At 67.4% G+C, this 54,909-nt stretch carries 59 protein-coding genes and 1 tRNA gene (1 of these 60 only partly in view); 39 read left to right on the forward strand and 21 right to left on the reverse strand.

Translation table 11 applies throughout. From position 1 onward, the window contains the following. Window positions 1–24: 24 nt before the first annotated feature. A complete protein-coding gene (locus tag D0C15_RS24915; protein ID WP_116050025.1) occupies window positions 25–339 on the reverse strand; it encodes a hypothetical protein in 315 nt (104 codons plus the stop codon). A gap of 521 nt (window positions 340–860) precedes the next feature. Here D0C15_RS24915 and D0C15_RS24920 point away from each other — a divergent pair. Continuing rightward, complete coding sequence (locus tag D0C15_RS24920; RefSeq protein WP_162830250.1) at window positions 861–1,430, forward strand: DUF4241 domain-containing protein; 570 nt, start codon at window positions 861–863, stop codon at window positions 1,428–1,430. A 140-nt stretch (window positions 1,431–1,570) separates the two neighbouring features. Here the strand turns inward: D0C15_RS24920 and D0C15_RS24925 are convergent. Next, window positions 1,571–1,644 (reverse strand) — tRNA-Gly (locus tag D0C15_RS24925). A gap of 127 nt (window positions 1,645–1,771) precedes the next feature. Between D0C15_RS24925 and D0C15_RS24930 the strand changes: the two genes are divergently transcribed. The 3 genes from D0C15_RS24930 (at window position 1,772) to D0C15_RS24940 (ending at window position 4,560) form a co-directional block, all read left to right on the forward strand. Continuing rightward, on the forward strand, window positions 1,772–3,019 hold the full coding sequence (locus D0C15_RS24930) for an oxygenase MpaB family protein (protein WP_116050031.1): 1,248 nt from the start codon (window positions 1,772–1,774) through the stop codon (window positions 3,017–3,019). A 22-nt stretch (window positions 3,020–3,041) separates the two neighbouring features. Continuing rightward, entirely contained in the window at window positions 3,042–3,632 is a 591-nt protein-coding gene (gene dcd, locus D0C15_RS24935) for a dCTP deaminase (RefSeq protein WP_116050034.1), read from the forward strand. A gap of 139 nt (window positions 3,633–3,771) precedes the next feature. Next, a complete protein-coding gene (locus tag D0C15_RS24940; protein ID WP_116050037.1) occupies window positions 3,772–4,560 on the forward strand; it encodes a CAP domain-containing protein in 789 nt (262 codons plus the stop codon). A gap of 25 nt (window positions 4,561–4,585) precedes the next feature. Here the strand turns inward: D0C15_RS24940 and D0C15_RS24945 are convergent, their stop codons facing one another. Genes D0C15_RS24945 through D0C15_RS24960 form a run of 4 tightly spaced genes read right to left on the reverse strand, consistent with a single transcriptional unit; the run spans window position 4,586 to window position 8,424 of the window. Further along, complete coding sequence (locus D0C15_RS24945; protein WP_116050040.1) at window positions 4,586–5,359, reverse strand: crotonase/enoyl-CoA hydratase family protein; 774 nt, start codon at window positions 5,357–5,359, stop codon at window positions 4,586–4,588. Next, the gene (locus D0C15_RS24950; protein WP_116050042.1) at window positions 5,356–6,207 is read right to left on the reverse strand and encodes a crotonase/enoyl-CoA hydratase family protein; all 852 of its coding nucleotides are present in this window, start codon (window positions 6,205–6,207) and stop codon (window positions 5,356–5,358) included. Before D0C15_RS24950 ends, D0C15_RS24945 begins: the two co-directional genes overlap by 4 nt. After that, a complete protein-coding gene (locus tag D0C15_RS24955; protein WP_116050045.1) occupies window positions 6,204–7,835 on the reverse strand; it encodes an acyl-CoA dehydrogenase family protein in 1,632 nt (543 codons plus the stop codon). The genes D0C15_RS24950 and D0C15_RS24955 overlap by 4 nt, the downstream gene beginning before the upstream one ends. Next, window positions 7,828–8,424, reverse strand: coding sequence for a TetR/AcrR family transcriptional regulator (locus tag D0C15_RS24960; protein ID WP_116050048.1), 597 nt, complete (start codon window positions 8,422–8,424; stop codon window positions 7,828–7,830). The genes D0C15_RS24955 and D0C15_RS24960 overlap by 8 nt, the downstream gene beginning before the upstream one ends. 73 nt (window positions 8,425–8,497) lie before the next feature. Between D0C15_RS24960 and D0C15_RS24965 the strand changes: the two genes are divergently transcribed. Further along, a complete protein-coding gene (locus tag D0C15_RS24965; RefSeq protein WP_116050050.1) occupies window positions 8,498–8,875 on the forward strand; it encodes a nitroreductase family deazaflavin-dependent oxidoreductase in 378 nt (125 codons plus the stop codon). Between the two features lie 3 nt (window positions 8,876–8,878). Here D0C15_RS24965 and D0C15_RS24970 read toward each other — a convergent pair whose 3' ends face one another. Further along, the gene (locus D0C15_RS24970) at window positions 8,879–9,307 is read right to left on the reverse strand and encodes a DUF742 domain-containing protein (RefSeq protein WP_116050052.1); all 429 of its coding nucleotides are present in this window, start codon (window positions 9,305–9,307) and stop codon (window positions 8,879–8,881) included. Window positions 9,308–9,428: 121 nt separating this feature from the next. Beyond that, on the reverse strand, window positions 9,429–10,199 hold the full coding sequence (locus tag D0C15_RS24975; protein ID WP_245976208.1) for an IclR family transcriptional regulator: 771 nt from the start codon (window positions 10,197–10,199) through the stop codon (window positions 9,429–9,431). Window positions 10,200–10,269: 70 nt separating this feature from the next. Between D0C15_RS24975 and D0C15_RS24980 the strand changes: the two genes are divergently transcribed. Genes D0C15_RS24980 through D0C15_RS25015 form a run of 8 tightly spaced genes read left to right on the forward strand, consistent with a single transcriptional unit; the run spans window position 10,270 to window position 18,936 of the window. Beyond that, window positions 10,270–11,232, forward strand: coding sequence for a 5-dehydro-4-deoxyglucarate dehydratase (locus D0C15_RS24980; RefSeq protein WP_245976209.1), 963 nt, complete (start codon window positions 10,270–10,272; stop codon window positions 11,230–11,232). A 23-nt stretch (window positions 11,233–11,255) separates the two neighbouring features. Beyond that, complete coding sequence (locus D0C15_RS24985; RefSeq protein WP_162830251.1) at window positions 11,256–12,764, forward strand: aldehyde dehydrogenase (NADP(+)); 1,509 nt, start codon at window positions 11,256–11,258, stop codon at window positions 12,762–12,764. Further along, window positions 12,761–14,326: an ABC transporter substrate-binding protein gene (locus D0C15_RS24990; RefSeq protein WP_116050059.1), complete on the forward strand. Its 1,566-nt coding sequence runs from the start codon at window positions 12,761–12,763 to the stop codon at window positions 14,324–14,326. The genes D0C15_RS24985 and D0C15_RS24990 overlap by 4 nt, the downstream gene beginning before the upstream one ends. A gap of 7 nt (window positions 14,327–14,333) precedes the next feature. Then, window positions 14,334–15,260 (forward strand): ABC transporter permease, encoded by a 927-nt coding sequence (locus D0C15_RS24995; protein ID WP_116050063.1) that lies wholly within the window; start codon window positions 14,334–14,336, stop codon window positions 15,258–15,260. Further along, the gene (locus tag D0C15_RS25000) at window positions 15,257–16,192 is read left to right on the forward strand and encodes an ABC transporter permease (protein ID WP_116050065.1); all 936 of its coding nucleotides are present in this window, start codon (window positions 15,257–15,259) and stop codon (window positions 16,190–16,192) included. The genes D0C15_RS24995 and D0C15_RS25000 overlap by 4 nt, the downstream gene beginning before the upstream one ends. Beyond that, window positions 16,189–17,217 carry an ABC transporter ATP-binding protein gene (locus tag D0C15_RS25005; RefSeq protein ID WP_116050067.1) on the forward strand — a complete coding sequence of 343 codons (1,029 nt, stop codon included), beginning with the start codon at window positions 16,189–16,191 and terminating at the stop codon, window positions 17,215–17,217. Before D0C15_RS25000 ends, D0C15_RS25005 begins: the two co-directional genes overlap by 4 nt. Beyond that, on the forward strand, window positions 17,210–18,226 hold the full coding sequence (locus D0C15_RS25010) for an ABC transporter ATP-binding protein (protein ID WP_116050070.1): 1,017 nt from the start codon (window positions 17,210–17,212) through the stop codon (window positions 18,224–18,226). Before D0C15_RS25005 ends, D0C15_RS25010 begins: the two co-directional genes overlap by 8 nt. Then, a complete protein-coding gene (locus D0C15_RS25015; protein ID WP_116050073.1) occupies window positions 18,223–18,936 on the forward strand; it encodes a sulfite exporter TauE/SafE family protein in 714 nt (237 codons plus the stop codon). The genes D0C15_RS25010 and D0C15_RS25015 overlap by 4 nt, the downstream gene beginning before the upstream one ends. A gap of 76 nt (window positions 18,937–19,012) precedes the next feature. Here D0C15_RS25015 and D0C15_RS25020 read toward each other — a convergent pair whose 3' ends face one another. Further along, entirely contained in the window at window positions 19,013–19,279 is a 267-nt protein-coding gene (locus D0C15_RS25020) for a hypothetical protein (RefSeq protein ID WP_116050075.1), read from the reverse strand. Window positions 19,280–19,407: 128 nt separating this feature from the next. On the opposite strand from D0C15_RS25020, the gene D0C15_RS25025 reads away from it, so the two are divergent. Beyond that, complete coding sequence (locus D0C15_RS25025) at window positions 19,408–20,268, forward strand: helix-turn-helix domain-containing protein (protein WP_116050179.1); 861 nt, start codon at window positions 19,408–19,410, stop codon at window positions 20,266–20,268. Window positions 20,269–20,283: 15 nt separating this feature from the next. Then, complete coding sequence (locus D0C15_RS25030; RefSeq protein ID WP_116050077.1) at window positions 20,284–20,478, forward strand: DUF397 domain-containing protein; 195 nt, start codon at window positions 20,284–20,286, stop codon at window positions 20,476–20,478. Here D0C15_RS25030 and D0C15_RS25035 read toward each other — a convergent pair. Then, complete coding sequence (locus tag D0C15_RS25035) at window positions 20,464–21,057, reverse strand: Uma2 family endonuclease (RefSeq protein WP_245976210.1); 594 nt, start codon at window positions 21,055–21,057, stop codon at window positions 20,464–20,466. The genes D0C15_RS25030 and D0C15_RS25035 overlap by 15 nt on opposite strands. Window positions 21,058–21,178: 121 nt before the next feature. Then, complete coding sequence (locus D0C15_RS25040) at window positions 21,179–21,904, reverse strand: Clp protease N-terminal domain-containing protein (RefSeq protein WP_116050083.1); 726 nt, start codon at window positions 21,902–21,904, stop codon at window positions 21,179–21,181. 132 nt (window positions 21,905–22,036) lie between these two features. On the opposite strand from D0C15_RS25040, the gene D0C15_RS25045 reads away from it, so the two are divergent. After that, entirely contained in the window at window positions 22,037–22,738 is a 702-nt protein-coding gene (locus D0C15_RS25045; protein WP_245976211.1) for an HNH endonuclease family protein, read from the forward strand. A 177-nt stretch (window positions 22,739–22,915) separates the two neighbouring features. Here D0C15_RS25045 and D0C15_RS25050 read toward each other — a convergent pair whose 3' ends face one another. Beyond that, window positions 22,916–25,219 (reverse strand): (Fe-S)-binding protein, encoded by a 2,304-nt coding sequence (locus D0C15_RS25050; RefSeq protein WP_116050086.1) that lies wholly within the window; start codon window positions 25,217–25,219, stop codon window positions 22,916–22,918. Between the two features lie 157 nt (window positions 25,220–25,376). On the opposite strand from D0C15_RS25050, the gene D0C15_RS25055 reads away from it, so the two are divergent. Continuing rightward, complete coding sequence (locus D0C15_RS25055; protein WP_425455422.1) at window positions 25,377–25,949, forward strand: TetR/AcrR family transcriptional regulator; 573 nt, start codon at window positions 25,377–25,379, stop codon at window positions 25,947–25,949. A 36-nt stretch (window positions 25,950–25,985) separates the two neighbouring features. Beyond that, on the forward strand, window positions 25,986–26,312 hold the full coding sequence (locus tag D0C15_RS25060; protein WP_116050088.1) for a PIN domain-containing protein: 327 nt from the start codon (window positions 25,986–25,988) through the stop codon (window positions 26,310–26,312). Window positions 26,313–26,348: 36 nt separating this feature from the next. Here D0C15_RS25060 and D0C15_RS25065 read toward each other — a convergent pair whose 3' ends face one another. Further along, a complete protein-coding gene (locus tag D0C15_RS25065; RefSeq protein ID WP_116050187.1) occupies window positions 26,349–27,500 on the reverse strand; it encodes an NAD-dependent epimerase/dehydratase family protein in 1,152 nt (383 codons plus the stop codon). Between the two features lie 157 nt (window positions 27,501–27,657). On the opposite strand from D0C15_RS25065, the gene D0C15_RS25070 reads away from it, so the two are divergent. Then, entirely contained in the window at window positions 27,658–28,437 is a 780-nt protein-coding gene (locus D0C15_RS25070; protein WP_116050091.1) for a class I SAM-dependent methyltransferase, read from the forward strand. Next, window positions 28,437–28,913, forward strand: coding sequence for a GtrA family protein (locus tag D0C15_RS25075; RefSeq protein WP_116050094.1), 477 nt, complete (start codon window positions 28,437–28,439; stop codon window positions 28,911–28,913). Before D0C15_RS25070 ends, D0C15_RS25075 begins: the two co-directional genes overlap by 1 nt. On the opposite strand, the gene D0C15_RS25080 is transcribed toward D0C15_RS25075, so the two are convergent. Next, on the reverse strand, window positions 28,858–31,065 hold the full coding sequence (locus D0C15_RS25080; RefSeq protein ID WP_116050097.1) for a glycosyltransferase family 2 protein: 2,208 nt from the start codon (window positions 31,063–31,065) through the stop codon (window positions 28,858–28,860). The genes D0C15_RS25075 and D0C15_RS25080 overlap by 56 nt on opposite strands. Continuing rightward, on the reverse strand, window positions 31,062–32,009 hold the full coding sequence (locus D0C15_RS25085; RefSeq protein ID WP_116050099.1) for an NAD-dependent epimerase/dehydratase family protein: 948 nt from the start codon (window positions 32,007–32,009) through the stop codon (window positions 31,062–31,064). Before D0C15_RS25085 ends, D0C15_RS25080 begins: the two co-directional genes overlap by 4 nt. A gap of 23 nt (window positions 32,010–32,032) precedes the next feature. Between D0C15_RS25085 and D0C15_RS25090 the strand changes: the two genes are divergently transcribed. Beyond that, window positions 32,033–32,467, forward strand: coding sequence for a GNAT family N-acetyltransferase (locus D0C15_RS25090; protein WP_116050102.1), 435 nt, complete (start codon window positions 32,033–32,035; stop codon window positions 32,465–32,467). Between the two features lie 31 nt (window positions 32,468–32,498). Here the strand turns inward: D0C15_RS25090 and D0C15_RS25095 are convergent, their stop codons facing one another. After that, window positions 32,499–33,044, reverse strand: a complete 546-nt coding sequence (locus D0C15_RS25095; RefSeq protein ID WP_116050105.1) for a YbhB/YbcL family Raf kinase inhibitor-like protein — start codon at window positions 33,042–33,044, stop codon at window positions 32,499–32,501. A gap of 192 nt (window positions 33,045–33,236) precedes the next feature. Between D0C15_RS25095 and D0C15_RS25100 the strand changes: the two genes are divergently transcribed. The 5 genes from D0C15_RS25100 (at window position 33,237) to D0C15_RS25120 (ending at window position 38,481) form a co-directional block, all read left to right on the forward strand. Then, entirely contained in the window at window positions 33,237–34,004 is a 768-nt protein-coding gene (locus D0C15_RS25100; protein WP_116050108.1) for a DUF4097 family beta strand repeat-containing protein, read from the forward strand. Window positions 34,005–34,172: 168 nt separating this feature from the next. Continuing rightward, on the forward strand, window positions 34,173–36,059 hold the full coding sequence (gene dnaK, locus D0C15_RS25105; RefSeq protein ID WP_116050111.1) for a molecular chaperone DnaK: 1,887 nt from the start codon (window positions 34,173–34,175) through the stop codon (window positions 36,057–36,059). Then, a complete protein-coding gene (grpE, locus tag D0C15_RS25110; RefSeq protein WP_116050113.1) occupies window positions 36,056–36,817 on the forward strand; it encodes a nucleotide exchange factor GrpE in 762 nt (253 codons plus the stop codon). Before dnaK ends, grpE begins: the two co-directional genes overlap by 4 nt. Window positions 36,818–36,838: 21 nt before the next feature. Beyond that, entirely contained in the window at window positions 36,839–38,032 is a 1,194-nt protein-coding gene (dnaJ, locus tag D0C15_RS25115) for a molecular chaperone DnaJ (protein ID WP_116050117.1), read from the forward strand. 5 nt (window positions 38,033–38,037) lie between these two features. Further along, complete coding sequence (locus D0C15_RS25120) at window positions 38,038–38,481, forward strand: heat shock protein transcriptional repressor HspR (RefSeq protein WP_116050190.1); 444 nt, start codon at window positions 38,038–38,040, stop codon at window positions 38,479–38,481. Between the two features lie 26 nt (window positions 38,482–38,507). Here the strand turns inward: D0C15_RS25120 and D0C15_RS25125 are convergent, their stop codons facing one another. The 3 genes from D0C15_RS25125 to D0C15_RS25135 all read right to left on the reverse strand — a co-directional run bounded on the left by D0C15_RS25125 (window position 38,508) and on the right by D0C15_RS25135 (window position 42,366). Next, window positions 38,508–40,214 carry a BCCT family transporter gene (locus D0C15_RS25125; protein WP_116050120.1) on the reverse strand — a complete coding sequence of 569 codons (1,707 nt, stop codon included), beginning with the start codon at window positions 40,212–40,214 and terminating at the stop codon, window positions 38,508–38,510. 137 nt (window positions 40,215–40,351) lie between these two features. Further along, a complete protein-coding gene (locus tag D0C15_RS25130) occupies window positions 40,352–41,050 on the reverse strand; it encodes a dienelactone hydrolase family protein (RefSeq protein WP_116050122.1) in 699 nt (232 codons plus the stop codon). A 140-nt stretch (window positions 41,051–41,190) separates the two neighbouring features. After that, on the reverse strand, window positions 41,191–42,366 hold the full coding sequence (locus D0C15_RS25135) for a globin domain-containing protein (protein ID WP_162830252.1): 1,176 nt from the start codon (window positions 42,364–42,366) through the stop codon (window positions 41,191–41,193). 390 nt (window positions 42,367–42,756) lie between these two features. On the opposite strand from D0C15_RS25135, the gene D0C15_RS25140 reads away from it, so the two are divergent. Continuing rightward, on the forward strand, window positions 42,757–43,254 hold the full coding sequence (locus tag D0C15_RS25140; RefSeq protein ID WP_116050128.1) for a MarR family winged helix-turn-helix transcriptional regulator: 498 nt from the start codon (window positions 42,757–42,759) through the stop codon (window positions 43,252–43,254). Between the two features lie 65 nt (window positions 43,255–43,319). Further along, on the forward strand, window positions 43,320–44,906 hold the full coding sequence (locus D0C15_RS25145; RefSeq protein ID WP_116050193.1) for an MDR family MFS transporter: 1,587 nt from the start codon (window positions 43,320–43,322) through the stop codon (window positions 44,904–44,906). Here the strand turns inward: D0C15_RS25145 and D0C15_RS25150 are convergent, their stop codons facing one another. Beyond that, on the reverse strand, window positions 44,907–46,514 hold the full coding sequence (locus tag D0C15_RS25150; protein WP_116050131.1) for an alanine/glycine:cation symporter family protein: 1,608 nt from the start codon (window positions 46,512–46,514) through the stop codon (window positions 44,907–44,909). Between the two features lie 236 nt (window positions 46,515–46,750). Here D0C15_RS25150 and clpB point away from each other — a divergent pair, with 236 nt between their 5' ends. Next, window positions 46,751–49,360, forward strand: coding sequence for an ATP-dependent chaperone ClpB (clpB, locus tag D0C15_RS25155; RefSeq protein ID WP_116050134.1), 2,610 nt, complete (start codon window positions 46,751–46,753; stop codon window positions 49,358–49,360). 186 nt (window positions 49,361–49,546) lie between these two features. After that, window positions 49,547–50,311 carry a type III secretion system chaperone family protein gene (locus D0C15_RS25160; protein WP_116050195.1) on the forward strand — a complete coding sequence of 255 codons (765 nt, stop codon included), beginning with the start codon at window positions 49,547–49,549 and terminating at the stop codon, window positions 50,309–50,311. A gap of 23 nt (window positions 50,312–50,334) precedes the next feature. On the opposite strand, the gene D0C15_RS25165 is transcribed toward D0C15_RS25160, so the two are convergent. Continuing rightward, on the reverse strand, window positions 50,335–50,625 hold the full coding sequence (locus D0C15_RS25165) for a hypothetical protein (protein ID WP_116050136.1): 291 nt from the start codon (window positions 50,623–50,625) through the stop codon (window positions 50,335–50,337). A 96-nt stretch (window positions 50,626–50,721) separates the two neighbouring features. On the opposite strand from D0C15_RS25165, the gene D0C15_RS25170 reads away from it, so the two are divergent. From D0C15_RS25170 to D0C15_RS25210, 9 genes are all read left to right on the forward strand, one after another. Beyond that, the gene (locus D0C15_RS25170; protein ID WP_116050138.1) at window positions 50,722–51,495 is read left to right on the forward strand and encodes an SDR family NAD(P)-dependent oxidoreductase; all 774 of its coding nucleotides are present in this window, start codon (window positions 50,722–50,724) and stop codon (window positions 51,493–51,495) included. A gap of 31 nt (window positions 51,496–51,526) precedes the next feature. Continuing rightward, window positions 51,527–52,087, forward strand: coding sequence for an orotate phosphoribosyltransferase (gene pyrE, locus D0C15_RS25175; protein ID WP_116050141.1), 561 nt, complete (start codon window positions 51,527–51,529; stop codon window positions 52,085–52,087). 74 nt (window positions 52,088–52,161) lie between these two features. Beyond that, window positions 52,162–52,731, forward strand: a complete 570-nt coding sequence (locus D0C15_RS25180; protein ID WP_116050144.1) for an RNA polymerase sigma factor — start codon at window positions 52,162–52,164, stop codon at window positions 52,729–52,731. After that, the gene (locus D0C15_RS25185; RefSeq protein ID WP_116050147.1) at window positions 52,722–53,327 is read left to right on the forward strand and encodes an anti-sigma factor family protein; all 606 of its coding nucleotides are present in this window, start codon (window positions 52,722–52,724) and stop codon (window positions 53,325–53,327) included. Before D0C15_RS25180 ends, D0C15_RS25185 begins: the two co-directional genes overlap by 10 nt. Continuing rightward, the gene (locus tag D0C15_RS25190; protein ID WP_116050150.1) at window positions 53,324–53,698 is read left to right on the forward strand and encodes an Asp23/Gls24 family envelope stress response protein; all 375 of its coding nucleotides are present in this window, start codon (window positions 53,324–53,326) and stop codon (window positions 53,696–53,698) included. Before D0C15_RS25185 ends, D0C15_RS25190 begins: the two co-directional genes overlap by 4 nt. Then, entirely contained in the window at window positions 53,695–53,994 is a 300-nt protein-coding gene (locus tag D0C15_RS25195; RefSeq protein ID WP_116050153.1) for a hypothetical protein, read from the forward strand. The genes D0C15_RS25190 and D0C15_RS25195 overlap by 4 nt, the downstream gene beginning before the upstream one ends. Window positions 53,995–54,117: 123 nt before the next feature. Further along, on the forward strand, window positions 54,118–54,579 hold the full coding sequence (locus tag D0C15_RS25200) for an Asp23/Gls24 family envelope stress response protein (protein ID WP_116050156.1): 462 nt from the start codon (window positions 54,118–54,120) through the stop codon (window positions 54,577–54,579). Between the two features lie 79 nt (window positions 54,580–54,658). Then, on the forward strand, window positions 54,659–54,847 hold the full coding sequence (locus D0C15_RS25205) for a hypothetical protein (protein ID WP_116050158.1): 189 nt from the start codon (window positions 54,659–54,661) through the stop codon (window positions 54,845–54,847). Then, window positions 54,844–54,909, forward strand: partial view of an Asp23/Gls24 family envelope stress response protein gene (locus D0C15_RS25210; RefSeq protein ID WP_116050161.1) — the 5' portion only. The gene runs 354 nt beyond the window's last position; only the first 66 of its 420 coding nucleotides appear in the window; it begins with the start codon at window positions 54,844–54,846; its stop codon lies beyond the right edge, outside the window. Before D0C15_RS25205 ends, D0C15_RS25210 begins: the two co-directional genes overlap by 4 nt.

Here is a 54,909-nt window from a genome sequence, read left to right on the forward strand (position 1 = left end):
ACCGGCACTGTCCACCCAGGACCCTCAACTCGACCCGCCGACTCGCACACCACGAGCAGGAATTCGCCCGATCGGTGGGGCCCGATAGCGGTGCCGAACCGGGGCCAAATCACGATGCCACGGCCAGGCTCCGGCGAGTGTGGCGCGTAGGTCAGCGTCAGGCCAGGCTTGGAGGCTGTCGCGGAGGTGCTTACCGAGCCGGTCGGCGTAGGTGTTGGCGGGCACGGGGACTGGGACGAAGGCGGATGCGCCGTCGAGCATGATCACCGCGTGCGGCGTGGTGAAAATCTTGTCGTCGCTGTCCTGGATGGGCGGGAGCTGGGCGTTTGCGACTCGCATGGTCACCAAACGTAGGGCCAGTGGCGATCTCGCTACCGACGATGGTCAGTCCGTCCCAGCTCGCGTGCATTGCCAGGTAGCGCGTTGTTCCGGGGGAGCCAAATCCGTGGATGTTCTAGAACGACGAAAGCCCCAGGTCTACAGTGGACGACTGCTGAGTTCGGGCTTTCGTGTTGGAGCGGATGACGGGAATCGAACCCGCGTATCCAGCTGGAAACCAGGGCGACGAGCCTGGAAAGTGCTGCTGACCTGCGCTCGAGCATGTTCGCGAGGCGCCCTCGTTGACCATCTTTGACTGGGGCATGTTGCTGTGGGGTTCGAATCCCTCGCTACTGTGTGAACTGGTCGAACACCTCCGACGGTTCTCGCCATTCTCGCGTTAGCCCAACTTCTGACGGCCCAATGAGGGCCGGTTTACACTCCTCGCCAACTCAGGATCTTGGAGGTGCCTCAGCATGTGGGAGCCGTCGCTAGAGCAACTATTCGCCGCTGGCACGATGCATCGGTGGCCGGATGGCCGTGTGACGAAGCTCGGCATTATGGAGGCTGGCGCTGTCAGGCTTACGACGGGACGGCTTGTCGTCTGTGACCCGGGCTGGCTGCAGCGCGACTTCTCAGGCTTCGTCGCAACGCAGCTTTCGCCGGGTGTGTACCCGGTCGAGTTGTCGGTCGTGCACATGCCACAGAATGACCCGCGTCTGCGTTCTGTGCTGGTAACTGCGGCTCGTGTGCTCGTGTCGGCTGCCCAAGTCACGGCTTGGGAGCCTGCATGGCCGAGCGAGCAGGAGGGCGTTCCCGCGCGGTCGTTCGGGGTCGACGGCGGTCAGGCGTGCTTTATGGATGAGGCGATCGCACCGTTTCTTATCGACCACCAAGCTGATCCTTCTCGTGTCGACCTCATGGTGACGCAGGTGCTGAAGGAACAGTGGGCGTCGATCGCTGACGAATCAGGACGGAATGTCGTTGTCGTGAGCTGCGGTATGGGAGATGGCAGCTATCCGGTGTGGCTGGGGCACGCGGACGATGGCTCTACTGCTCAGGTGGTGGTCGATCTGGAGCTGTTGTCACACGCTGACGGGCCTGTCGACTGAGGCAGTGTGCACGGCGATATTGATGACGAGCAAACCGGCGACTGATGTTGCTGGGATGTTGTTGGAACTCGCCGTGAAATGGCAGAAGGGGTGCTTCCCGCGATCGGGAAGCACCCCTTCTGAACTGCCAAAACATGCTTTGGAGCGGATGACGGGAATCGAACCCGCGTATTCAGCTTGGGAAGCTGATGTTCTACCATTGAACTACATCCGCAGCGAGTCGACAGCATACTATGGCCCGCTCGCGCCCCTGCAAGAGGCTTCCCGGTGCCCTCCCCTTGACGTGGCCGCGCCGAAGTGACAACACTTGTTGTCTACGCCGTTGCGCGAGGTGGGTAAGTATGAGCGACAAGGTCTCCGACGAGCGCCTGCAAGACCCGGAGCTGTTCCGGCAGGGCGGGCTGCGCCTCGCCGCGAAGCTCTTCTTTCCCGGCGATATTCGCGTTGACCCGCACCAGCTTCGGCGCGTCCGCGAGTTCGCCCAGCAGGAGGACCCGCTGGCCGACGCTGTGGTCGCCATGATGCAGGCCCTGCCCGCCGGCCGGGGGCGGGAGTTGTTCGAGCAGGCCCTCGCTGACGGCATCGACACCCTCGATGACCCGCCCGCCGAGCTCGTCGCCTTCTTCCGTTCGGTCGAGGCGACCCCCTATTGGGTCGACGAGGATCGGCTCGCGCGCGGCGCCAGGGCCATCACCCGCACCGGGTTGCTCGGCCTCTTCCCCCTTGCCGACATGTCGCTGATGGGCGGCTACCTCGCATCCCGCGCCACGAAGTCCCTGGTCGGTACCGGGGAGATCGAGTACATGGCCGGCAAACGGCTGGTCGAAACGGCCACCTGGTGGATCCACGTCACCACCGAGGGCGCCCTCCTGCGCGGCGAGCGTGGGTACGCCTCCGCTCTGCGCGTGCGGCTGGTGCACGCCCACGTCCGCGCCGCGATGAACCGTCGTGCCGACTGGGACTACGCAGCCTGGGATCGCCCGATCAACCAGGTGCAAACCACCGGCACCCTGCTGCTCTTCTCCCAGGTCTTCGTCCTCGGCACCCAACTGCTCGGCGTCCGCTACACCGAACGTGAACGCGCGGACATCCTGCACCTGTGGCGCTACGTCGGCTGGTTGCTCGGCATTTCCGACGAACTGCTCCCCGCCGACGAGGAGGACGCCTGGCGGATGCTCTGGCTGCTCGCCGCCACTGAGTTCATCCCCGACGACGACTCGAAACGCCTCGCCGCCGCGCTGGTCAAGGCGCATGCCGCCGTCGGCGAAGGGCGCGGCCCTTTCGGCGTCGTGGTTTCCCACGTGTCCGTCCGCGTGCACTCCTCAATCAGCAGGCTCGTCCTCGGCCGCACCAACGCCGACTTCCTCGAGCTGCCGAACGACCCTGTCGCCCAGGCGGCGGTGCTCGCCGTCGCCGCCGTCAACTTCGCAGCCGAAACCGTCCGCCAGCGCGTTCCCGGCGCGACCGCGCTGCAGGAACGCCTCGGTGCGGTCGGCCGGCAGCAGTACGTCCGGCGGCTCGGCCGCATCTTCCGCCCCGACACCACTTACGCCTCGCACATGCGCGTGCCTCCCCGCTCGGCCGCCTGAACTGGGCGGTTAGGCTGACCGGGTGCTGCTCAGTGACCGGGACCTCGCCAAAGAGCTCGACTCCGGACGACTCGGGGTCGACCCCTTCACGCCCAATATGCTGCAACCGTCCAGCATCGACGTCCGGCTGGATCGCTTCTTCCGGGTCTTCGACAACACGAAGTACACCCATATCGACCCCTCCCTGCAGCAGGACGAGCTGACGTCGCTGATCGAGAAGGGTGGCGACGAGGAGCCGTTCGTCCTGCATCCCGGCGAGTTCGTCCTCGGCTCCACATTCGAGCTGTTCACCCTGCCCGACGATCTCGCAGGCCGCCTCGAGGGCAAATCTTCCCTCGGCCGCCTCGGTCTGCTCACCCATTCGACCGCCGGGTTCATCGACCCCGGCTTCTCCGGGCACATCACCCTGGAGCTGTCTAACGTGGCAAACCTGCCGATCACGTTGTGGCCCGGCATGAAGATCGGCCAGCTCTGCCTCTTCCGTCTCTCCAGCGCCGCCGAGCACCCTTACGGTTCGGCGCGGGCGGGCTCCCGCTACCAGGGCCAGCGTGGCCCGACCCAGAGCAAGGCGTACCTCAACTTCGATCGCGTCAACACGAAGCGTGATAGTTGACCCGAACCGTAAGCCACGATCGCGGCAAAAGTGAGCGAGCCAGCAACTTAAAGTACTGAAGTAGCCTTTCGGGCTTCACTCTTCGGTGGTAATTTGCCGCTTCGTGCCCTCTCCGAGACCGAACCGTAAGCCTTTGCTCGTGGCCTTCAGCGTCGTTCTCGGCGTGGCCTTCGCCGCGAGCGGCCAGTACTTCCTCGGAGGTCCCTCCGGAGAAGCACCGGAGAACGCCGGGGCGGCTCTGCTCATCGCCTCCCCGCCACCGAACGGCGGATTCGCCGGACCGGCACCGACTTCGACCACTTCCGGCACGAAGATCGAGGTCACGTCGGGTACGCCGCACACGTCCGCCACGACCAGCAGCGAGTCCGCCAAGGACCAGGAGCCGCCCACGACCGCCAGCGGCTCAGCGGACAGCACGACCTCCTCGAAGGCCCCAGACACCAGCACCAGTGCCGCGGCAGCGGCAGCGGAACAGCAGACAACCACCGATCCGCCTGCCACGCGCAACGAGACCACCTCGGAAAAGCCGCGGCACACCCCGCCTCGCACCGCACGCGACGACAGCAAGGCCGCACGCGTGGTCGAGCTGGTGAACTACGTCCGGCAGCGGGCCGGGTGCGACTCGGTACGCACCGACAGCAGGCTCACCACTGCCGCACAGGGCCACAGTGACGACATGTCGGCCCGCGGCTACTTCTCCCACACCAGTCCGGAGGGCGGGAACTTCGCGGATCGCGCCCGTAGCGCCGGATATCCCTCGCCGGGAGCGGAGAACATCGCCAGGGGACCCTCCGACGCCGAGGAGGTCATGCGGATGTGGATGGAGTCACCTGGGCACCGGCAGAACATCCTCAACTGCGACCTGACCACCATCGGCGTCGGTGTGGCGCCTGACGGCTGGTACTGGACCCAGGTCTTCGGCTACTAGAGCGTCCCCGCGCGGCGAGCCAGACTCAGATCGTCCCGAAGTCTCCGTGCCTGCCCGCGCCGGAGGCGAATCGTTGTGCACCTTCGAGACTGTCGGTGGTCAGCGAAACCAGCCCGTGCCGGAACTCGCTCTCCAGCGCTGCCCGCTCGTCCAGGCCGTCCTGTTCCAGCACCGACAGCCGGTCCTGCCGCATGCAGGTTTGCGGGAACCGGGCTAGGCCGGCGGCCAGTTCCTCGGCCGCGGTTCTGGCCTGACCGGGCGGGACGACCCGGTTCACCAGGCCCATCGCGTGCGCCTCCGCCGCGTCGACCGGCCTGCCGGTGAGGATCAGGTCCATCGCCCTGCTCTGCCCGATCAGCCGGGGCAGCCGGACGGTCCCGCCGTCGATCAGCGGGACGCCCCAGCGGCGGCAGAACACACCGAGCACCGCGTCCTCCTCGGCCACTCGCAGATCGCACCAGGCCGCCAGCTCCAGCCCGCCAGCCACGGCGTGCCCGGAGATCGCGGCGATCACCGGCTTGGACAGGCGCATTCTGGTCGGTCCCATCGGACCGTCGCCGTCGATGTCCTCGTTCAGCTGGTTGCCGTTGCCGGTGCCCACCGACTTGAGGTCGGCCCCCGCGCAGAAGGTTCCGCCCTCGCCCCACAGGACGGCGACCGCGGCGTCGTCATCGGCGTCGAAGGCGCGGAACGCCTCTGCCAGCGCTACGGCGGTCGGGCCGTCGACGGCGTTGCGCTTCTCCGGCTGGGCAAGGATCACGGTGGTGATCGGCCCCGAGTGCTCCACACGTACGGTCATCGGTTCTCCTCACGGGGGCGGGAGCCGTAGTCGCCGAAGGGCTCGTCGCGTTCGCGCACCGCCTGCCGGAACCCGACCTGTCCGGCGCGAGAGACGAATGCCTGTCCCTCGCCGGTGTGCCTGGCGACCCCGTCGAGGAACGTACCCAGCGTGCGCGAGGACGCGAAACCCATGTTCTCCACGGTCTGGTTACACAGCAGCTTCAGCATCTCCAGCTGGTTTCCCGGCAACTTCGCCATCCGCTCGGCCAGCCCGAACGCGTGCTCGGTCAGCCGATCGTCCGGGACGCATTCACCGATCAGACCGATCTCGGCTGCCGTCCGTGCCGGTATCTCGTCCCCGGTGAGCAGATACCGCTTCGCTTTTTCGAAACCCATCCGGTACACCCACATCGCGGTGGTCGGCGTGCCCCACACCCGCGATGGCGGATACCCGAAGACGGCGTTCTCGCCGGCCACGATCAGATCAGTGCACAGCACCATGTCCGTGCCGCCCGCGATGCACCAGCCCTGTACCGCCGCGATGGTCGGTTTCGCCGCGTACCAGAACTTGAGGTAGGTATCGACGAACCCGGACATCATCCGGTAGTCCTTCGCCGAGTCCCACACCTGCTCGGCCTCGGCGCCCGCCTGATACTCGGTCGCCCAGTCCAGCCCGTAGCCCGCGCAGAACGCGGGACCGTCGGCTCGCAGCAGCATCACCCGCACCGCGGGGTCGGCGTCCGCGTCGTCGATCGCGGCGGACAGCGCGTCCCGTAGTTCCGGCGTGATCGTGTTGTACTGCTCGGGCCTGGCCAGAATGATCGACCGAACACCGTCGTCGGTCTCGATCCGAACTGGCTGACTCACCGCCGCACCCGTGCCCGGTCGATGATCGACCCGGTGTCCACGCCGGACGGCAGGGTGCCGAAGGCGACGCCCCAGTCCCCACCGAAACGGGACGCGCAGAACGCGTCGGCGACGGCCTTGTTCCCGTGCCGCACCAGCAACGATCCCTGCAGTACGAGCGCGAACGTCTCGACCAGCCTGCGGGCCCTGTACTCGATATCGTCCAAATTAGACAGCTCTTTGCGCAGTCGAGCGGTGGCGTCATCCAGCCGGGCATCCGCGCCAGCCGCGAGATCCACCTCGGCGAAGTACGCCTCGATCGTTTCTGGCTGCTTCGCCATCGCGCGCAACGAGTCCAGCGCCGCGACATTGCCCGAACCCTCCCAGATCGAGGCCAGTGGTGCCTCGCGGTACAGCCTTGGCATTCCGGACTCCTCGACGTAACCGTTGCCGCCCAGGCACTCCAGCGCTTCGGCCGCGTGTGCCGGCGCACGCTTGCACACCCAGTACTTGGTCACCGCCAGCCCGAGCCTGCGGAACAACTCTTCCTGCTCGTCGCCGGCGTTCGCGCGGTCGGTGGCACCGGCGAGGCGGAGCCCGACTGTCGTGGCCGCCTCGGCCTCGATCGCCAGGTCGGCCAGCACGTTCGCCATCAACGGCTGGTCCACGAGATTCTTGCCGAACGCCTGCCGGTGCGTCGCGTGATGCACGGCCTGCGTGACGCCGAAGTGCATGCCTGCCGCGGCACCGACCGCGCAGTCGAGCCGGGTGTTGTTAACCATGTCGATGATCGTGCGGACGCCACGACCCTCCTCGCCGACCAGCCAGCCGACCGCGCCGTCGTACTCGAGTTCGGCCGACGCGTTGGATCGGTTGCCGAGCTTGTTCTTCAACCGCTGCAACCGCAGTCTGTTGCGCGTGCCGTCCGGCAGCACCCGGGGCAACACGAAGCAGGAGAGTCCACCTGGAGCCTGCGCCAGGGTCAGGAACATGTCCGACATCGGCGCCGAGGTGAACCACTTGTGCCCGGTGATGACATAGCTACCGTCGGCGGCAGGCCGGGCCGTGGTGGTGTTCGCCCGCACGTCGGAGCCGCCCTGCTTCTCGGTCATCGACATGCCCGCGATCAGTCCGCGTTTGGTGCTCGGCTCGCGCAGTCCGTAGTCGTACTCGGTCGCGGCCAGCAGTTCCTCGTATTTCCCGGCCAGTTCCGGGTTGTGCCGCAGCGCGGGTACCGCCGCGTAGGTCATCGAGATCGGGCAGACGTGCCCGGACTCGACCTGCATCCACACGTACGTCTTCGCGGCCCTGGCGACGTGCGCCCCCGCACGATCCTGCTGCCACGGCGTGGCGTGCAGGCCGTGACCGACCGCGACGCGCATCAGGTCGTGCCAGTGCGGATGGAATTCGACCTCGTCGACGCGGTGCCCGTACCGGTCGTGCGTGCGCAGCACCGGCGGGTTCTCGTTGGCGAGCCTGCCCCACTCCTGTGCCTGTTCGGTGCCCGCCAGCCTGCCGAGTTCGCGCAACTCCGGCTCGGCCCAGCCCGCGCCCTCGCGGTGCAGGGACTCCAGTAGCGCCGGATCGTCGGCGACGTCGTGGCCGGTCAGCGGCGGCACCTGGTTGGTTACTTCATGGGTGTCAGGCATGTACTGCTCCTAGCGTGCGAAGGGCCAGCGTGCTCAGTTCGGGGATGACGTCGGGCCCGCCGGTGGTGAGCGGGCCGATCAGGACCTCTGCGGCAGCCCCGACCAGCGCGGCTGCCGTGAGTTGCGAGTCCTGCGGCGGCAGCACGCCCGCTTCGATGCCCTCGTCGATCCGGGCGGAGACGATGTCCCGGAAGGCCCTGCGGAACCTGAGCCGCTCCGCCTCTACTGGTGCGTCGACCGGTTCGGCGAGCAGGGCATAGGCCAGCCGGGGAGCCTTCAGTGCGCGGTGCGCGAACGTCTCGAACACGGCGACGATCCGTTCGGCGGTGCCGCCCTCCCGCTGCGAGGCGGCCTCGACCGCCGCGACCTCACGGCTGACCACGATCCGGAACAGTTCGGCGACGAGTTCGGCCTTGTTCGGGAAGTGCTTGTAGACGCTGCCCGTCGCGATCTCGGCCCGGGTCGCGACGGCGTTGACCGAACAGCCCGCGTAACCGCACTCCGCCAGCAGTTCGACGGCGGCGTCGAGGGTTGCCGCTCGCTGGATGTCCAGCCGAGCCTGGACCTTGGGGGTGCGCCGGTAAGCCACGCAAGAAGTGAACCACTGATTCACTTCTTGGGGCAACCCCTCCGGCTGGACGCCGGCGATACCGTTGTTCGGTATGCGGCTTCCCGAAGGTCTGGCCAGGTTCAACCGGCACGTCACCAACCCGGTCCAGCGGCTCTGGGCAGGGCGATTGCCCGGCTTCGCGATCATCGAGCACACCGGACGGCGTTCCGGGCGTACCTATCGAACGCCGGTGAACGCCTTTCCCGTGGAGGGTGGTTTCGCGCTGCTGCTGACCTACGGCCCGGATCGGGACTGGCTGAAGAACCTGCGGGCAGCGGGGTACGGCCGGATCGAGCACCGGGGCCACATCGTGCCCGTCAGCGCAGGTGAACCCGTACCCGCCGCCTCGGCTGACTTCCTGCCCAAACTGCCCGCGACGATCGCGCGGCGCCTGCGCATCGAGTACGCGCTGCTGCTCACCTCCCGCTGAGACTCACAGGTCGTGCAGGCCGCGCAGTACCCTGCGCATCAGGTCCAGGTCGGGCCTGCCCTCCGCCGTCGCGACGCTCGCGTGCACGTCGATGAGCCCGGCATCGTCCATGTCGCCGATCAACACCCGCGCCACCCCGAGCGGGACCGAAAGCAACGCGGCGACCTCGGCCACCGACCGCGGTTCCGTGCACAGCCCCCGCACGGTTTGCAGTTCGTTGCTCGTGACGCCGTTCCATGCGGGCCCCGGCCGGGTGGTGATCAGCGTTTCCAGCGCGTAGTGCTTGCTGGTCTGCGTTCTGCCCTTGGTCAGCACGTAGGGCCGGACCAGCAGCCGGTAGGCGTCGGCGGCTTCGTCAGGGCCTTCCGGAAAGTGCGCATCCGAGCGCTCGATCCGTCGTCCGGACTGTTCGGTGTCGCCGGGATGGCCCATGCGTGGCCGCCTCGCATGCTCGGGTCATGGCTCGCTGACGGCGTCGGCGGCGGGAAAATCCATATTACTGCGCGTGTCCAGGCCTCACCCGTTTGTCCGAGTCCACCCCTGCCCTTGGCGGTCAGTGAATGATCCGTTCCCGTGCACGGGCCAGCGCGTCGACGATCACCTTCTCTCTCGCCGTATCGAGGCGGACGATCGGGATCGAGCAGCTCAGCGCCTCATTCACGGCGCCGCCGAAGTCCAGCGGGACCGCGAAACAGCGCAGGCCGAGGGTCGATTCCTGTTCGTCGACGGCGTTCCCGCGCCTGCCGATCTCCGTCAGTTCCTCGCGCAGGGCCGTGCGGTCGGTGATCGTGTGTTCGGTCCGCGCCGCGAGGGTCGCGGGCAGTAGTGCGTCGACCTCGCCCCACGGGCGGCCGGCGAGAATCGCCTTACCGAGCCCGGTCGCCCAGCAGGGCAACCGCCTGCCCGGCCGGGAGACGACGGCGAGCGAATGGCGGGAGATGCAGGTCGCCAGGTAGACGATCTCGTGGCCGTCCAGTCGCGCCAGGTGGATGGTCTCGCCGAGCTGGTCGGAGAGGTCGTTCATCACCGGTTGTGCGCGCTGTACGACGTCGTCGTGTTCGACGTACGCGGCACCCGCCCGCAACGCCCTGATCCCCAGCCGGAACCGGGAGCCGGAGTCGTCGTGCTCCACCCAGCCCGTCCGTACGAGCGTCATCAACAGTGCGTAAGCACTCGCTCGCGGGATCGCCAGATCACTGGTGACCTCCCGGAGTGATCGAGAGGACTCGGCCACGCTGAGATACTCCAGCAGAGCGATGGTTCGCTCCGCGGATTTCACGCTCCGCACACCCCCGCCGTCCAGCGGATCAGCCGTGTCGGCCACCAGTTCCTCCCAAGTGTGCCCTTGACGTTTCAACTCTCCGGGACTTTACTCCCGTCTACAACGATAGACGTTGTCTCCACTCGTAGACAAGAGGTTCTTCATGGCGCTGGCCCATCCGCAGCTGATCGACTCCCTCACCGGGCTCCTCGGCTTCCCCGTCACACCGTTCCGGGAGTCGGGTGAGCTGGACCTTCCGCGCTTCGAGGAGCATCTCACCGAGATGCTCGAGGCCAAACCCGCCGCGCTCTTCGTCGCGTGCGGAACCGGTGAGTTCGCCTCACTGACACTCGCCGAGCACCGGCGGATCGTGCGGACCGCGGTCGCACACGTCGACGGCGCCGTACCCGTACTCGCGGGGGTCGGCGGCGGCACTCACGTCGCGGTGGAGTTCACCCGTTCCGCCGAGGAGGGTGGCGCCGACGGCGTTCTCGTCCTCCCGCCCTACCTCCAGGTCGGCCCGCCCTCCGGGCTGGTCGAGCACTACCGCCAGATCGCCGCTGCCACCTCCCTCGGTGTCATCCCCTACCAGCGCTCCACCGCGATCTTCACGCCCGAAGCCGTCGCCGAGCTGGCCGAGATCGAGCAGGTGGTGGCCTTCAAGGACGGCCACGGCGACATCGAGCTGTTGCAGCGCATCCACACGGTCACCGGCGGGAAGCTGCTGTTGCTCAACGGGATGCCCACCGCGGAGACCTTCGCCCGCGCCTACGCGGCGCTCGGTGTCCGGGCGTACTCCTCGGCGACCCTCGCCTTCGCGCCGGCGATCGCCCGCGCCTTCTTCGACGCCTTCGAGCGCGGCGACGACGACCTCCAGCAGACCCTCCTGCGCGAGTTCTACGTGCCGCTCGCGCAGTTGCGGCACACCACCAACGGCTATGCCGTCGCGCTGGTCAAGGCCGGCCTCGACATCCAGGGGCGTTCGGCGGGCTCGGTCCGGCCACCGCTGATGGATGCCTCCCCCGAGCATCGCGCGGAGCTGGCGAAACTCATCGAGCAGGGCATGGCCGCCATCGACACCGCGCCGGCCGCATGAGGGCGCCGCAGGGAGTCGGCTTCGTGGCCGGCAACGAGTACCGCGGCAATGGCCCGGCGTTCCGCGCGGTCGACCCGGCGACCGGCGACACCACGGGCCCGGAGTTCACCACTTGCGGGCCGGATGAGGTGGCCGAGGCGGCGAAGCTCGCCTGGACCGCGTTCGAGACCAATCGGGAACGTCCCGAGCGCTGGCAGGCCGCGCTGCTGCGGGAGATCGCGACCAGGCTCGGCGACGCGCGCGAAACCGTACTGGCAACGGCGCAGGCTGAGACCGGGATCAGCTCGACGCGGCTCGAGGGCGAACTCGCCCGAACCCGCAACCAGCTGCTCGGCTTCGCCGACGTCGTGGAGCGCGAGACCTACGGCGAGCCGGTGCACGACGAGGCCGACCCGGAAGCCACCCCGCCCCGCCCGGACCTGCGGCGGGTGTTGATCCCGGTCGGGCCGATCGCCGTGTTCGGTGCCTCCAACTTCCCACTCGCCTTCAGCGTCGCGGGCGGCGACACCGCGGCAGCACTGGCCGCGGGCTGCCCGGTGCTGGTCAAGGCGCACCCCTCGCACCCCGGCACGAGTGAACTCGTCGGCGCGTGTGTCGCCGAGGCGGTCGCGGCGTGCGGTCTGCACCCCGGCACGTTCGCCCTGTTGCAGGGCGCCGGGAACGAGACCGGCTCGGCGCTGGTCACCGCTGCGGAGGTGCGCGCGGTCGGCTTCACCGGATCCTTCGGCGGCGGCCGGGCACTGACCGCACTCGCCGCCGAGCGGCCCCGGCCGATTCCGGTGTTCGCCGAGATGGGCAGCCTCAACCCCATGTTCGTCACGGCCGCCGCGGCCCGCGAACGGCTGGACGCCGTCGTCCAGGGATTCGTGAACTCGATGACCTTCGGTGCCGGTCAGCTGTGCACCAAGCCGGGGATCGTGCTCACGACCGAGGGCCAGGAGTTCGCGAGCAGGACCGCGGCCCTGCTCGACGAGGTGGAGCCGGGTGTCCTGCTGAACCAGGCGACCAAGGACGCGTTCGAGGCGGGCACCCGGATCTCCGGAGTCGAGGTGCTGACGAAGCCGCGCACCGAGATCGGCAAGGGGCTGCGGGCCGCACCGGTACTGGTGCTCGCCACCCTGGCCGACCTGCGCCGGGAGCCCGCGCTGCTGGAGGAGCACTTCGGCCCGTTCGCCGTGGTGGTCGACCTCGACTCCGAGGACGAGTTCGCCGAGGCGGCCCGCCTGTTGCCCGGCTCGCTCACCGCGACCGTCCACTCCGAAGCCGAGGACCATCAGCGGCTCGGACCACTGGTCTTCGAACTCGTGGAGCTCGCGGGTCGCATCGTGCACAACGGCTACCCGACCGGCGTCAGCGTCAGTGGAGCCCAGACCCACGGCGGGCCTTTCCCGGCCTCGTCGGACAGTGCCCACACCTCCGTCGGCTGGACCGCGATCCGCCGGTTCCAGCGGCCAGTCACCTTCCAGGACGTCCCCGAAACGCTCCTGCCATCGAGTCTGCGTACCGCCCTTTTGTTCAAGGAGGAACAATGAGGTCCCCTCTGCGCGTGCTGAACACCAGCAGGTCCCCCGTCCCGAGAGTCGCCGCGATCGTGGTCACCGGCGCTGTACTGCTGACCGGCGCCTGTTCGGTCGGTGGTTCCGAGGCCGGCGCCGCGGCCGACACCGTCCGGATCGTGCTGCCCGAGGAACCACCGACACTCGAGCCGTGTGACGCCTCGCTGACCGCGACCGGCCGGGTGACCCGCTCGAACATCACCGAGCCGCTCACCGAGCGCGTACCCGAGACCGGTGAACTGGAGCCGAAACTCGCCACCGAGTGGGCGCAGAACGAGCCGACGTCCTGGACGTTCAAGCTCCGTGAAGGGGTCAAGTTCCACGACGGCACGCCGCTCACCGCCGAGGCGGCCGCGTTCTCCATCGAGCGCACGGTCAACTCCGACATCGGCTGCAACGTCGACGGATACGTCTTCGGCGACAGTGAACTCACCGCGACCGCCGTCGACGACACCACCGTCGAGGTCACCACGGCCACACCGGACCCGATTCTCCCGCTCCGGCTGTCCTTTGTGGAGGTCGTGCCCACCAGTACCGACGCCGAGGCGAAGGTGCGGCAGCCGGTCGGCACCGGGCCTTACCGGATCGAGCAGTGGAACCAGGGCGTGAACCTGCGGCTTACCGCCTTCGACGGTTACTGGGGTGAGGCCCCGCCGTTCCCCACAGCCGAGTACGTGTGGCGCTCCGAGGGCAGCATCCGGGCCGCCATGGTCTCCAGCGGTGAGGCCGACATCGCCGTCGGGCTCGCACCGGCCGATGGCGCGGGCGACCGGGCTGTCGAGTACCCCAACAACGAGACCTCCTACCTGCGGATGGACGCGACCAAGGCGCCACTGAACGACATCAGGGTGCGTCAGGCGATCAACTACGCCATCGACAAGGAGGGCATGGTCGCGTCGGTGTTCTCCGGCCTCGGCCAGCCCGCGGGCCAGGTCGTCCCCGAGGGCGTCACCGGGCACAACCCGGACATCGCTGCCTGGCCGCACGATATGGCCAAGGCGAAATCGCTGATCGCGCAAGCCCGTGCGGACGGGGTGCCGGTCGACACCGCCATCAAGATCATCGGCCGTAACGGGATCTACCCGAAGGCCGCCGAAGCCATGGAGGTCGCGCAGAACTCGCTGATCGAGGCCGGCCTCAAGGTGGAAATCCAGATGCTCGACGTGAACGCGTGGCTGGAGTACCTGCTGCGGCCGTTCCCCACCGACATCGGCCCGACACTGCTGCAGGCCCAACACGGCAACCAGGCCGGTGACGCCGCGTTCACGATGGGCCAGATCTACGGCAGCGATGGCGCGCAGAGCAGCTACGGCACCGCCGAACTCGACGCGCTGATCGAGGAGGCCGAGCTGGCTTCCGGACCCGACCGGCAGGCCAAGTTCGCCGAGGCGCTGGCTTACCAGAACGAGAACGTCGTGCGGGACGCGGTGCTGGCGCACATGACCGGCATCATGGCGCTGTCGCCCTCGGTGACCTACGAGCCGAACTCCGCGACCAACGACGAGATGCATCTGGCCGAGATGCACCCGGCAAGCTGAGGACGCGATGGTCACCTTTCTGCGGCGCCGCATCGTTTCCAGCGCCATTCCGCTGCTCGTCGTGATCCTCGGCGTGTTCTTCCTGGCCCGCCTCACCGGGGATCCGGCCAACCTCTACCTCCCGCTCAGCGCCACGCCGGAGATGAGGGCGGACTTCGCCGCCCGCAACGGCTTCGACCAGCCGCTGATCGTGCAGTTCGGTGACTATCTCGCGCAGATAGTGCGGCTCGACTTCGGCGAGTCGCTGCGGACGGCGCAACCGGCCGCCGAGGCCGTGCTGCGGGCCTTCCCGGCCACGCTGCAACTCGCGGGCGTGACCATGCTGCTGGCGATCATCGGTGCGGTGATCGTCGGCAGCCTGGCCGCCTACCGGCCGAACTCACTGGCCGACCGGGTCGCGAGCTTCCTGTCGTCCACGGCGGCGAGCATGCCGGACTTCTGGTTCGCCATCATGGGTGTGCTGATCTTCTCGGTCACCCTCGGCTGGCTGCCGACCTCCGGCACGGTCGGTGCCGCGGCCTGGGTCCTGCCCATCGCGACACTGCTGATCCGGCCGTTCGGTGTGCTCGTCCAGGTGGTGCGCGGCGCCATGGTGTCCGCGCTGTCCGCGCCCTACATCAAGGTCGCCCGCAGCAAGGGAGCCAGCGAGCAGCGAGTGATCTTCGGGCATGCGCTGCGCAACGCGGGCGCTCCCGTGCTCACCGTCGCCGGTGACCTCACGGTCGGGCTGATCAATGGCGCGGTCGTGGTGGAGACGATCTTCGGCTGGCCAGGTATCGGCAAGCTGATGATCGACTCCATCCTGCAGCGCGACTTCGCCGTTCTGCAGGCCGCGGTGCTGCTGACCGCGTTGACGATTTTCGCGCTGAACATCCTCATCGACGTCTGTTATGCGCTGCTCGACGCACGGGTCCGACAGGGGGCACTGGCATGACCGGCACGAACGGGAAGGCAGGGCAGGTCATGGGAAGCAGGATGCTGTCCCTGTTGGGCAAGGACCGGTTCGCCAGTGTGGCCACCGGAGTGCTGATGTTCGTCGCGCTCTGCGCCGCCGTCGGGCCGACGCTGTTCGGCGACCTCGCGACGGAGCAGAACCTGCGGGCGGTCAACCTGCCCCCGCTGAGCATCGGCGAGGGCTGGGCGTTCCTGCTGGGCAGCGATTCGCTCGGCCGCAGTGTTCTCGCGCGGCTGATCGTCGCGGCCAGCACGACGATGTCGGTCGCGGTTCCCGCGGTACTCGCCTCCCTTGTGGTCGGCTCGATCTGGGGCATGTGGGCCGGGTTCCATCGCGGCTGGCGGGAGAACGTGTCGATGCGGATCGCCGACGTGATCCTCAGCTTCCCCTCGCTGCTGCTCGCGGTGGTGGTGCTCTACGTGTTCACCCCCAGCGTCGCCAACATCATCGCGGTGCTGGCGATCGCGCGGATCCCGATCTACCTGCGGACCGCGCGGGCGGAGTCGGCCGAACTGCAGAGCAGGCTCTTCGTCGACGCGGCAAGGACCTTCGGCACCGGCAACTGGTCCACGATCCGCAGGCACGTCGCGCCGATCGTGCTGCCCACGTTGCTCACCGTGGCCGCGGTGGACTTCTGTTTCGTGATGCTGACGGAGTCCTCGCTGAGCTTCCTCGGCATCGGTATCCAGCCGCCGGACGTCTCGTGGGGGCTGATGGTGGCCCAAGGCAGGCAGGAGTTGCAGACCGCGTGGTGGATCGCCGTGTTCCCCGGGCTGGCGATCGTCATCACCACCGTGTCGGCGACGATCATCGCGGCGTGGGCGAGGATCGCGACCGACCCGGGCCAGCGGTGGCGGCTGACCGTCCCGAAGCGCAAGCGTCGTGATCTGGCCGGAAAGGGGACCGCATGAGTATCGGTGACAGTGCCACGGCTGTGTCCACATTGGCCAATCAAGAGGGCAGGCCCGCGATGGACGTGCACGGGCTTTCGGTCGACATTCGCACCCCGGACGGACCGGTGCACGTCGTCCGCGACGTGAGCTTCTCCGTACGCTCCGGCGAAACCCTTGCCCTGCTCGGCGAGTCGGGCTGCGGCAAGAGTATGACCGCGCAGGCGATCGCCGGGCTGCTCGACCCGATCGCCGAGGTGGTCGACGGGCAGGTGTTCCTCGACGGCGAGGACGTCCTGCGGATGAGCAAGGCCCAGCGCCGGAAGGTCGCCGGACCGGAACTCGCAGTGGTGTTCCAGGACGCCCTGACGGCGCTGAATCCGGTGTTCACCGTCGGCTCGCAGCTGGCGGAACCATTCCGGATTCACGAGAAGCTCTCCCGTCGCGAGGCGAAGGAGCGGGCGATCGAGCTGATGGAACGGGTCGGCATCCCGGAGCCGCGCTCGCGGGCGAACGCCTACCCGCACCAGTTCTCCGGTGGTATGCGGCAGCGGCTGCTGATCGCGATGGCCGTGGCACTGCGTCCCTCGGTGCTGCTGGCAGACGAGCCCACCACCGCGCTCGACGTCACCGTGCAGGCGCAGATCATGGAGCTGCTCGCCGACCTGCGTACCGAGACGCGGATGGCGCTCGTGCTCATCACCCACGACCTCGCCGTGGTCGCTGAGCAGGCTGACCAGGTGGCCGTCATGTACGCGGGGTCCATTGTGGAAACCGGGCCGGTCGCCGAGGTCTTCGGCAACCCCCGGCATCCGTACACGCGCGGGCTGCTCGACTCGGTGCCAGCCGACGCCGAGCGGGGGACGCGGCTGCGTTCCATCGAGGGCAGCCCACCGCAGCTGGCGGCGATCCCCTCCGGCTGTGCGTTCCGTACCCGTTGTCCGATGGCGCGCGACCTGTGCGCCACCGACCCGCCACCGCTCGCGGAGACGGGCGTAGGACGGGCGTCGGCCTGTCATTTCTGGAAGGAGCTCGCCGATGCCTGAGCCTTCGCATGCGCCGCTGCTCGAGGTCAGCGACCTGAGCAAGAGTTTCCGCGTGCCGAGGAGCGCGTCGGGCAGCACCCGGCTGCAGGCGCTCGACGGCGTGAACCTGCGGCTCGATCGCGGGGAAACACTGGGCCTTGTCGGGGAGTCGGGCTGCGGCAAGTCGACACTCGCCCGAGTTCTGCTGATGCTCGAACGGCCCGACTCCGGCACCGTCCGGTTCGACGGTGTGGATCCCTTTTCCTTGCGGGGCAAGGAGCTGCTCGCCTGGCGCCGCCGGGTGCAGATGGTGTTCCAGGACCCGTTCGCCTCACTCAACCCACGGCTCAACGCGGCGGACCTGATCGGCGAGCCGTGGCGTACGCACCGCGATCTGGTACCGCCCAAGCGGCGCGAGCAGCGAGTGCGGGAACTGCTGGACATGGTCGGACTGCGACCTGGCGACGCGCAGCGCTACCCGCAGGAGTTCTCCGGCGGACAGCGCCAGCGGATCGGGATCGCGCGGGCGCTGGCGCTCGACCCCGACGTGATCATCTGCGACGAGCCGGTGTCGGCGCTGGACCTCTCGGTGCAGGCACAGGTGCTGAACCTGTTGACCGACCTGCAGGCCGAGTTGGGCGTGGCGTACGTGTTCATCTCGCACGACCTCTCGGTCGTCCGGCACGTCGCCGACCGCGTGTCGGTGATGTACCTCGGCAGGGTCGTCGAGACGGGTCCGACGGAGGAGGTGTTCGGGACGCCCCGGCACCCCTACACCGCGGCCCTGCTCTCCGCCGCTCCCACGCTGGCTCCGGCACTGGCAGGCAGCCGGGAGCGGATCGTGCTCTCCGGCGAGGTGCCCTCGCCGGTCGATCCGCCTTCGGGCTGCCGGTTCCGCACCCGCTGCTGGCGGGCCGAGGACGTGTGCGCGCAGGTCGTCCCGGTGGACGAGGCGGGCGCGGGCCAGCCGTCGCATGCGGCCGCCTGCCACCTGCCCCTCGAGGTGGTGACGGCCGGCATCGCCCGATGAGCGTCACGGCCTTCGCGATCGCGGCGTTCGCCGTGCTGCTGGGGGCGTGCCTGCAGGGCGCGCTCGGCTTCGGCCTCGGCATGCCCGGCGGGCCGATCCTCGCCCTGCTCGACCCGACCCTGATTCCGGGGCCGCTGTTGCTGCTCGCGACCGCGCTGACGTTGATCGTCGCGGTCCGCGAACGGGCGGAGCTGGATCTTTCGGGAGCGAAGTGGGCGCTGCTCGGCCGGGTGCCGGGGACGGTCGCGGGCGCCGCGATGGTCGCGTACCTGCCCGCCAGGATCCTCGCGCTGGTGCTGGCGGGCGTGGTGCTGACCGGCACGGCGATCAGCGCGTTCGGCTGGGTACCGAGGCCCACCAGAAACGCGGTGATCGTCGCCGGGATGGCCTCGGGCGCCATGGGCACGGCAACCGCGATCGGCGGCCCACCGATGGCCCTCGTCTGGCAGGACTCGGCAGCGGCCAGCCGACGCGCGACGATGAGCGCCTTCTTCCTGGCAGGCTGCGTCATGTCGGTAGCCGCCCTGACCGTCTCCGGAACCATCACCCCCACCACGGTGGTGTCAGCCGCCCAGCTCCTCCCCTTCCTCCTGCTCGGCTACGGCGCCAGCCTCCTCCTGAACCGCCACCTCAACCAGGCGAAACTCCGCACCCTGGCCCTGACCCTCTCCGCCACCGGCGCCACCCTCCTAGCCCTCCGCCAGCTCTAACCCGACTTTGCAGTTCCAGGGCCCGACTTTGCAGTTCCGGTGGCCGAGTTGGCAGTTCTGGTGGCCGAGTTGGCACTTACAGCCCGGAATCGGACGCGGCACAGTCGCCGGCCCCGGGCGGCAGCGACGACGTGAGCTGGTCGTCCCAGCCGTCGTCCCACTCCAGCCGGACTTCGGTGATCACCGAGTACAACCGCAGCGCCGCCTTCGCGGACTCGTGTACCCCGAACTGGTCGCGCGGGCGGTAAGTGATCGCCTCGTCCCCCATGTCGATTCCGACGGCGAAGACATCCTGGTCGTTCTCCGGATTGACGAGGGTGAACAGTCGTGGCCTGCAACGCATGCCGGACCTCCGATTCCTGGTTCCACTGTGGACCACCTGGAGTGTCCGGCCGGGAAGCCGGAGTCCGCCGCGCCGAAAACCGGGAATCCCGCATTTCGCCGTCCCGGTGCGATCATGAGCTGATCACTGTGCGTGGGGAGGACATCACCGTGGCGGGGCGGAGCAGCCCATCGTTTCGCAAACGCCGGCTGGGGCGGCGGCTGCGGCAACTTCGCGAGTCGGCCGGTTTGACGCTGGAGGAGGCGGCGCCCCGGCTCGACAAGGCGCGCAGCAGCCTGCACCGGATCGAGAACGGCGAGACCAGGGCCGACGTGCACCTGGTCCGTTCCATGATGGACCTCTACGACCAGTACGACCCCGGCCTGCTCGATCTGGCCAGAGACGCGGCAAAGAAGGGCTGGTGGCGCCAGTACGGCCTGAAGGATCTGGGATACGTCGACGTCGAGACCGAAGCGAGCAGGACACGCGAATTCCAGCTGATCAACGTTCCGGGACTGCTCCAGACCGAGTCCTACATGCGGCCGCAATTCATGTCAGCACACCGCCCGCCTCGTAAGGATGAACTGGACAACGCGGTCGCCGTGAGGCTGTACCGTCAGCAACGGTTGACCAGTGAAGCGCAGCCGCTGCACCTGCACGCGATAGTCGACGAGGCTGTTCTGCGGCGCCAGGTCGGCGGCGTCGAGGTCATGCGAGAGCAACTCGAGCACCTGATCATGGCGTCCGAACTTCCGACAGTGCTGCTGCAGGTGATTCCGTTGGGCCTGGGTTCCCATGCCGCGATGAACGGAGCCTTCACCATACTCAGCTTTCCCGACCCTGGAGAGCCGGACTCGTTCTACGTTGAGTACCCGACGGGCTCAGTACACATTGAGAAGGCTGACCAGGTCCAAGAGGGTATCCTCTTGTTCGAGCATCTTGGCGCTACGGCTTTGTCGCCTGCGGAGTCGGTTGAGCTTGTCGGCCAGGTGCTTTCGGAGTCGACGTAGCCAGAACGGGGAGCCATGCTGCTGAGCGAAGCAAAGTGGCGTAGGAGTAGTCGGTCCGGTCAGGGCAACGGCGGCAACTGCGTCGAGGTGGCCTTCCTCGCCCCGCAGGTCGCAGTGCGCGATTCCAAGCTCCCCGCCGGTGGCGCGCTGGTCCTCACCCCCGCCGCGTGGCGACACTTCTCCGCGAAAGTGCGGTCAGAGGTCGAGTAGTTCGACCGGGTCGAAGGACACCTCGAACGGCTCGGTGACCTCGAACAGTTCGCCCGCGGCTGCTTCCGCGACGGTCACGTACTCGCCGTCGGTCAGCCGGGAGAGTCGCAGGCTGGCGAACTCCTGCTGCAGGTCTGCCTGTGCGAGCAGGTAGTACGGGATGCCAGCCTCGGCGCACATGGCGGGCTTGTCGATCCGATCCCTGTTCCGGCTGGACGGGGAGACGAACTCACCGACCAGCAGGGCATCGCCCGAAGGGACCCAAACACCGGTCTGGGCGCGGTTGAGCACCGTGATGTCCGGCTGGATCCAGCGTTGTGCGCCGAACATCAAGTTGACCGAGGGGTAGACCCGGCATCCGGACGCCCGCACGGGGGCGTCGATGAGCATCGCGAGGCGCAGCATGCCGTAGCCAGTGGGGCTGGCCTCGTACGGGCTCATTACCAGCTTTCCGTCTACGCACTCGTACTTGACCGGCGGTGCACCATCGATCGGAAGATAGCGCTCGGCGAACGTCGTCGTCCAAATACCCGCGAGATCGACTAGTGGGTCGAACGGTCGTTGGGTTGCGGCCGCCACCGTCTGCGCACCTCCAAACCTCAGAGTCGAGGTCGATTCACCAGTCGGTTGACCGGTGTCTTTACTTCCGGCGATGCCAGAAGTAAAGCTAGCGTAGCTGTTAACCATGGTCGTGAGCTGATCAGTCGGCGTCCTCGTCGAGGGCCTTGATGATCGCGGCCTCGATGTTCGCCTTGTCGATCCCGAGATCGTTGAGAGTGCCGGTCCCGCCCTCCAACTCCAGTAGGGCGAGCAGGATGTGCTCGGTGCCGATGTAGTTGTGGCCAAGCCGCAAAGCCTCCCGAAAGGTGAGCTCCAGCGCCTTCTTCGCCTGGGAGGTGTACGGCACGAGTTCCGGAACCTCGTCGGCGGCGGCGGGCAGCCTGTCGGTCACGGCCTGCCGAAGGGTTTCAAGCGCCACGCCCTGCGCGAGGATCGACTTGACGGCGAGGGCGTCCTGATCGTGCGTCAGGCCCAGGATCAGATGTTCGGGCTGGATCGTCACGTTGCCGACCTGTTGTGCCTCGTTCTGCGCTGCCACGACCACGTTCCTGGCCTGTTCGGTGAACCTGCTGAAGCCCTGGCTGGGATCCAGGTCGTTCGGTTCGCCGGACGTCTTGGGCACGAACCGTTTTTGCGCGGCCTGTTTGGTGACGCCCATGCTCTTGCCGATCTCTGTCCAGGAGGCACCCGATCGTCGTGCTTGGTCGACGAAGTGTCCGATCAGGTGGTCTGCCACCTCACCGATGTGATCGGCGACGAGTACGGCGTCGGTGAGCTGTTCGAGCGCGTCGGAGTGGACCGTCTTGATGGAGTCGATGAGTTCGTCGAGACGGATCGGGCTGGTCATCGGAATCGGATTCGCCATACGTCAACCCTAGGTTGACGACTTGGTATCCGTCAACCCGAAGTTGACGACTCGCTCGCCTGTGCCCGCCTGCCAGCACTGTCGGTGCCTCCGGGTAATTTCCGACCTCCAAGATCAACGAAGGGTGTGTGGGTGAAGAAGCAGAAGACGTGGGTGTCCACGCTGGTTCTGGTGGCGGCCGTGGTGGCGACGCTGGTCTGGCAGGGCGACGAGTTCCTCGGGACCGCCGAGTCGTCCGGCTCATCCGAGTCTTCGGAGTCCGCCGCGCCTCCCGCGGGCAGCGGCGAACCGCCCGGCATCCCGGACAGCGACACGGCGAAGCGCCGGCTCGCCGAGTTGGCAGTGGCGCCCGACGGGTCCATGGCTGGATACGACCGGGAGAAGTTCCCGCACTGGAGCAGTCAGGGCGACAACTGCAACACCCGTGAGGTCGTGCTGGAGCGTGACGGCACCGACGTGCAGGCGGGCAAGAACTGCGCCCCCACCACTGGCAACTGGTACAGCGCGTACGACGGCGCGACCTGGACCGACCCCGCCGACCTGGACATCGACCACGTCGTCCCGCTGGCCGCCGCGTGGCGCAGCGGCGCGTCCGGGTGGACCGACGACCGGCGCGGCGACTTCGCCAACGACCTCGACGGCCCGCAGCTAATCGCCGTGACCGACAACGTCAACCAGGAGAAGGGCGACAAGTCGCCGGACCAGTGGAAGCCGCCGTCTGTGTCCTACTGGTGCACCTACGCCAGCATGTGGGTCACCGTGAAGCACAAGTGGGAACTCACGATCAGCGACATGGAGCAGAAGGCGCTGACCAGCATGCTGGGCCGCTGCTGACGCACTTTCCCGGGAAAGTGCGAGACGGCAACGCTGGGAGCTGGCCTTATTCGCCCGGGGCGTCGCACTTTCCCGGGAAAGTGCGATGGGTGCAAACGCAAGGAGGGCACTTTCCCGGGAAAGTGCCCCGGTGAAAGTGCCCTCCTTGGTGCCTTCTGAAGGCGTGCGGTTGTGCCGCTACTGCTTGTCTTCCTCCGCCTGCGGTGTGCCGGACGGTGCCTCGTCGGTGGGCACGTCCGCCTTGCCGTCGGCCTCGGCCTCGCCGCCGATCTCCGGGGCGCCGACGGGAACCGCCTTGGCCGGTGTGCGCTTGACCGAGGACAGCAGCAACTGCGCCACGTCCACGACCTCGACGTTCTCACTGGCGAGGCCGTCGTTCTGCCGTGCGGTGACGCCATCGGTGAGCATCACGCGACAGAACGGGCAACCGGTCGCGATCTTCGACGGGGCGGTGCCGAGGGCCTCGTCCACGCGGTCGACGTTGATCCGCTTGCCGATCTTCTCTTCCATCCACATCCGCGCGCCGCCCGCGCCACAGCACATGGACCGGTCGCCGTGGCGAGGCATCTCGCGGAACTGTGCGCCGGAGGCTCCGACCAGCTCACGCGGAGCGTCGTAGACCTTGTTGTGCCTGCCGAGGAAGCAGGGGTCGTGGTAGGTGACGTCGTCGGCGATCGGGGCCACCGGGACCAGCCGCTTCTCCCGCACCAGGCGGTTCAGCAACTGGGTGTGGTGCACGACCTCGTACTGTCCGCCGAGCTCCGGGTACTCGTTGGCGAGCGTGTTGAAGCAGTGCGCGCAGGTCACCACTACCTTGCGCTTGAGCGGCTCAGTGTCCTCGAACACCGAGTTCAGCACCTCGACGTTCTGCTGCGCCAGCATCTGGAACACGAACTCGTTGCCCGCGCGCCGTGCCGGGTCACCGGTGCAGGTCTCCTCCGGGCCGAGCACCGTGTACTTGACGTCGGCCATGTGCAGCAGCTCGGCGACCGCTCGGGTGGTCTTCTTCGCACGGTCCTCGAACGCACCGGCACAACCGACCCAGAACAGGTACTCGGTGTCCCCGAACTCGCCGTCGAACACCGGGACCTCGAAGTCGAGATCCTCCGTCCACTGCAGACGGTCCTTGGCGTTCTGGCCCCAGGGGTTGCCCTTGTTCTCCAGGTTCTTGAACATCCCGTTCAGCTCGGTCGGGAAGTTCGACTCGATCATCACCTGGTAGCGGCGCATGTCGACGATGTGGTCGACATGCTCGATGTCCACCGGGCACTGCTCGACGCAGGCACCACAGTTGGTGCAGGACCACAGGACCTCGGGGTCGATGACGCCCAGCTCGTCCGGGCCGCCGATCAGCGGACGCTCGGCCTCGGCCAGCGCGAGCACGTCGATCCCGGCGTGGCGCTCCTCGTCGGTGTCGCCCTTGAGGCCGATCTCCTCGCCGGTCATGTCCTTCTTGCCGCCGGCCAGCAGGTACGGCGCCTTCGCGTAGGCGTGGTCGCGCAACTGCGTGATCAGCAGCTTCGGTGAAAGCGGCTTGCCGGTGTTCCACGCGGGGCACTGCGACTGGCAGCGGCCGCATTCGGTACAGGTGGAGAAGTCGAGCCAGCCCTTCCAGCTGAAGTCCTCGACCTGGCCCGCGCCGAAGACGTCCTTCTCCGGGTCCGCCTCCTCGAAGTCGAGTGGCTTGCCGTCGCTCATCATCGGCTTGAGCCTGCCGAGCGCGACGCTGCCGTCGTCCTCACGCTTGAAGTAGATGTTGAAGAACGCGCTGAACCGGTGCCAGGCGATGCCCATGGTCATGTTCTTCGACACCACGATGACCCAGACCATCGCGCTCATCAGCTTGATGAAGGCCATGATCGAGACGAAGGCGCCGCTGGCGGGCAGTAGGTCACCGACGGGGTTGGTGAGGAACGCGGCCCACGTGGGCACCTCGTGCACGCCCATCGCGGCCTTGCCGGCGCGCACACCGAGGATGCCGAGACCCTCGATGATCACCACAGCCTCGACGAAGTACGCCCAGGCGAAGTTCGAGCCCGCGAAGCGCGACTGACGGTCGGGACGGCGCGGGTTGTTCAGCTGGCGGATGACCGCGAGCGCGATACCGCCGACGACCGTACCGATGCCCAGCAGCTCCATCAGCAGATGCCAGACGGCGATGTCGTCCAGGATCGGCCAGCCCCAGGTCGGAACGAAGACCTCGCCGTAAGCCTCGAACAGCGCCAGCGAGCCGATCAGGAAGCCCCACATCACCAGCCAGTGCCATGGGCCGACGTGGCGCAGCTTGTTCATCCGCGTGTGCGCCGCGAACTCCTTGATCAGCGTCTTCATCCTGGGGACGAACGGACCGTTACGGGTCGAGTCCGGCTGCCCGAGGCGGATCGTCTTGACCATGCGCATGATCGTGAGCACGAACATGCTCCACGCGACGACGCTGATCGCGAGTGCGATCCCGCCGAGCGTGATCTGTACAGCGCCCATGGGGAGGGGCCTTTCGTTCGGGGCTTCGCGGTGGTGTCCGGGAGCGTATCTCTTCTTACTGATGAGTAACGGATGAGCGGGGCCTAAGTCCCTCTGATGTGGTGCAGGCCTCGATAACTTCCGGGACGATCGTTCAGCTACTCTGGGCAAAGATCTTATGGGAGGTGCCGTGCAACCGCAGCCCGACGGACGCAAGGCGCGAGGTGAGAAGCGCAGGGCGGAGATCATCGCCGCCGCGCTCCGGGTGATCGAGCGGGACGGGGTCGCCGGGGTGACGCACCGGACCGTCGCGGCCGAGGCAGGCGTGCCGACGACGTCGACCACTTACCACTTCGCGAGCCTGGACGACCTGCTGATGGCCACGTTGATCAGCTGTGCACGGGATATGGCGACCGAGGTCTACTGGATGATCGACCGCGCCCGCTCGCGGGGCAGCGGTGGCGCCGCCGAGGTGGCGAACCTGCTGGCCGAGGCGCTGGGGCCACAGCGCGGCCGCACGATGGCCGAGTACGAGCTGTACCTGCTCGCCTCCCGCCGCCCCGAGTTGCGGCCCGCGGCACGACGCTGGCTCGACGTGCTCACGTCGATGGTGCGCCACGACGACGAGGTGGCGTTCCGAGTGTTCCTGGCGGGTATCGACGGCCTGCTGATCCAGGGCCTCATCGACGACGAGCCGCCGACAGCCGAGGAACTCCGTCCGGTGGTCGACTACCTGCTCAAGCCCCGCTGACGGCGACTCGGAGGCATCAAAGCATCAACGGTCGCCTTGCCTTGGCACACCATCCTCGGATTCGTCCGGATCACGTCCAACGCCAAGGTGTTCGACCCTCCGGTACCGGTCAGGCAGGCATGGGACCGGGTGACCGAATGGCTCGACCAGCCTGCAGCCTGGATCCCCGCACCCACAGATGTTCACCAGCAGCGCTTTGGTGAATTCGTCGACGAGTTCACGCTCACCAGCGCACTGGTGCCGGACGCTCACCTTGCCGCGCTGGCGGCCGAACACGGGCTCGTCGTGGTGTCGGCTTACCAGGGCTTTGCGCGCTTCGCCGAGGCGGGGCTCGTGCGCTGGCTCGACCCGATGTCCACCTGACGCAGCCAGGGTCACCCTGGCTGCGTCAGGCGTGCCCTAGTTCTTCGCTCGGGTCCAGTTGACCCTGGGCAGCATCTTGTCGGGCTCGACGCGGTGCTTGTTGTCCTCCACCGCGGGGAACATCGACTCGATCAGCGTGTCGGAGAGCAGATGCGGCTGCAGACCCAGCTCGATGAGTCCGGTGTGCTTGACGTTGTAGTAGTGCTCCGGCTTCTCGACGCGCGGGTTCTCCAGATGCTCGATCTGCACCGGCCCGGGGAAGTGTTTCGCGACCAGTTCGGCGATTTGCTTCACCGACATGCTCTCGGTCATCTGGTTGAACACGCGGAACTCACCCGCCTCGGCAGGGTGCTCCACCGCGAGCCTGATGCATTCGACGGTGTCCCTGATGTCGATCAGGCCCCTGGTCTGTCCGCCGGTTCCGTACACGGTCAGCGGCAGGCCGAGCACGGCCTGGATCACGAAGCGATTCAGCACCGTGCCGAAAACCGCGTCGTAGTCGAATCGGGTCGCCAGCCGCGGGTCCAGTGCTGTCTGCTTGGTGCGCTGGCCGTAGACGACACCCTGGTTCAGGTCGGTCGCACGTAGTCCCCACACGCGGCACGCGAACTCCATGTTGTGCGAGTCGTGCACCTTGCTCAGGTGATAGAACGACCCCGGCCGCTTCGGGTACAGCACCCGGTCCTTGCGACCGTTGTGTTCGACCTCGAGCCAGCCTTCCTCGATGTCGATGTTGGGCGTTCCGTATTCGCCCATCGTGCCCAATTTGACCAGATGGATATCGGGGTTCGTTTCGGCGATCGCGAACAGCAGATTGAGAGTGCCGACCACGTTGTTGTGCTGGGTGTAGACGGCGTGTTCGCGATCGATCATCGAATACGGCGCGGCTCGCTGTTCGGCGAAATGCACCACCGCGTCCGGTTTGAACTCCCGCAGCACGTCGTAAACGAACTCAGCGTCGAGCAGATCGCCGGTGTAAACCGGGATCTCCTTACCGGAAACCTCTTTCCAGGCGGCTGCTCGGACATCGAGATCCTCGATGGCGACGAGACTCTGCACACCGAGTTCCTCGTCGTACCGTCTGCGGGCGAAGTTGTCGAGCACGGCGGTCTCGTGACCGCAGTCGGACAGGTGCAGGGCGGTTGGCCACCCGAGGTAGCCATCACCGCCGAGGACGAGGACTCGCACCAGCTGTGCCTCCACAATCGACTTCAAGATCGCACGGCAGGCATTGTGCCAGCCGCTTCCACCCTGATTTCGTTTCCACCTTGGACTAGTTGTTGCCGATCGACAACCCACCTGACAGGGCGTGAAACGGGTGTGAACCACGCCCGCTGTCCTTTGCATGGAGAATGGCGGTGACGGCTGCACGACCCGACCGAGGGGATGTCCTGTGCACGACAGTTCCGGAGCGTTCACCAGTGCCACCGGCCGCGGCCTCGAAGGAGGTGCGGACCAGCCCCGGTATCGCCGCTACCAGCACGATCTGATCGCCCCACACTGCGGTCGTTCGGTGCTGGAGGTCGGAGCGGGCCTTGGCGAGTTCGCCGCCCAGTTCGAGGGCCTGGACAGACTCGTCGTGACCGACGTCGATCCCGGCGCTGTCGAGGTACTCCGGGAGCGGTTCGCGGACCGCCCGGAGGTGCGGGCCATGCAGTTCGAGGCCGGTACCGAGCTGGAGCTGGACGAACCGGTGGAATCGCTGATCGCGATCAACGTGCTCGAACACATTGAGGACGATTCGGGCACGCTGACCTCGCTCGCGAAACTGGTCCAGCCCGGCGGAAGCCTGGTCATCTGGGTGCCCGGCTACCAACAGCTCTACGGCGACTTCGACCGCAAGGTGGGGCACGTGCGGCGCTACACCCCCGCGACACTGGCGGCGGCCGCACAAGAGGCAGGGCTCGAGGTTGAGCTGACGAAGCCGGTGAACCTGCTCGGTGGAATCGCTTGGTGGGCCGCGGTGCGCAAGGGTGGAACCGGGTCGCCGAACCCGAAACTCGTCGCTGTCTACGACCGCTTCGTGGTGCCACTGACCAGAGTCATCGAACGTTTCGTGCGCATTCCCTTCGGGCAGTCCGTGCTCTGCGTCGCGCGCAGGCCGAGGGAGGAGGTCACCGGCTGATGGTGCCGAATCGCCTGCGAAGTGCACGCGCACTGTTGTGGGGCCGCTACACCGCGTCCTCTGTGATCGCGGCCGCCATCAGTGAGGCCGCCTTCCTGATCAGTTACGGCCTCGGGGCGCTGCCGGTGTTCGCGAGTGGGATCGCCTGGGCGGCAGGTGCCGTGCCGAACTACCTGTTGAACCGGTACTGGGCCTGGCGGCAGACCGGTCGCGCGGACCCCAGCCGCGAGCTACTGCCGTACGCGATCATCGTCATCATCACCGCGGCGACCGCCGCCGCTGTCACCACCGTCGCCGACGCCTGGCTGCGGGACAGGGTCGAGTCGCACACCTGGCAGGTCCTGCTCGTCGGCGCGGTCTTCCTGGCTACCTACGGGTTCATGTTCGTGCTGAAGTTCGTGCTGTTCAACCGGTATGTGTTCAACGGCGGGCAGGACGACGCAACACGTACTCCCGCAACCAGGTCCCGGTCATGACGCGCGCGTAGTTGGTGCCGTAGACCAGGCTGTGTCCCTTCTTGCTCTTGCCGTTCCCGCGCAACCGCATGCTCATCGGCAGTTCGACAACCCGAGCGCGGTGGGCCAGTACGCCCAGCAGCAGCTCCGAGGACTGGTACTGCGGTTCGCGCAGTGTCACGGAGCAGGCGAGTTCGGCCCGCATGGCACGAAAACCGAACGAAGTGTCGGTGATTCGGCGCCAGGTCAGGAGCGAGGCGAGGGTGGCGAAAACCCGCACGCCCAGCCACCGCATGCGGCTGTCGGCCTGTTCGCTACCCATCCTGCGTGACCCGGTGACGAAGTCGGCGGACCCGTCCAGCAACGGCTCCATCAGCATCGGCAGTTCGTCGTTGTCGTACTGACCGTCCGCGTCGGTGGTGACGACATATTCGGCGCCCCCGGCCGAGGCGAGGTGATAGCCGAGCCGCAGTGCCGCGCCCTGCCCTCGATTGCGTGCTGCCACGCAGACATGCGCCCCGTGGTCGGCCGCTATCTTCGCGGTGTCGTCGGTCGCACCATCGACGACGACGAGCACCGACACGGGCAACTCACCGCAGTGCTTCGGCATGTCCCGCAGTACCGGCCCGATCCCGGCCGCCTCGTTGTACGCCGCGATCACCACGACCAGTGGCGACAGCGGAGATCTGCCGTAACGCTCCCGAAAGTCCGCGATGGCCGCGAAATCCACATCGTCCGGAAAGGCGGCCAGCTTGGTCCTGCCTTTTCTTGGTCGCATACGCCTGCCCATGAGTGCTGTGAGGCCGATCGCGCCGCCGAGGGGCAGCAGCACGAGAGCCGGTAACTGGTAACGCCAGGAGAATTCGAACGCCGCCGAGCCGAGTAGGAGGGTCAGCCCGCTGCCGGTGGCGAGCAGTGCGGCCGAGCGCAGGCCGGAACGCCGGGCACGGCCCACCCCCGCACCCGCCGCGAGTCCGAGCAGCCCGGCCAGCGCGAGCAGTGGTCCCGGTGTGTAGCCGATGCTGAGCTGGTAGCCACGCAGGAAGCGGGCAAGGCCGGGGTCGACCGACGTGGTCTCCCCGTCGTGGAGGAGTGCCGCGCGATCAGCGAGGCCGTTGCCGACCTCGTCGTCGAACACCGGGTAATCCGGTTGAAACTGCCACCGGTCCACCGGCACGTCGTTGGGGGACGTGGTCTTCGTCGGTGCGAAGTTCTTCGCGAAGTCCTCCAGTACGGCCAGTGCGAAGTCGACCGGCTGGTTGCGCAGGACGATCATCCCGAACTCGTCCGCGAGTTCCTGTTTGCTGCGTCCAGGCGGAAGCGGGCCGGGAAAGTCGGGGTCGCCGTAGACGTAGTGGGTGTAGTGGTCGACGCCCTGCCGCTGCTCGACCGGGGTCGAGGGGCAGAAGCGGGCCAGTGTCTTGTCGAGCGGCAGCTCGTCGCACTTCGCGAACGTCGCGGTACGCCCGTAGAGCACATGTGACGACGCACCGGTCAGGCCCCACTCGCCGGTGGCGGAACGGAAGTAGCCCGCGTAGGACACGATCACGACGGCGAATCCCAGCAAGCAGGCCGTACCTCGTACCGCGATGCGGCGCCAGCCCGCACGATTACGCCAGGCCCCACCGGCCGTGATCAGGTAGAGCACGACCGGAACCAGAACGGTGGCTCCGATGGTGCGCGTCATTATCGCGGCGCCCAGCAGCAGACCGGCGATGGCAGTCCGTCGCCAGCTCGGCTCGCCGCGGCCGAGTAGTAGCCAGAGCACGCCGACCAGCAGTGCCTGGAACCAGACCTCGGACATGATGTTCTGTTCGATCTGGAGCTGGTAGGCGTCGAGCAGTACGACCGCGGCGACGATCGCGGCGAGCCAGCGGGGCACGTTGTGCCGTATCGCGAGTGCGTACAACGCGACGGCGATGCCGAGTCCGAGCAGGTGCTGCACCGCCGCGGTGAACGCGAGCCCACCGATCGAAAGCAGTGGCCCAAGGACGAGGTCGTAGCCGATGGGGTTGAGCTGGTCGGGACGCAGGGCGTCCACATTGGCCAGGTACCGGAATGAGTCGATGTAGAGCAGGGCAGGCTGGTACGCCAGCCAGGTCAGTACCCGAAGGACGATTCCGGCGGCGAGCAGTACGCACAGCAGCCAATGGCGGCGAAGGAGTCCGGTCACTCGCTCACGGTCCGCCCTTCGTGTTCGAGGAAGTACTTCCAGACCCTCGTCAGCCCCTCCCCGAGCTCGACGGACGGCCGGTAGCCGATGGTCTGTGCACTGCGGGAAACGTCGACCACCACGGCGGGCATCTCGCCCTTCGGCGCGGGAACGTGTTCCACGGGCAGCGGGGCGCCGGTGACCGCGCGGACCGTCTCGATCAACTCGAGTACGGACACCGATCTGCCCGAACCGAGGATCGCGCGCCCGGAATACCGGGAGTCCCAGGCGAGCAGGATTCCGTGCACGATGTCGTCGAGGTTGACCAGATCGCGGCACTGCAGGCCATCGCCGTAGACACGGACGCCGGTTCCGTTCAGCGCCGCACGCATCAGCCTCGGTACGAAACTGTCCTTATGGGACATTCCGGGTCCGTACACATTGGTGAACCGCAATGCGCTGGCAGCGATGCCGTATGCGCCGGAGTAGCCGGACAGCAACATCTCGCAGGCGGCCTTGGTCGCGCCGTACGGAGTGAGCGGCCGCAGGGGCATGTCCTCGGTGATCGTCGAGGTGCCCACGTCGCCGACGACCGCGTTCGTGGATGCCAGGACGAACCTCGGCACGTCGTGGATCCTGGCGAGTTCGAGCAGTTCCTGGGTGGTCGCGACGTTCTCGGAATAGGTGCTGGCCGGCAGCTCCACCGAACGCAGCACGGAGGTCAGCGCGGCGAGGTGGACGATGCCGTCCGTGCCAGGCACGACCGCGGCCTCGCGGACGTCCGGGTCGGCGAGGTCGCCCTCGATCGCGGTGATCCCGTCATCCTCGGTCACCAGGGGTTCCCGGTCGACGACGGTGACTCGCGCGCCTCTCTCCCGGAACGCGGCGACCACCGCTCTGCCGATAAAACCGCAGCCGCCGGTAACCACGACACGGGTCAGGTCCGAAGCGCTCGGGGCAACCATGGGGTCAAAGTACCTTCGTGCTCATGCGAAGGGTTGAAGGGGACTACGAGCTCGACGACGACCCGGCCAGGGTGGACATCGACGCACTCTGGGCGTTCCTGTCCACGGAGCCGTACTGGGGCCGCTGGCGCGACCGCGCACATGTGGAGGCGCAGTTGCGTGACGCGTGGCGTGTGGTGGCGGCGTACCGGGCGAACACCGGCAGGATGGTCGGTTTCGCGCGAGCTTTCTCCGATGGAGTGGCAAGCGCTTATCTGGCCGACGTCTACGTGGAGCGCACCGCACGAGGCCACGGTCTAGGGGCCGCCCTCGTGCGCGAGATGATCGACAACGGCCCCGGCGCCGACTTCCGGTGGATGCTGCACACCGACGACGCGCATGGTCTGTACGGAAAGTTCGGTTTCCGCGAACCTGACCGGACCTATCTGGAGCGTCCGGCCAGGCGTGCGGAGGGATAGCGGCTCAGTACCTCTGTGCTGTGGCCGGGTGTCAGCCCTTGTTCTCGTAGACCGGGACCAGGGTGGCCCTGCCGAGGGTGTGGCCGAACATGTTGAACCCGAGGAACGCCGGGGTCGCGTCCTCGCTGACGCCCAACGTCTCCACGTCGAGTGCGTGCACGACGAAGAAGTAGCGGTGTGGCCCGTGCCCGGGGGGCGGTGCGGCGCCGAGGTACTGGGTGACCCCGCCGTCGCATTTGAGGGTGATGGCGCCCTGCGGGAGGTCGGACCCGCTGACGCTGCCCGCGCCCGCGGGCAGTTCGGTGGTCGAGGCGGGCAGATCGAACACGGCCCAGTGCCAGAATCCGCTCGCGGTCGGTGCGTCCGGGTCGAAACAGGTCACCGCGAAGCTCCTGGTGCCCTCCGGGAAGCCCGACCAGGTCAGGTGCGGGGACACGTCCTCGCCGCCCGCGCCGAAGATGCCGGAGAGCTGGCGGGTGGGCAGCGTGGCGCCGTCGGCGATGTCGTCGCTGCGCAAGGTGAAACTCGGCACCGAGGGCAGGAAGTCATAGGGGTTGGGCGGCTGGGACGTGGACATGGAGCCTCCTGAACGTGACGTCACCTTCGCCGATCAGGCTAGTGCTGATCACTCGGCGACACAGGCCGGTGCCTTCTGGGGTGCGGGTAGGGGCAGCCTCAGGGTCGAATCGGGGGTTCACCCGGATGACCTGGCACGGCCGGAGCCTTAGCGTTCAGGTGGCCGGAAAGTTGAACTGGGAGGACGCAGATCATGGGGCGTACGGGGTTGGCGATCGGCGGGGTCGCGATGATCGGTATCGGGGTCAGCTTCGCGTTCGGTCTGTGGTCCTACGCCACCGCGGAGGCCACGGACGAGGTCGGCGGGGTGAACCAGGTACTGATCGACAACGACTCCGGCAATGTCGCGATCCGGGTGGGCGACGTGCGATCGACGACCGTGCACCAGCGCTTCGAGTACCGCTGGGGCGAGCCCGACGGGTCCATCTCGGTCGACGAAGGCAAGCTCGAACTCGGTGACTGCGGGTCGTGGTGCTCGGTCGACTACGACGTCGTCGTGCCCGAGGGCACTGAGATCAGTGGCACGGTGCAGTCCGGCGACCTCGAACTGACGGGGGTGGCCTCCGCGGAGGTGGACGCCGCGTCCGGTGACGTGACCGTGCGACAGGTCGCCGGTCCGGTACGGGTGGTCACGAGTTCGGGCGACGTACGGCTCAACGACATCGGCGGCCCGGTGGATGCCGAGCTCAGCTCGGGAGATCTCACCGGCGAGGGACTGCGCGGGCCGGTGGACGCGCAAGTCTCCTCCGGGAACATCAGGTTGGTCATGATGGTGCCGCAGAGTGTGACCGCCGACGCGAGCAGCGGTGACATCCACCTCACCGTGCCGGATCAGCCGTACCGCCTCGAGGGCGACAGCGACAGCGGCGACCGCACCATCGGCGTCGCGCAGTCCCGCGATTCCCGGCACACGCTGCGGCTGGACGCGGCGAGTGGCGATGTGACCGTACGCACATCCTGACCGCGGGAACACAGCTCCGAGGTCGTACGTTGGATCGGCAAGAAGGTTGAGTGCTACCGGCTCAAGTCTGGTTTGACCCAAGTAGGATCTCGGGATAAGACTTGAGTAGGGCCCGCTCAATGCGGATGTATGCCCGCAGCTCAGAGACAGACAACAGGAGGAACACCCATGGCGCGAGCGGTCGGCATCGACCTCGGTACGACCAACTCGGTCGTCGCCGTCCTGGAGGGCGGCGAGCCGACGGTCATCGCCAACTCGGAAGGTTCCCGGACGACCCCGTCCGTCGTCGCCTTCGCCAAGAACGGCGAAGTGCTGACCGGGCAGTCGGCGAAGAACCAGGCGGTCACCAACGTGGACCGCACCATCAGGTCGGTCAAGCGGCATATCGGCACCGACTGGAACAACGAGATCGACGACAAGACGTACACGCCGCAGGAGATCAGCGCGCGAGTGCTGATGAAGCTCAAGCGTGACGCCGAGTCCTACCTCGGCGAGGACGTCACCGACGCGGTGATCACCGTCCCCGCGTACTTCGAGGACGCGCAGCGGCAGGCCACCAAGGAGGCGGGCCAGATCGCCGGCCTGAACGTCCTGCGCATCGTCAACGAGCCCACCGCGGCCGCGCTGGCGTATGGCCTGGACAAGGGCGAGAAGGAACAGACCATCCTGGTCTTCGACCTCGGTGGCGGCACCTTCGACGTCTCGCTGCTGGAAATCGGCGAGGGCGTCGTCGAGGTGCGTGCGACCAGCGGTGACAACCACCTCGGTGGTGACGACTGGGACGAGCGGATCGTCACCTGGCTGGTGGACAAGTTCAAGGCGTCCCAGGGCATCGACCTGACCAAGGACAAGATGGCCCTGCAGCGTATCCGCGAGGCCGCGGAGAAGGCGAAGATCGAGCTGTCCAGCTCGAACAGCGCCAACATCAACCTGCCGTACATCACGGTGGACGCGGACAAGAACCCGCTGTTCCTGGACGAGACCCTGTCCCGTGCGGAGTTCCAGCGGATCACCTCCGACCTGCTGGACCGCACGAAGGCCCCGTTCAACAACGTGGTCCGGGACGCTGGCATCTCGGTCGGCGAGATCGACCACGTGGTGCTCGTCGGTGGTTCCACCCGGATGCCGGCCGTGGCCGACCTGGTCAAGGAACTGACCGGCGGTCGCGACGCGAACAAGGGCGTGAACCCGGATGAGGTCGTCGCGGTCGGCGCCGCGCTGCAGGCCGGTGTGCTCAAGGGCGAGGTCAAGGACGTCCTGCTGCTCGACGTGACCCCGCTGTCGCTGGGCATCGAGACCAAGGGCGGCGTCTTCACCAAGCTCATCGAGCGCAACACCACGATCCCGACAAAGCGCTCGGAGATCTTCTCCACCGCGGACGACAACCAGCCCTCGGTGCAGATCCAGGTCTTCCAGGGTGAGCGCGAGATCGCGGCGCACAACAAGAAGCTCGGCATGTTCGAGCTGACCGGGCTGCCCCCCGCGCCGCGCGGTGTCCCGCAGATCGAGGTCACCTTCGACATCGACGCGAACGGCATCGTGCACGTGCTGGCCAAGGACCTCGGCACGAACAAGGAACAGTCGATGACCATCACCGGTGGCTCCGCGCTGCCGAAGGAGGACATCGACCGGATGGTCAAGGACGCCGAGGCGCACGCCGAGGAGGACAAGACCCGCCGCGAGGAGGCCGAGACCCGCAACCAGGCGGAGACGCTCGTCTACCAGACCGAGAAGTTCGTCAAGGACAACGACGAGAAGCTGCCCGAGGAACTCAAGGGCAAGGTCAAGACGGCGATCGACGAGGCAAACGAGGCGCTCAAGGGCACCGACACCGGCGCCATCCGGGACTCCATCGAGAAGCTGAACACGGCTTCCCAGGAGCTTGCCACCTCGCTGTACGCGGAGACCGGCGCCGAGGGTGCCGAAGGCGCCGCGGGTGCCGCGGGTGCTGCCGGTGGCGAGTCCGGCGGGTCGGCGAAGGCGGATGACGACGTGGTCGACGCCGAGATCGTGGACGACGCAGCCGACGAGAAGTCTGAGGGCGACAAGAAGTGACTCCTAGGCACGAGGACACCGAGCAGCAGGACTTCCAGGAGCCGGTGGTCGTGCGGGATCGGCGCAAGATCGACCCGGAGACCGGCGAACTGCGCAGGCAGCCGGTCGTGGAGGAAGCCCAGGAGGTGCCCGCGGCGATGGGCACCGGCGGGCCCTCCGCGGGTCCCGGCGCCGGCGAGTCCACCGTGGACGAATCGGTGGCTCCGGCCTCCGACGTCGAGCAGCAGCTGGCCGAGCGCACCGCCGACCTGCAGCGGATCCAGGCGGAGTACGCCAACTACCGCAAGCGGGTGGAGCGGGACCGTGAGTCCGTGCTCACCGGGGCGAAGGCGTCACTGGTCGGCGACCTGCTCCCGTTGCTGGACGACCTGGAGCGTGCCGAGTCGCATGGCGACCTCACGGGCGCGTTCAAGGCGGTCGGCGACAAGCTGATCAGCAGCTTGGAGCGAGCCGGTCTCGAGTCGTTCGGTGCCGAGGGCGAGCCCTTCGACCCGAGCGTGCACGAGGCGGTGCAGCACAGCACCTCGCCCGATGTGGCCGGGCCGACGGTGACCACGGTGCTCCGGCGCGGCTACAAGTTCGGCGATCGGGTGTTGCGTGCCGCTCTGGTCGGGGTCACCGACCACGAGTCGGACGCCGCACAGTCGCCGATCGATCCCCCTGTGGAGGGCGAGTTGCCCCTCGAAGGTGGAGTAGACGGCACGGCGGGCGCAGCGGGCACAGCCGAGCAGTCGTCGAATGAGAACCCGCAGCAGTAGGCAGGAAGGAGGGGACGCCCGATGAGCGCGAGGGAATGGATCGGTAAGGACTTCTACCGTGAGTTGGGCGTCTCCTCCGACGCCACGGCGGACGAGATCAAGAAGGCGTACCGCAAGCTGGCCAGGGAAAACCATCCCGACGCCAATCCGGGCAACACCGAGGCAGAGACGAAGTTCAAGGCGGTCTCGGAGGCCTACGGTGTGCTGTCCGAACCGGCGAAGCGCAAGGAGTACGACGAGGCGCGGCAGATGTTCGGCTCCGGCAACCCCGGTGGCTTCGGTTTCCCCGGAGCAGGCGGGCCAGGCGGACCGGGCGGTGGCAGCTTCGACTTCGGCGACATCTTCGGTGCGGGCCAGACCGCGGGCCAGGCAGGTGGCCTCGGCGGGCTGGGAGACATGCTCGGCAACCTTTTCGGGCGCCGTGGCGCGCCGGGCGCGACCGCGGGTCGTGGACAGCGTGGGTCCGACGTCGAGACCGACGTTCGTATCGACTTCACCGAGGCGGTGCGCGGTGCCACGCTGCCACTGCGACTGTCCAGTCCGGCCGGATGCACCACGTGTGGCGGGAACGGCGCGCGGCCCGGTACTTCGCCGCGTATGTGTTCGACATGCGGCGGGTCGGGCCTGGTCAACCGCAGCCAGGGAGCGTTCGCGTTCTCCGAGCCGTGCCGTGACTGCCGGGGCCGGGGCCTGATCATCGACAGCCCGTGCCCGGAGTGCGGTGGCGACGGCATCAGCACCAGGACTCGTACCCTCACGGTCCGTATCCCGGCAGGTGTCGACGACAACCAGCGGATCCGTATCGCCGGCCAGGGTGAGCCCGGCCGGGGTGGCGCTCCTGCCGGCGACCTTTTCGTCCGGGTGCACGTGGCGCCGCATCCGGTGTTCGGCCGCTCGGGCAACGACCTGACGATCACCGTCCCGGTGAGCTACCCCGAACTGGCACTCGGTGGCACGATCACAGTGCCGACACTGGACAGCAAGGTCACGCTCAAGATCCCGGCGGGCACGGCGAGCGGCCGCGTACTCCGGGCGCGTGGCAAGGGGATCGTCAAACGGGACGGAACCACGGGCGACCTGTTGGTGACGCTGCAGGTGGCGATCCCGGCGAAGGTCGAGGACAACGCCCGCGAAGCACTTGAGCGATATGCCGAAGCGGCCGCACAGCACGACCCGCGGCCGGAGATCACCGAAATGCTCCGCGACAGGAGTTGATGTCGATGTTCGGATCGGGACCGCAGGGTGGTTTTCCGCACGGCGCTGACGAGGACACACCGGTCTTCGTGATCTCGGTGGCCGCGCAGTTGTCCGGGTTGCACGCGCAGACTCTCCGCTCGTACGACCGGCTCGGTCTCGTTTCGCCGGGCCGGACGTCCGGCGGAGGGCGCCGTTACTCGATGCGGGATATCGCGATGCTGCGCGAGGTGCAACGACTGTCTCAAGAGGACGGTGTCAACCTCGCCGGGATCAAGCGGATCATCGAACTGGAGAACCGGGTCGATGCCCTGCGGTCCAGGATGGCCGAATTGACAGAAGAGTTGTCGGCGGCATACGCCGCGGCCGAACAGGCGGCCGCGGCGGTGCACGCCTCCTATCGCAAGGACCTGGTACCAGTACGCCAGCGCTCCGCGCTTGTCGTTTGGAAGCCGCGCGACCGCCGCTGACACTTACCGCCGAGGCGCCAGCGAGCTCACCCGACGGACTCGGTGCCTGCCGATTCCTTTTCCCTCGCGCGCCGCTTCGACGCCCGTCGAGGTGGCAGGAGTTCTTCCTCGGTCACGTCGTGGCGCAGTGCCCGCACCAGGCAGTACATCATCATGAACGCGATGAGGAAGAACGGTAGCCCGAGCACTGTGATGACTTGTTCCAGTGCCTGCAACGCTTCCTGGCCGGTAGCCGCGATCAGGGTCGCCGCGACGACACCCTCGAGCAGCGCCCAGAACACGCGCTGGCGCACCGGAGGGTTGACGGCGTTACCGGAGGTCAACATGTCCACCACCAGCGACGCCGAGTCCGACGAGGTAGTAAAGAAGATCACCACGATGAGCACTGCCATCGCCATGAGGAACTCGGACGCGGGGAAGTTTGCCAGGAAGGCGAACAGCGCCGCCGCCGTGTCACCTTCCTGAACGACCGGCCCGACGAGCGAGCCCGGGTCGTCCCACTCGATGTTGATCGCGGACAGGCCGAACACGCTGAACCAGATGATGCTGAAGGCGGTCGGCGCACCGAGCACACCGATCACGAACTGCCGGATCGTGCGGCCCTTCGAGATGCGGGCAACGAAGATTCCGACGAACGGTGCCCAGGTGATCGTCCACGCCCAGTAGAAGACGGTCCATCCGCCCTGCCAGCCCCATTCGTCAGCGGGCAGGGTGTCGTTCCAGAACGACAGCGGGACGAGGTGGCTGAGGTAGATCCCCGTCGTCTCGATCACGCCGCGGAGCAGATAGATCGTGGAACCGGCGAACAGGATGAACAGGAGCAGGCCGACCGCCATCCAGATGTTGATGTTGGACAGCCACTTGATGCCCTTGTCCAGGCCGAGAACGACCGAGATGGTCGCGATCACGGTGACGATCGCGATGATCGAGATCTGCGCGGCAGCACCGATCTCGATACCGAAGAGCCCGTTCAGACCACTGTTGATCTGCAAGGTGCCGAGCCCGATCGAGACCGCGACACCGAAGATCGTGCCGATGACGGCCGCGATGTCGATCGCCTTGCCGATCGGCCCGTTGATCCGGTCACCGAGCAATGGGTGGAAGATCGAGCTCACCCGGAAGGGCAGTCCCCTGCGGTAGGCGAAGTAGGCGAACGCCAGCGCGGGCAGCGTGAAGATCGCCCAGGTGTGCAACCCGAAGTGATAGAGGGTGAAGCCCAGCGCCTCGCTGGCCGCCTGCTCGCTCAGCGGCGCCCCGGACCCCGGGGGAACGGTGATGCCGGTGAGCCTTTCGGCGAACTCGGGTTGCGTCATCGTCCCGTCGCTGAGTGCCCCGACCTCGCTGTTCACGCCGCTGAGTGGTGGGTTCGCGAAGTGGTTGATGGGTTCGGCGACACCCCAGAACATCAGAATCGTGCCGATTCCCGCAGCGAACAGCATGCCGAACCAGGTCACGTTGCTGTATTCGGGCTTGGCTTCCTTGCCGCCGAGCCGCACATTGCCGTACCGGCTCGCGGCGATCCAGAGCAGGAAGATGAGGAACGACGTCACGCCGAGGATGTAGAACCAGCCGAGGTTCGACTTGATCGCGTCCGATGCGGACCCGAAGGCCGAGTCCACATCGTCGGTGAACAGGATCGACACCGCGACGAAGATGAATGTGAGCCCGGCGGAGGTGAAGAAAATGGCCGGATTGGTCTTCAACCCCAATGCCCGTTGCAGCTTCTCCAGCATCCCCAGTTCTCCCTCCGTGTGGCTCCGGGAAGTTAACTGTGGGGCGTACGCGCTGTCAACGACTGACCGCGTTTTGCTACCAGTGGGTTGATGTTGGCCTTCTTGTGGCAAAGATGCGGCGCGAGCTGCGTGAGCCGCTATGCCAGGTGCTTGCCGAAGAAGTCGTGAACGCGCCGCCAGGCGTCCTCACTGGACTCGTGGTGGTAGCCGAAGCCGGCGATCTTGGCGAGCCGGTTGAGTGGGCCGAGTGGCAGCCGGTTGGCGAAGCTGTGGCCTGCCGCCGGGTACTCCTTCACGTCGTGTGGAATCCCCCGTTCCGTCAGCGCTGCTTCCAGTTTCACGGCGGCGCCGCGCAGCGTGACGTCCTTCTTACCGAAACTCGCGACGATCGGGCAAGCGCCGTCGAGAACGGACATATCCTTCGGCAGCATTCCGTAGTAGGGCGCCGAGGCGTCGAATTCGCCGGCAGCTGCCACGAGTGCGAAGCCGCCGCCCATGCAGAAGCCGACAACGCCGACCTTGCCGGTGCAGTCCGCCCGCGCGGCGAGGACCTGTCGCGCCGCTTCGAGATCGTCGTAGGCCCGGCCGCGGCCGGCCAGCATGTCGCTGAACACCGATTTTATGCAGCGCAGTCGTCCGCCCCTGGAGTACAGGTCGGGAACGATCGCGAGATAGCCGGCTCTGGCGAATCGGTCGGCGATGCCGCGGGCGTCCTGGCCGATGCCGAGCGCGTCGTGCACGAGGACCACACCAGGAATGGGTGCCTGCCCCGTCGCGTCCGGTACGGCGAGATGGCCGTCTATCGCCCCGTCCGCGACGGGAATCCGGATCTGCATGCGGCGGAGACTACCGGGCGGTAAGTTCTTCGGCCAGCTTCAACGGGGTGGCCACCGCGAACTCGTGGAGCTAGCGCTTGCCGGTTCCATCTCAGGCTGGGTTCTTGTTGCGGTGCTTCGCGTGGCTTTACGTAGCCATCTCAGTCGATTGTGAACGGGTCGTACCGGATTTGGTCCAGCGCCGTGCCTGCCACCAGCATTCGCGACACGGTCGCGCGGATCATCGCTGGCGAGCCCGCGACCAGCACGTCGTGGTTCGGCCACGCGCCGTGTCGGGTCACGGCGTCCGCCAGTGTTCCGTGCTCGCAGCCCGGCAGTCCCGCGCCGCGCTCCACCACGGGCACGACGCTCAACCAGGGGTTGGTCGAGGCGAGCATCCGCAGCTGTTCGAGGTCGTACAGATCTTCCCTGGTCTGGCCGCCGTAGAACAGTTTCACGCGCGGGTTTATCGCCCACTGCGCGAGATCGTCGAGGATCGACCGCAGGGGCGCCACACCGGTACCGCCCGCCAACATCAGCACATCCCTGCCGGACTCCCGGTCGACATTCATCCGCCCCAGGGGCGGACCGATGCGCCAGACGTCGCCGCCCTGCGTGTGACTCACGATGGCGCGCGAGACCCAGCCGCCGTCGACCGCGCGTACGTGGAACTCCAGAGATCCGTCTGGGCGCGGCGCGTTGGCAGGTGAGAGATACCGCCACAGCCGTGGACGCTGGGGCACTTCAACGCTCATGTACTGCCCCGGCTCGAACGGCACCGGGTACTCGGGCTCCACCCGGACCAGCGAGAGGTCCCAGGTCAGCCTGCGATGTTCGGCGACCGTCGCATTCCAGAACGGCGGGTTGTCGTCCGAATCGGCCGAAGCCTGCATCGCCCTGGCGATAATCGTGTAGGCCTCGGCCCACGCGCGTTCGACCTGCGGGGTCCAGTCCGGTCCCAGCTGCCGCTTGATGGCGGCCAGCAGGGCGGTGCCGACTGCCTCGTAGTGCCCGGAGACCACCCCGAACTTGCGGTGGTCGCGGCCGAGCTGGCGGAGGAACGGTGCGAGGTCGTCCGGCCGGTCGACCATCTGCACGATGTGTACCAGCGCCCGTACCAGCCTGCCGCGCTGGACCTCCATGTTGATCGGAAAGAAGTCCCGGGTCGCAGGAGCCAGGGTGAAGAGCATGCCGTAGAAGAACTGGGAGATCTCCGGCGTGTAGGGCTCAGCTATCGCCCACGTGTCCCTGATCAACTGGACCATCGCGGTTACGGCGGGCGGCGCCTCCCGCGGCGCGGCAGACCGGGGGACAGGGCTGACGGCGTCTGCTGTCATTACTCTCCGGTCCCGGTGTCATCCTCTGCGTCTCGACGGCGTCCCGGTATCCGAGAGCAGGATGTGCTCAAGGTGCCAGGCTTGCGCTTCCGATTATTCACGAACGGGTGACCGCCGCCGTCACTCCAGTCATCGGCAGGTCAGTGACCCACCTTGACCCTTGAAACTTCATGAATATTCCACCTTTCGGATAACGCATCTCGCACAACATATGTCGCCGATCGCTCATGCGGTAGACGCTGCCCGAGTTGTCCGCGCGGGTTGCTCCGGTCGGGTGGTGTACAGCGGGTAACCGCGTGCGCGAGCTCACTCAGCGTGTATTTGCGCCACGCAACTAACCAGGGTTAAAGTTGCATAGGGCAAGTAAGTAATTTCAGGCTGGAGGTTGCTGTGAACGCGGCCGACGAGGCGAGCCTCGAGCTGATTCGCCAGCTCAGAACCTCAGGCCAGCTCCAGCATGCCTGGACGGCGCAGCTCTGGCAGGCCGATATCGGGCCGCACCCGGCTGCGGCGGCCCTGCTCGCCGAGCTGCACCGCTGTGGCGAGATCCGGCCATCCGAACTGGCCAGGCGCAGGATGATCGACCTCTCCGTGGTGAGCAGGCAGATCACCCAGCTCACCGGTGCGGGACTGGTCGAACGCAGACCAGCTCCGGAGGACGGGCGAGCGGCGCTGGTCCGGGTTTCCGAACGGGGAGAGCAGGAACTGGCGCGCTGGCGCCGCCTGCACCTCGACCTCTTCCGCAGGGCGCTGGACGGCTGGGCGGAACAGGACGTGCGAGCGCTGGCCGAGCGGCTCGGCGCCGTCAATGCGGACCTGCGTGCCGTGCTGGCCGGTCGCGAGGACCCGCAACCGCTGCCCGCCCGCTACGGACAAGACACGGAGTGAGAAAGAGAATGCACAACGGGACCGGCACAGCCGAGGCCACCGAATCCGGCGCCGCCGAGGCGCCGATGAGCCACCGCCAGATCATGCGGGCCCTTTCCGGCTTGCTGCTGGCGCTGCTGGTCGCGATCCTCTCCTCGACCATCGTGTCGAACGCGCTGCCGACGATCCTGGCTGACCTGGGCGGCTCGCAGAGTGAGTACACCTGGGTGGTCACGGCGATGCTGCTGACCGCGTGTGCGACCACCCCGATCTGGGGGAAACTCTCCGACCTGTTCAGCAAGAAACTGCTGTATCAGCTGGCCATCGTCATCTTCACCGTCGGCTCGGTGCTCGGTGGCATCGCCCAGTCGATGCCCCAGCTGATCGCGTTCCGCGCGCTGCAGGGCATTGGAATGGGTGGTCTGCAGGCATTGATCCAGGTGGTGATCGCGGCGATGATCTCCCCGAGGGACCGTGGCCGTTACACCGGCTATATCGGCGCGACCTTCGCGGTCGCGACCGTATCCGGTCCCATCCTCGGCGGTGTCATTGTGGACAGTCCGCTCGGCTGGCGCTGGTGTTTCTGGGTCAGCGTGCCACTCGCGGTGGCGGCCTTCATCGTGCTCGGCAGGACGTTGCATCTGCCGGTGATCCGCCGAAAGGTCAGGATCGACTGGCTCGGTGCCACCCTGCTCGTCGGAGGTGTCGCGCTCCTGCTGATCTGGATCTCGCTGGCGGGCAAGAGTTTCGCCTGGGTGTCCGGCACCTCGCTGCTCTACATCGGCGGCGCTGTGGCCGCGCTGGCGCTAGCCGTGTTCGTGGAGTCCAGAGTGAGCGAGCCGGTGCTGCCGCTACGGCTGTTCGCGGGCCGCACCTTCACCCTCTCCGTGCTCGGGACGCTCGCGGTCGGCACGGCGATGTTCGGTGGCGCGGTCTTCCTCGGGCAGTACTACCAGATCGCCAGGGGTTACTCGCCGACGCACGCGGGGCTGATGACCCTGCCGATGGTGCTCGGTTTGTTCCTGTCCTCCACCATCGCCGGGCAGATCATCTCCCGTACCGGGCGCACGAAGCCGTTCTTGGTCGGCGGCGCCGTGCTGCTGGTGCTCGGGCTCGGTCTGCTCGGCACCGTCGACCACACCACCGATCTCACCCTGATGGGCGGCTACCTCGCGTTGATGGGGATCGGGGTCGGCTCGTTGATGCAGAACCTGGTGCTGGTCGTGCAGAACACCGTCAGCATGCGGGACATGGGCTCGGCCTCTTCGGTGGTGACCTTCTTCCGCACCCTCGGCGGCTCGGCCGGCGTCTCCGCACTCGGAGCGGTGCTGGCCACCCAGGTGAGCAACCGGATCGCCGAATCGCTGGCCCGCCTGGGGGTCTCCAGTCCTGAAGCCACCACGGGCGGCGGGGGCACGCTCGATGTCGACTCTTTGCCTGCCGCGGTCCAGGAGGTTGTGCGCGCCGCGTACGGCGATGCCACAGGCACGATCTTCCTGGTCGCCGCGTGCATCGCCGTGGTCACGCTGGTCGCCGTGCTGTTCCTGCGCGAGACGCCGCTGCGCACCACACTGGACACGGCCGACGAGCAGGACGTTGGACAGCAAGAGGGCGGGCGCACCACGCGGTCCGTGGTGCGCCCGCCCGTCGTATCGCAGGTCAGCGGCAGTTGATCAGCCGACGCGCTCTTCCTCGGTGTCGGTGTCGGTCCGGTGCACCTCGCCGGTGCGCATCTTCTCGCGGTAGGCCTTGACCTCCCGCTTCACCACCGGCACCAGGATGTAGAGGCCGATGATGTTGACCAGCGCGAGCAGGAACAGCACCGCGTCGGCGAAGCTGAGCACGCTGCCCAGGGTGAGCACCGAGCCCGCGACGATGAACAGGCAGAAGACCAGCTGGTAGATCCGCTCGCTCGTCATGCTCTTGCCGAACAGGTAGGTCCACGCCTTCTGGCCGTAGTAGCCCCACGTGATCATCGTGGAGATCGCGAACAGGGCGACCGCGACGGTCAGCACGTACGGGAACCAGGGCAGCACCGACTCGAACGCGGTGGACGTCACCGTGACGCCGTCGGCCGTCGTGCCGTCCGCGAGGTAGTCAGCCTTCGCATCCGTCCAGAACTGGGTCCTGGCGATGACGATGGTGAGGGCGGTCATCGTGCAGACGATCACGGTGTCGATGAACGGCTCGAGCAGCGCGACGTAGCCCTCGGTGACCGGGTGCTTCGTCTTCACCGCGGAGTGCGCGATCGGCGCGGAACCAAGGCCGGCCTCGTTCGAGAACGCGGCACGCTGGAAGCCGACGATCAGAGCGCCGATGGCACCACCGGCGACGCTGGCCGGGGCGAACGCGCCACCGATGATGTCGCCGATCGCTTCGGGGACGCTGGTGATGTTGACCAGGATGACGATGAGGCAGGCGGTGACGTAGATGATCGCCATCGAGGGAACCAGGCGGCTGGTGACGGCGCCGATGGACTTGATGCCACCGATGACGACCGCGCCGACGACCAGGGCGAGCCCGATACCGAAGATCAGCGCGGCGCCGTCACTGCCGAGGAAACCGTCGTCGCCACCCGTCACGTCGCGAATCTGCGCGAACGTCTGGTTGGCCTGGAACATGTTCCCGCCGGCGATCCCGAAGAACAGGAGCATGATCGCGGCGAGCACCGCGAGTACCTTGCCGAGGACGACGCCGAAGCCGTTGTCGAACCGCTCCGCGATGCCCTTGCGCAGGTAGTGCATCGGGCCACCGGAGACCGTCCCGTCGGCGTGTACCTCCCGGTACTTCACGCCGAGTGTGCACTCGACGAACTTGGTACACATGCCGAGGAGACCGGCGAGGATCATCCAGAACGTGGCACCCGCACCACCGATGGTGACGGCGACACCGACACCCGCGATATTGCCGAGGCCGACGGTTCCCGACACTGCCGAACTGAGCGCCTGGAAGTGGGTGATCTCCCCGGGCTCGTCCTTGCGGGTCCACTTGCCCCGGACGATCTGCAGCGCGAGCTTGAAGCTGCGGAACTGGATGAAGCCGAAGTAGATGGTGAAGACCGTCGCGGCCAGAACCAGCCAGCCGACGATCCACGGGAAGGTGGTACCGAAGACCGTGACCTCGGCGAAGACGAAGGCCGATAATCCGTCGGATATCGGATTGAAGATGTTGTTGATCCAGTCCTCGATGGAGGCGAGGGTTCCACCCTCCGCAGCGAGGACCTGCGTTGATGAACCCGGCGACGAGCTCGTGGCCGACAGACCGGCGTTGATGACTGACATGGTCCGGTAGTGGACCCAATGTTGGCCGCAAATACAAGTGTTCGGGCCTATCTAATTACCACTTTGCGCACCTTGTTTACCCAGGTCGTACTTCTGTCACTCTTTGTAACCGAAGAGGTGCGACCAGTGTAGCGCGAGATTGAGCGGAACACGCTCAACTTTCCTGACGTTATGCATAGCGACGACGATTGCGAGAGCCTGTCATCAGGCACGGCGACCAACACAGAGGTGAGGGGATGGACGCTTTCAATCCGACCACGAAGGCTCAGCAGGCGATCTCTTCGGCCGCGCAGGCGGCGACGATGGCGGGCAACCCGCATGTCGCATCCGCGCACCTGCTCGGCGCGCTGCTGGCCCAGGGCGACGGTCTCGCCCATCCGCTGCTGACCGCGGTGGGCGCCGACCCGGAGCAGGTACACAAGGAGCTGGAGCCGATCACCAACGGGCTGCCCTCCGCCACCGGAGCCACGGTCTCCAGCCCGCAGTTCGACACGGCCGCGGTAAAGGCACTGACCCACGCCCAGAAACTGGCCACCGAACTCGGCGATGAGTTCGTTTCCACCGAGCACGTACTCGTCGGTCTCGCCGCCGAGGGTGGCGCTGTCGCCGGCCTGCTGACCCGCCACGGTGCGACGCCGGACGCGCTGAAGGAGGCCTTCACGAAGGTAAGGGGATCGGCGCGGGTGACCAGCCCGGATCCGGAAGGAACCTTCCAGGCGCTGGAGAAGTACGGCATCGATCTGACCGAACGGGCCCGTGCGGGTGAGCTGGACCCGGTGATCGGCAGGGACACCGAGATCCGTCGTGTCGTGCAGGTGCTCTCCCGGCGCACCAAGAACAACCCGGTGCTGATCGGGGAGCCCGGTGTCGGCAAGACGGCGATCGTCGAGGGACTCGCCCAGCGAATCATCGCGGGAGACGTGCCGGAGTCGCTGCGCGGGAAACGCGTGGTCGCGCTGGACCTCGGCTCGATGGTGGCCGGCGCGAAGTTTCGCGGTGAGTTCGAGGAGCGGCTCAAGGCCGTCCTCAAGGAGATCACCGACTCCGCGGGTCAGGTTGTCACGTTCATCGACGAACTGCACACGATCGTCGGCGCAGGCGCCACCGGAGAAGGTGCCATGGACGCGGGCAACATGATCAAGCCGATGCTCGCGAGGGGTGAGCTGCGGATGGTCGGTGCGACCACACTCGACGAGTACCGCCAGCACATCGAGAAGGACGCCGCGCTGGAGCGCCGCTTCCAGCAGGTGGTCGTCGGCGAGCCGTCCATCGAGGACACCATCGGCATTCTGCGTGGCCTCAAGGAGCGCTACGAGGTCCACCACGGTGTGCGGATCACCGACGCCGCGCTGGTCTCCGCCGCGACTCTTTCCGACCGCTACATCACCGCCCGGTTCCTGCCGGACAAGGCGATCGATCTGGTCGACGAGGCCGCGTCCCGGCTGCGGATGGAGATCGACTCCCGGCCGGTCGAGATCGACGAGGTCGAACGTGCGGTGCGCCGGATGGAGATCGAGGAGATGGCATTGTCCAAAGAGGACGACGTCGCGTCCGGGGAACGGCTGGCGGTCTTGCGCGCCGAACTGGCCGAGAAGCGCGAGCAGCTCAGCGGCCTGACCGCTCGCTGGCAGAACGAGAAGGGCTCCATCGAGAAGGTCCGCGACCTGAAGGAGCGGCTGGAGCAGCTGCGCGGGGAGTCGGAACGGGCCGAGCGCGACGGTGACCTCGGCCGGGCCGCGGAGTTGCGGTACGGCAAGATCCCGTCGCTGGAGAAGGAGCTCGAGGCCGCGACCGCGGCGACGGAGACCTCCGCCAGTGCCGACGTGATGCTCAAGGAGGAGGTCGGCGCCGACGACGTCGCCGACGTCGTGAGTGCGTGGACCGGCATTCCCGCAGGCAGGTTGCTCGAGGGCGAGACGGGCAAGCTGCTGCGTATGGAGGAGGAGCTGACCCGCAGGGTGATCGGGCAGGAGGAGGCCGTCCGGGTCGTGTCCGACGCGGTGCGCCGGACGAGGGCAGGCGTCGCCGATCCGGACCGGCCGACCGGCTCGTTCCTGTTCCTCGGCCCGACCGGGGTCGGCAAGACCGAGCTGGCCAAGGCGCTCGCGGAGTTCCTGTTCGACGACGAGCGGGCGATGTTGCGTATCGACATGAGCGAGTACAGCGAGAAGCACAGCGTGGCTCGGCTTGTCGGCGCACCGCCCGGGTACGTCGGCTACGACCAGGGTGGCCAGCTGACCGAGTCCGTGCGGCGCAGGCCGTATTCGGTGGTGCTGCTCGACGAGGTGGAGAAGGCGCACCCGGACGTGTTCGACGTGCTGCTCCAGGTGCTGGACGACGGTCGCCTGACCGATGGCCAGGGTCGTACGGTCGACTTCCGCAACACGATCCTGATCCTGACCTCCAACCTCGGTTCGCAGGCGATCGCCGACGCGGCGCTGGACGAGCGGGAGCGCAGGGAAGCCGTACTGTCGGTGGTGCAGCGGCACTTCAAGCCGGAGTTCCTCAACCGGCTGGACGACATCGTGGTGTTCCACGCTCTCGACACCGAGCAGTTGACGTCCATTGTGGATATCCAGGTCGACCGGCTGGGTCGCAGGCTGGCCCAGCGCAGGCTCACCCTCGAGGTGACGCCCGCCGCCCGGGAGTGGCTCGCGATGAACGGGTTCGATCCGATCTACGGTGCCCGTCCGTTGCGCAGGCTGGTCCAGTCCGCGATCGGTGACCAGCTGGCCAAGCAGTTGCTGGCCGGCGAGATCCGGGACGGCGACACGGTCAATGTCGACACGTCGCTGGTGGAGGCCGGCAACACCCTCAGCGTCACCCGCGCCCCCTCCGCGCCCTAACCCCGCGCGACCCTCCTCCCTCGCACTTTCCCGGGAAAGTGCGAGTCCCGTAACGCGTTCTCGCACGTCGCCCACCTCCACGAGGCGCGCTTTCCCGGGAAAGCGCGCCTCGTTTGGCCCGAACGGGTGGCGGCGACACGGCCTGCTGATCTTGGTGCGAACCGAGTGGGGGATACCCTGGTGCTCGTGGGTATTCCAGCGTGGATCTGGTTCGTCATCGCCGTCGTCGCCGCTGTGGCCGGACTGGCGTTGCTGGCTGTCGACCGGGCCAAGGAAGGGTCCCGGAACCGCGAGCGCGCCCGATGGGCCGACCTGCGCGGATGGCAGTTCGTCGAGGAGGACGAGCGGCTGCCGCAGCGGTGGGCCGCCGGTGCCATCGGGTACTTCGGCGCCGAAGCGGCTGTCAACGTCGTCGCCGGTTCGACGTTCACCTCCGACGGCAGGCGCTCCGTCTTCGTCTTCGACGTCGAGTCCGATGGCGTGATCCCCGCCGTGATCGTCGCGGTGCGCTGCAACCGGGTGCACCCCGTGCTGCTCGAACTGTGGCTGGCGAGTGTGCCGTTCCAGCGTGCGGAGATGCCCGAACTGCTCGGCCCAGTCGGCCAGCGCTACGCCTTCGCCGACGATATCGCCGGTGCTCGCAATCTGATCACGCAGGAACTCGTGGACGCCGCCGACGCACTCGGTGGGGACGTCGGCGTCGCCTGGCTGGAAGGCGAGTGGGTGCTCGCGAGTGTCGCACCCAACGTCGGCCCTTCCCGGCTGGAGCGGCTGCTGCGCGATCTCGGCGAGATCGCCGACATCGTCGACCCGTTCGACGAGGACATGGCCCCTGACAGGCAGTGGGAGCAGGCCGACGGCGACGTCGACCCCCTCGGCGGAGCGGGCGACCCCGACGCAGGCCTGATGAGCGGCGCGGACGACCTGCCGAGCAGGCAGCACCCGTTCTAGGGCCACCGTGGGAAGCCACCGGCCTAGCCGCTGGGGGTGAACTCCCCCAGGTCGAGGCTGCCGCTGAACTTCCCCTGGTCGGGCAAGTCGTCGGACTCGGGTCTTTCGCGCGGGATCGGAGCGGTGGCGCTCAGGTCCAGATAGCGCGGCCGCAGCTCGCGCTCCTCGACCGCGGCCGCGTAGCCCAGCGCGTACGCGCCGGTCTCCGGTTCGGTGCCGCTGTCCGCCTCGCCGCCGTAGGTCCCGTCGTCCATCGCGGCGGAGTAGCCCTTGATGAACGAGATGTATTCGCCTGAGCCGTTCTCATCAGTCATGAAGATGCTGTCCGCTCGTAGTACGTCGCACGGAAGGGTTTACCCGAGCACGGTCGGTGACCTTCATGTGGTGGCGCGTGACGGTACGGTTTGCCCATGCCCACAGCATTGATCACCGGGGCGACCGCGGGAATCGGCGCGGAGTTCGCCCGTGCCCTCGCCGCCGAAGGCCATGACCTCGTCCTCGTCGCACGGGACGCCGACCGCCTCGAGCAGGCGGCGAAAGAGCTGGCCGCCAGCCACCACGTGCGAGCCAGGGCCCTGCCAGCGGACCTCGCGACGGCCGAGGGCCGCGCCTCCGTCGAGGCAGTACTCGCCGACGGCGAGCATCCGGTGGACCTACTGGTCAACAACGCGGGCCTCGGCTTGGCGGGCGAGTTGTGGGACGCCTCGATGGACGACCTGCAGCACCAGCTCGACGTCAACGTCACCGCGGTACTGCGGCTGACCAGGGCGGCTCTGCCCGGCATGCTCGAACGGCGCCGCGGCGACGTGATCAACGTGTCCAGTGTCGCCGGGTTCTTCTCCGGCCGCGGCTCCACCTACACGGCGAGCAAGAAATGGGTCACGTCGTTCACCGAGGGCACTGCCGGCGCGTTGCCCGGTACCGGCGTCCGGATGGTCGCCCTCTGCCCCGGATTCACCAACACCGAGTTCCACCAGCGCGCCGGGCTGGACAAGCCCGGCCCGAAGCTGTTCTGGCTCGACCCCGCGAGGGTGGTGTCGGAGGGGCTGGCCGATCTGCGCAGGGGAAAAGTGATCTCCATCCCCAGCCCGCAGTACAAGCTGGTGGTGGCCGTCGCGAAACTGCTGCCCACGGCGTTGCTGCAGCGAATCGCCGGACGGCTCGCCGGGCGAGGCAGGACGTGAATGCCGCCGCCGGTATGACAAACTCCGGGGCGTGAACTCCGGATTGGATCAGGCCGCCAAGCTCGAACTCGCCAGGTTGGTGAACGAACTCTCCGTAGAGCACGGGAAAGTGACGTTGGCCTCCGGCAAGGAGGCGAACTACTACATCGACCTCCGCAGGGCCACCCTGCACCACGCCGCCGCACCGTTGATCGGCGAGCTGTTGCGCCAGCTCACCGCCGACTGGGACTACGTCGCTGTCGGCGGGCTGACCCTCGGTGCCGACCCGGTCGCCACCGCCATGCTGCACTCGGCCGCGGCCGACGGGATGGTGCTCGACGCGTTCGTGGTGCGCAAGTCGGTCAAGGAACACGGCATGCAGCGCCGGATCGAGGGCATGGAGGTCGCCGGCCAGCGCGTCCTCGCCGTCGAGGACACCTCCACCACCGGCGGCAGTGTGCTCACGGCCGTCGAGGCGTTGCGAGAGGCCGGGGCGACTGTCGTCGGCGTCGCCACCGTGGTGGATCGCGACACCGGCGCGCGTGAGGCCATCGAGAAGGAAGGCCTCACCTACCGCTACCTCCTCGACCTGGATGACCTCGGCCTGAGCTGACCCGCCTGGCATGCGCGCCGAAAGTCGTGCGTGACATTTTCCGCTCCCGTGCGTCCTAGGACACGGGAGGTGTCATGACAACCTCGACGACAGCCGAGGGGTCGGGCCTCGCGCTCGATGACGTGACCCTGGTGAGCAGGGCGCGCGAGGGCGACGTCCGTGCCTACGAGCAGCTCGTACTGCGATACCAGGGGCCGATATACCGGCTCGCCCTGCGGATGCTGGCCAACCGGGGGGACGCCGAGGACGTCGCCCAGGAGGTGTTCCTGGTCGCCTGGCGCAGGCTGGGTCAGTTGCAGGAGGACGCGGCTTTCGTCGGCTGGCTCTACCGGACGGCGACGAACCGGTGCCTGAACGTGCTGCGCGGACGCAGACCGCAGGTGGAGCTGGACGCCGAGGTCGAGTCGCCCCGCCAGGACGACCGACCGGAGCAGGCCGCCCAGGTCAGTGAGCAACTGGCCGCGCTGAACAGCGCGCTGCAGCAGCTGACCGGAGAGCAGCGTGCCTGCTGGCTGTTGCGCGAGGTGCATGGCCGCTCCTACGAGGAGATCGGCGAGATCGTCGGAACGAGTACGACCGCGGTACGCGGCCGCATCGCGCGGGCACGGGCCCAACTGGCAGAGGTGATGAAGCCATGGCGATGAACTCGACGAACTCCGCGGGCAACGGGTACGAACTGCCGTGCGAACGCGAGCTGGAGCAGGTGTGGGAGTACCTCGACAACCCGGACGTCGATGACGGGGTCGACGAGCACGAACGGACCTGCCCGCATTGCCGTACCGCGCGGGAGAGCCTGCGCGCACTGCGCGAGGCGACCGCCGAGCTGATCGAGGAGACCGAACAGCCTCCGCCGGACCTGTTCGGCAAGATCATGTCGGCCGTTCGTGCCGAGGTCCGGCGCGGGCACATGGTGCGGTTGCCCTCCAGCGAACCGGGCGTGGTCGAGGTCAGCGAGCAGGCCGTCGCGGTGGTGCTGCGCTTCGCCGCCGACTCGGTGCCAGGGGTGCGGGCCCGTCGTTGCCGGATTGCCACCGTCGGTGTCGGGCAGGTAGGCGAGAGCCAGGTCGAGGTTCAACTCACCCTTGCGGTGGACTACCGCAACCAGACCACAATTGAGGCGTTGACCGAGGTGCGCGCACGGGTTTCGGCGGCCGCCGCGGCACGGGTGGGCCTCCAACTCGTCGCGCTCGACCTGGTCGTTGACGACATCTACGGGGCGGATGGCGGGGAGCGGGGATGAGTCTGGAAGCGATGACCGAATTCGTCATCGACGACGTGGTCATAGCGGGGGTGGCCGCACGGGCGGCGGCCGGTACACCGGGGGTGGTGCGACTGGAACCGGGACTGACCGGGCTCGTCGCCGCGTGGGGCAGGGCCGCCCGTGGCCGGTGGAAGGGCATCACCCCCGCCCCCGCGGAAGGGGTCACGGTCCAGTCGTCCGGTGATGAACTCTCCCTGCGGTTGGACATCGTGATTTCCGGAGCGGACCAAGCGGCCGCCGTGGGACAGGCGGTGCAGCGTAGTGTCGCGCGGGCCGTGGCCGAGGACGTCGGCCTCACCGTCGACGAGGTTTCAGTGTCCATTCTGGACATTGAGCCGGAGGTGCGGTGACCACGCGAGGCGAGATCACGGAGAAACTGCTCGCCGCCCTCGAAGGGGTGCCCGGTCTCCGTCCGGCCACCCCGACCGCCGAGTCCACCGCCGCGCGTATCCCCTGGGACTGGGACGGTATCGCGATCGACCTGGACGAAGACGTCGTCCGGATTCGGCTCGTGGCCACCCGGCTGCCGTTGCCGCCGCTACTGCGCTCGGCGGCCGATGCCCTCCGTCCCGCGCTCATCGGCACCCCTTGGGCTGGTGCGTCGCTTCGGCTCGTGGTCACCGACCTGGATCGCGACGCGGTCTGAGGAGTGTCCGATTGTGCGGCGACGATCACACGATCGGGTCGTGACTTCCGCTTCCTCGTGGTGTCTATCCGGTAAGTGGGCAATAGCCCTCCACGACCTGGACCGCGAACAAGGGAGATCTCCATGACGAACAGCACCGCGGAGAAGACCGTCACGAGGAGCGAAGCAGGCACGGACAACGGTGCGCTGGTGACCAAGCAGGGTGCCACGCACATCGCCGACACGGTCGTGCAGAAGATCGCCGGACTGGCGGCGCGTGAGGTGAGCGGGGTCTACTCCCTCGGTGGCGGTGCCGCGCGGGCCTTCGGCGCGCTGCGCGAGCGCATCCCCGGAGCCAGCGCGAGCGCGGGCCAGGGCGTGTCGGTGGAGGTCGGCGAGAAGCAGGCCGCAGTGGACCTGCAGATCCTGGTCGAGTACGGCGTGAGCATCGCCGACCTGGCTCGTTCGATCCGCAAGAACGTCATCAACGCTATCGAGCAGATGACGGGGCTCGAGGTCGTTGAGGTGAACATCAACGTGAACGACGTGCACATCCCGGGCGACGACGACGACGAGTCGGAAGAGACTTCCGACCGCGTCCAGTGATCGCGTGACGCCGGTCCTGTCGAAGGCAGGCCGCCGCGCGCACTCGCGCGGCGGCCTCGATGCCCCTCTTGGAGGAGCCATGAACGCCACACTGCTGGGACTCATCGTCGGAATCGCGCTCGGCTTCGCCGCCGCGTTCGGCGGGTTCGGCGCGTTCGTCGCCGTGGTCGTGCTCGGTGCCATCGGCCTGCTCGTGGGTCGCTGGCTCGACGGTGAGCTAGATCTGTCCGCGCTGGTCGGCTCCGCGAAGGACCGGGGCAGGCGATGACCACGCTGGAGACCGAAATCAGGCCGCAGCCGTCTTCGCCGTCGGTGGAGGAAAGTCAGGAC

It is taken from the genome of Amycolatopsis palatopharyngis (genome assembly GCF_003385185.1).
Classification (GTDB): Bacteria; Actinomycetota; Actinomycetes; order Mycobacteriales; family Pseudonocardiaceae; genus Amycolatopsis; species Amycolatopsis palatopharyngis.

What these genes read in the sequence shown, in the direction of transcription:
- D0C15_RS25005 (WP_116050067.1), top strand. Translation starts at nt 16,189, where the DNA reads ATGAGTATCGGTGACAGTGCCACGGCTGTGTCCACATTGGCCAATCAA.
- dnaJ (WP_116050117.1), top strand. Translation starts at nt 36,839, where the DNA reads ATGAGCGCGAGGGAATGGATCGGTAAGGACTTCTACCGTGAGTTGGGC.
- D0C15_RS24970 (WP_116050052.1), bottom strand. Translation starts at nt 9,307, where the DNA reads ATGGGCCATCCCGGCGACACCGAACAGTCCGGACGACGGATCGAGCGC.
- D0C15_RS25100 (WP_116050108.1), top strand. Translation starts at nt 33,237, where the DNA reads ATGGGGCGTACGGGGTTGGCGATCGGCGGGGTCGCGATGATCGGTATC.
- D0C15_RS25070 (WP_116050091.1), top strand. Translation starts at nt 27,658, where the DNA reads ATGGAGAATGGCGGTGACGGCTGCACGACCCGACCGAGGGGATGTCCT.
- D0C15_RS25185 (WP_116050147.1), top strand. Translation starts at nt 52,722, where the DNA reads ATGGCGATGAACTCGACGAACTCCGCGGGCAACGGGTACGAACTGCCG.
- D0C15_RS25010 (WP_116050070.1), top strand. Translation starts at nt 17,210, where the DNA reads ATGCCTGAGCCTTCGCATGCGCCGCTGCTCGAGGTCAGCGACCTGAGC.
- D0C15_RS25145 (WP_116050193.1), top strand. Translation starts at nt 43,320, where the DNA reads ATGAGCCACCGCCAGATCATGCGGGCCCTTTCCGGCTTGCTGCTGGCG.
- D0C15_RS24915 (WP_116050025.1), bottom strand. Translation starts at nt 339, where the DNA reads ATGCGAGTCGCAAACGCCCAGCTCCCGCCCATCCAGGACAGCGACGAC.
- clpB (WP_116050134.1), top strand. Translation starts at nt 46,751, where the DNA reads ATGGACGCTTTCAATCCGACCACGAAGGCTCAGCAGGCGATCTCTTCG.
- D0C15_RS25170 (WP_116050138.1), top strand. Translation starts at nt 50,722, where the DNA reads ATGCCCACAGCATTGATCACCGGGGCGACCGCGGGAATCGGCGCGGAG.
- D0C15_RS24955 (WP_116050045.1), bottom strand. Translation starts at nt 7,835, where the DNA reads ATGCCTGACACCCATGAAGTAACCAACCAGGTGCCGCCGCTGACCGGC.
- D0C15_RS25095 (WP_116050105.1), bottom strand. Translation starts at nt 33,044, where the DNA reads ATGTCCACGTCCCAGCCGCCCAACCCCTATGACTTCCTGCCCTCGGTG.
- D0C15_RS25205 (WP_116050158.1), top strand. Translation starts at nt 54,659, where the DNA reads ATGAACGCCACACTGCTGGGACTCATCGTCGGAATCGCGCTCGGCTTC.
- D0C15_RS25075 (WP_116050094.1), top strand. Translation starts at nt 28,437, where the DNA reads ATGGTGCCGAATCGCCTGCGAAGTGCACGCGCACTGTTGTGGGGCCGC.
- D0C15_RS25125 (WP_116050120.1), bottom strand. Translation starts at nt 40,214, where the DNA reads ATGCTGGAGAAGCTGCAACGGGCATTGGGGTTGAAGACCAATCCGGCC.
- D0C15_RS25020 (WP_116050075.1), bottom strand. Translation starts at nt 19,279, where the DNA reads ATGCGTTGCAGGCCACGACTGTTCACCCTCGTCAATCCGGAGAACGAC.
- D0C15_RS25050 (WP_116050086.1), bottom strand. Translation starts at nt 25,219, where the DNA reads ATGGGCGCTGTACAGATCACGCTCGGCGGGATCGCACTCGCGATCAGC.
- D0C15_RS25120 (WP_116050190.1), top strand. Translation starts at nt 38,038, where the DNA reads ATGTTCGGATCGGGACCGCAGGGTGGTTTTCCGCACGGCGCTGACGAG.
- D0C15_RS24995 (WP_116050063.1), top strand. Translation starts at nt 14,334, where the DNA reads ATGGTCACCTTTCTGCGGCGCCGCATCGTTTCCAGCGCCATTCCGCTG.
- D0C15_RS25000 (WP_116050065.1), top strand. Translation starts at nt 15,257, where the DNA reads ATGACCGGCACGAACGGGAAGGCAGGGCAGGTCATGGGAAGCAGGATG.
- D0C15_RS24965 (WP_116050050.1), top strand. Translation starts at nt 8,498, where the DNA reads ATGCGGCTTCCCGAAGGTCTGGCCAGGTTCAACCGGCACGTCACCAAC.
- D0C15_RS25165 (WP_116050136.1), bottom strand. Translation starts at nt 50,625, where the DNA reads ATGACTGATGAGAACGGCTCAGGCGAATACATCTCGTTCATCAAGGGC.
- D0C15_RS25015 (WP_116050073.1), top strand. Translation starts at nt 18,223, where the DNA reads ATGAGCGTCACGGCCTTCGCGATCGCGGCGTTCGCCGTGCTGCTGGGG.
- D0C15_RS25030 (WP_116050077.1), top strand. Translation starts at nt 20,284, where the DNA reads ATGCTGCTGAGCGAAGCAAAGTGGCGTAGGAGTAGTCGGTCCGGTCAG.
- D0C15_RS25090 (WP_116050102.1), top strand. Translation starts at nt 32,033, where the DNA reads ATGCGAAGGGTTGAAGGGGACTACGAGCTCGACGACGACCCGGCCAGG.
- D0C15_RS24930 (WP_116050031.1), top strand. Translation starts at nt 1,772, where the DNA reads ATGAGCGACAAGGTCTCCGACGAGCGCCTGCAAGACCCGGAGCTGTTC.
- D0C15_RS24990 (WP_116050059.1), top strand. Translation starts at nt 12,761, where the DNA reads ATGAGGTCCCCTCTGCGCGTGCTGAACACCAGCAGGTCCCCCGTCCCG.
- D0C15_RS25190 (WP_116050150.1), top strand. Translation starts at nt 53,324, where the DNA reads ATGAGTCTGGAAGCGATGACCGAATTCGTCATCGACGACGTGGTCATA.
- D0C15_RS25085 (WP_116050099.1), bottom strand. Translation starts at nt 32,009, where the DNA reads ATGGTTGCCCCGAGCGCTTCGGACCTGACCCGTGTCGTGGTTACCGGC.
- D0C15_RS25055 (WP_425455422.1), top strand. Translation starts at nt 25,377, where the DNA reads ATGGGAGGTGCCGTGCAACCGCAGCCCGACGGACGCAAGGCGCGAGGT.
- D0C15_RS25200 (WP_116050156.1), top strand. Translation starts at nt 54,118, where the DNA reads ATGACGAACAGCACCGCGGAGAAGACCGTCACGAGGAGCGAAGCAGGC.
- D0C15_RS24945 (WP_116050040.1), bottom strand. Translation starts at nt 5,359, where the DNA reads ATGACCGTACGTGTGGAGCACTCGGGGCCGATCACCACCGTGATCCTT.
- D0C15_RS25150 (WP_116050131.1), bottom strand. Translation starts at nt 46,514, where the DNA reads ATGTCAGTCATCAACGCCGGTCTGTCGGCCACGAGCTCGTCGCCGGGT.
- D0C15_RS25040 (WP_116050083.1), bottom strand. Translation starts at nt 21,904, where the DNA reads ATGGCGAATCCGATTCCGATGACCAGCCCGATCCGTCTCGACGAACTC.
- dnaK (WP_116050111.1), top strand. Translation starts at nt 34,173, where the DNA reads ATGGCGCGAGCGGTCGGCATCGACCTCGGTACGACCAACTCGGTCGTC.
- D0C15_RS25130 (WP_116050122.1), bottom strand. Translation starts at nt 41,050, where the DNA reads ATGCAGATCCGGATTCCCGTCGCGGACGGGGCGATAGACGGCCATCTC.
- D0C15_RS25180 (WP_116050144.1), top strand. Translation starts at nt 52,162, where the DNA reads ATGACAACCTCGACGACAGCCGAGGGGTCGGGCCTCGCGCTCGATGAC.
- D0C15_RS25135 (WP_162830252.1), bottom strand. Translation starts at nt 42,366, where the DNA reads ATGACAGCAGACGCCGTCAGCCCTGTCCCCCGGTCTGCCGCGCCGCGG.